Genomic DNA, 57,671 nt, shown 5'->3' on the forward strand with positions numbered 1-57,671 from the left:
CAAGAAAAACGCTAGACTATGAATCACCCGCAGAGCGTTTTAACCAATGTGTTGCATCCATCGGTTGAACTCACAGCACAAAGGCGACTATCAGATTAGATTTCGCTTGGTTTAACAAGAGGGGCTGGAGCTTATTCCTGTGGCTTACAATTTATAATACTGAGGGTTACAGCATATCAATGGTGTTACTAGATCAGTTTTATTGCTGGGTTGAGATTCGGTTTATTCATGGTCTTATTTCACTACTGGAGAAGGCGGGTGAACACGCTGACTGAACTGGAACAGCCTTCGCTAAGCGCTCGTGACGGCCAATAAACAGGATGAGTTGTAATAACAGCTGTACTTGTCTGCAATATTGGCTTTGTCTGTCCAATTGGCTCTCATATCTTCAGTGGTACGGTGATCTACCATGCCACTCAAATTTTGCTCTGGTGGCACTCTATTCAACCATGTTGGTAGGGTAGCTTGTAGCATCGTGGAGTTATCTCTTTACAAAGGACATTTTGAGGTGTCCTTTGTGCAGAAATAATTTGGCGCGAGTGTTTACTGTAAAGTGACTAATTCACATCATAATATTGTGTATATATTTGTTTTTTTCAACGATATCAGAGCGCATGCGTATATCGATTTTAGGATCTGCCTTTGTGGGGCGTCCCATTTTTTTCTTTTTCTTCAGCTCACTAAAAGAAACAAGCTTGATGTTTGGATCTTCAAGCAGCTTCGCGTCAGGATCGGTAGCAACGGCTTTTCTGATCTCTTTGTCTTCCTCTGGGGTTGGAAGAATAGTACCAGGCTTAAAAGTTGGCATATCTTTGCACCTCATCATACTGAGTTGTAGAATTATTTTACCCTACTGCTAAAAAATATAAATAGCGGTTTAGCTAATTGTTTCTAAGGTATATTATCTTGCAATATATTTATTTAAGTGATGATTTCACTGTTAGGACTGTTATATTAAAAAACTTGCATGCATTTAACTTCTGGTTAAATTATTAGTTTATTAAACTATATAATATTTTAATTTGTATTGTGGGATGTATTTAGTATCGGAAGTTTACCGAGTTATTATCATCTTTTGGGATCCTTATAGAAGGTTAGTAACTAATTTATATTGTTATTAACCATTAGTTGGTTAGTCAAGGTAAGGCCAATAGCCAAAACGTCGTTATGTACCTGTGATAAAACCAGCACCAAGCCTAAATCCTTCCCCCACATTTCCCCCACTTAACTGACTCCCACTTGTTCCCCCACCTGGGTTTTGGCTCGGTGCTCTCAGCCCAGTCATGGCGCGGGTTTGCTCTCTTTCCCCCATTTAGTGTGTATAGGTAAGTGGGAAGTGGGGGATTCGAGGCTAAATTGGTTAAAAATTCGATGTTCCCCCACTTGGTTCCCACTTTATCCCCCGGTTAGTTTCTTGCTGTATTGCTTAATGAATTGGGGCAGATATTCTCCCCGTCAATATGAATCAACCCATCAATTTCCAGCTTGTCGAGCCAGCGGGTAAATTTCTTCGCAACATCAAAACCCATACCGCGCATATCATCCCTCACCAGTGATTTTGTACAGGCCTCGCCACTGGTGGTACGGGAGCGGATAGACTGCCACAGCGCGATATGATTGGCCGTCAGGCGCTGAATACCTGCCAGTTCGGCCTCATAGGGTGAGTTTTCATCGCTGACTTCACGCCCCTGATCACACAGCACCAATGAGTTAACTTCTTCGCCATCGTTATCGATATACAGATTGAGCGGCGAGAGGTCATAGGCCCGTGTGGTGGGTTCTTCTGAATCCTTCATTTTGGTGCAACTCAGCACCAGTGCGCCGCCTTCGCCCTCACGACGGACATTGAATTCGACATCTAACGCCGCACGAAAGGCGCTGGAGCCGCGTGCACCTTTATCCAAATCTTTGCCGGAATGATGGATAACCAGCACCGTCGCGCCGGTTTCTGCCTTGATAAAATCGCAACCCTGAATAAACGCACCCATATCTTTGGCGGCGTTCTCGTCGGAGCCACCAAAGCAGCGAGCCAGCGTATCCAGCACAATCAGGCGCACCGGTGAGCCGGTTTGTGCGGTGACGTCCTGAGCGGCTTTAATTACCTGCTCGACGCTCTCCGGGCTGGCGGGAAAGACCGGGCAGTCAATGCGGTATAGCGATTCAATCGGTGTGCCACCGTTAAACTCCATTTCCCATGCACGGATACGGCGTGGTACGCCAATGCCGCCTTCGCCAACGATATAGACCACCGAGCCTTGCGTCACACGCCGCGAGGCCCACGGCTTACCGGTGGCGATATGGCAGGCCCATGAGACAGCCAGAAAGGATTTATATGAGCCGCTGGGGCCATAAATACTGGCCAGCGTATTGCTCGGCAAATGGCCCTTGATATTGTAATCCTGCGGGGTGTTATAACCGTCGGAACCTTTGCGCAATGGCAGGTTGGTAGCAAATTGCACCGGTTCATTGTCAATCAAAGTGAGCGGCATTTTCATATCCATTCCTTGGGATTGTAGAGTTGGCGGAAAAACTCGATACGGGCGGTGTCCGTTCCGACCTGTTGGCGATAATCATCCCAGTCAGCCTTATCGCCGCTGGGGGGCAGGGTCACCAGCCCATTGACTGCGAGTGCGGCGAGTTCCGCCAGTTGCTTGCCGGGATTGTGGTCAGAGTCTGTTACGTCGTTATCCGCCGCGAGAATAATCTGCGCATCGGGATAACGTTCACGCAATGCCACGGCAACATGGGTCAGATTAATGGCCGAGATAGCGGCCACCACCGTGGCGGCAACAAATCGTGATATGACCAGACCGGTGGCAAAACCTTCAGTAATGATGATTGTTTGTGACAGGGCATGATGGGTGATGGGGATAAATGATGATTTAATCCGCGAGCCGGGCAGTAAGCGTTTTTCTCCCCTAGGGTTGATTAACAGCGCACCGGTAGTTTTGTCGCTCAAATCCACCAATGGCAGCACCATGCTGCCCACATTAAAATGCACTCCGCCAATATTTTTAGCGCTATTGGTGGGCATTAAAAATCCCTGATGTGCCAAGCCCTTATGCAACAGGTAATCACTGGTTCCCTGTGTACAGGTTGCCAGCAGGGCGGTGACTCTTTGTATGATATCGGTGTGAGGGAGTGGTTCAGTTCTTTCTTTGGCGGGCGGTGTTGGGGTTAAGTCTGTTAAGCGGGAGATTTCTCTGGCGGCCTGAATCAAATCACATTGTCGTACCAGAGTGACCAGATCCAGACCATCGCCATGGCCGCAATAGTTGCAGAACCACGTTCCTCGCCCTTTTTTATCATCAAAACGGAAACGGTCTTTACCTCCGCAGACCGGGCAAGGGCCATGTTTGTTGATGCCGGGTATCGGGATGGCTAACGACGACAGTATGCTGCCCCAGTGGTGTTGTGATGCACGCACGATGTTGGAAACAAACCTACTCATGGTTAGCCTCCTCTGCATGCGGTGCTTCATCCAGCATCAGTTGTAGCAAATCCAGCCGTTCAGCCAGAATAAACAGCAGCAGTTCTTTGGTTGTCAGGTCGGTAATTTCGAGCATTGCCCGTACCAGTGCACGACAGTGGTCGACAATTTCTTCAAGCGTGAGTGGGGGAGAGTCAAGCATAGCGCACCCCCGGATGGGTACGAACGTATTGCGGGTACAGACAGTGAAGGGTAGTAGCCATTGGGCCGCCTCCGTTAGGGTATTTATTAAGCTACCCCCAGAGACGCCAAGCCCATTGGGTGGTAGCCCGAACAAGGTTGGCGTACCGGCCCTAACGGATCCCGGCCTTCCTTTCGAAAGCCTTGCCCGGACTACCATAGACAACAGGTGTGCACGAACATTATCCAAGTACATTCTGTGTATGTATTTGGATACCGTCAAAGGGTTCGGAACGCCAATTCCGGCTACGGATTTTGCCGCAGCACCGAGATTATACTGCAAAGCGCCCGCCAGAAAAAAATAAAAAATCATTAGTCGCGACCCTCCTCGCGTTGGTTGAGTCTGATAATGACCCATTCGTCGACTTCACTTTCAACCCAGGCAACTGAACGTGGCCCTAACTTTATTGGGCGGGGGAATTGGTTGAGGCTAATCAAATGATAAATTGATGATTTCTTCAGTCGTATTTTCTCAATCACTTCAGGTAAGCGGATCAAATTAATATCAGACATAGTTACGCCTCCTTGCGGGTATAAACGCGTTCAACATAGCGGCCACGGCCATCACCATGACCCAGATCCATTGAGGTTAATGCTCTGGCTTCAATGCGGGTAAACCCAGCGGCGAGGTAATAACTGATGGCCTCTTGCGCCCAGGCATAGCGCAGACTGTGGGGGGAGTAGTGTCCGGTTAGCCCCAGGCGGGTGGTATGGGAGCGCCAGAAATTCATGGCGGTTTTCAGGTCAGGTTTATCAATGAGTTTGCCGCCGCGTGTTTCTGCAACCTGTTGTGCTTCTTTGACGGCCAGTTTCACCGCTTCACGATCCAAAATACGGGTTTCGCGTGAGCGGCCTCCCTTGGTGCCAAACACCACGGTTAATGTAGTGTGGTTCTGCTCAAGCTCCTTTTGCCATGTTTTCAGTGAGTTGGCACATTGCACCGCCTCTTGTGAACGCAACCCCAGCAAGCGGGCCAGTTGCAGGGCGCAGGCGAATCCTTTGTCCTGCTGTTGGGCGGTGCGCAGGGCGGTTTGATAGACCTTCTCAGGGATGGCGAATTTGCTGCCGGCGCGGCTGGCTCCCCCTAATCCCAACGCTTTGTTGGTCAAGCGTTCTGATAATACGATTTTATCCCGGCCAGCGGATCGGAAAACGGTACGCAATGCTGCCATTTCGTTATGAAGAGAACGACTGGCGATCCCCTGTGAAACACGGTCAGCAATATAACTTTCAACATGCTTTGCTTTTAGGTGTTTAACATCACGCACCTGAATATTAAGGGCCAGTAAATGTCGGCTAAATCTGTCCATAATTCGAATACGGTCATGAACGGTTTTATGGCTCCCCCCAGCTTGCTTAGCCAGTATTTTCATCTCACGGCTTAACTTACTCATAGCGAACTTCTCCCAAACAATGTCAACGAGCTGCATTTCTCTGGCGCATGGGGAATGGCAGGTTATCTGCCTTGAACGATACCTGTGCGCCAGAGCGGGCAGCCGTTGAGGTATTGCGGGGTATAGGTGATGCACTCGGTGCAGCCTCCTGCTATTGCAGGTCATCCCCTCAGGCTGTGGGCCTGCCTCGGTATCGGTTCAAACTCCGGTAGAAGTGGTCAATCTGACGTGTTGAAGCGGTGTCAGATGCATGACGCGTTGGTGAAGTCGCTTATCTCAACGGCTGAGGCGGGGGTGTGCTATGGCGTCACTTTCACACGTAAAAGTGACGCCACGAGCCACACGCAGCAAAGCCAGCGCTAGCAGATGCCTTGCGGCATAGCAGAGCGCAGCCAGCGGCGTGTAATACGCGCCAGAAATTGAGGTATAAGGAGTCTTTAGATGCCGTGATGCATCTTGCGTTAAGTGTGCAAATAACAGCGTTGCCACTGATAGAGCTACGGCTTAGAAGGCCGTTGCTCTACTGAGGCGAGTTATTCGCTTGGTTGATAACACATGACAGTATCCTCGACAGGCAATACCGCTTGGTCAGGAAATGCTCTTTGTTAGCCATTTCGTTAGTAGAAGTAAGCCCTAATCACCAACATGGGTGACACCCATTCTCAAGGGTTGACGGATGTGACGGTATAACGTTTTTCTAAAGCTTAGGCAGCATGTTGTGGTCGCTCGAAAGCGTCAGTCTCAGACCACACTCCATTCCATATGACTTTGGCTTTATGACCACCCGAAGGCGTTTCTCTCAGGTCATTGGTATCATCCTGATACTGGAAACATTGGCGACTGTCATCGACAGCGAGTTTACATGGGGGAAATTACGGCAAGAATGAGATAGCTGCAAGTTATTGGAAGCTGTAATAAGGAAAGGTAATGAAGAGGGGCGGGGCGCTATATTGCTTTGGTTGCAAAATGTATCTTGAGAGCCCCAAAGTAGAACTATTTTGGCCAGACAATGCAGCATGCACTGTCGCAGAATCAATTTTTAGAATGTGTATTGCAAAATAATACCTGTAAGTGATGCGATCACAAACGATATGGCGCAAAGAAATGACAAGATATTCGAGAAAGGGACTTTATATTTCGATGACATCTACAACATTAGCCAAGAATCCTGATAAATAGGGAATTTCCAGGGGAGAGCCGCAGAACGCCAAGAGAGTTGTGGGGAATAGGAATAGTGTTTCTTGTGTGAAATAAGCTACCTATCTATAACCAAGAACCTACATTCCAATCAAGTCTGGTGACAAATCACTCACGCAGTATATAATGGATATAACCGATATCTCCATTTGCACGACGAGGTGAGTGATGCCGAGTAGAGTGAACACCGTGCGGCGTAAAGAATTTCCTTATGAAATTAAGACCCTGAGTGGGAACGAGCTGCATAACTTCAATACGCATGCTGATTCTGAGTATTTGGTCATTGATTTGGGGAATGTGAAAGGCCGTCATTCAGACTTTAATAAAACAATAGAGGTGGCGATGAGTGCGGCAATGAACGCAGTGCTGGCCTCTATGCCTGAACTTGCTCCGGTAGCGAAAAAGAGTAAAGCGGCAAGCCTCCCATCGGCTGTTAAGTCGGTTAACGAGGCTGTTGATGGGGCAGATAAGCAGGCTCGTGCAGCGCGTAACGCTCAGCGCCGTGAACAGCTTAATGCCAGGATACTTGCAGATTCCGTATGGCTGACAGCGCGTGAATTGTCAGAAAAAGCGAGTTTCAAAAATACCAATCCCAGCGCAGGGCCGAACCGCTGGAAGTCTGCTGGCCGGATTTTTGCACTTCAGCTTAATGGAAAAGACAAATACCCCGAATACGCATTAGATGAAGGGTTCCGCCCGATCCCAGTGGTTAAGCAAGTGATATCTCTATTAGGTGAAAAGAAAACACCTTGGGGGTTGGCTATCTGGTTTGGTTCTGAAAACAGTTGGTTAGGTGGGAAAAAGCCAAAAGATGTGCTGGCAACTATGCCAAAGCAAGTTTTGCTAGCAGCACAGGCTGAAGCAGAGGGAGGGGCTCATGGCTGATTCAGACGACAAGGATAATGTTGTCAGAAAAGTACCTGTACCCAAGGCCGATTTACAAGTGAACTTCACCACCTGGATTGCTGGGAAGCTTATCTACCGGATACATTCGGCGGAGTTTACCGCTACTCAGTTCAATCCAGGCAAAGGAAATGCACGATTTAGTCCGATGGATAATGGTGTATCCACTCTATACGGTGGAGTGAGTACCAATGTTGCGGTAATGGAAACTATTTTTCATGACCTGCCCCCCGATTCTGCCGGTGCGCCATATGATTTAGGCAAGTTAAAGGGATTGGTGCATTCCGCAGTGAAACCCAGTGAAGATTTGCATCTTGTTGATCTCAATCCAAAGACATTACGAAAAATGGGCGTGAAAAGGGCCGATATTTTGGATTCATCGGCGGATCAATATGTGTTCACCCGTGAATACTCTGTAGCAATACATCAGGCTTATCCTGCTGCACAGGGCTTACAATGGTCTTCTAAACAGCATGGTGACACTGCTGTAATGCTTTTTGGCGACAGGGTAAGGTCAGAGCAACTTGGGGTTGATATTGAATCTGAAAGGGTGCTTGAGTCAGAAACGGTGATGGACGTGATAGAACAAGAGGCTGATCAACTTGGTGTGGTACTTATTGAGCCGCAGGGTGGTAACGAGCCAGGTAAAATATAACACGTCAGATCCTTTCGTTGGCCTCAAAAATCCCAATGCTGAAAAGACACAAAACTCTCAAGGGGTCAAAAACGTGATCTACCACATTTTAAAGTTTAAAAATAAACTTATCTTACAAAGAGTTGTGTTTATTTTTCGAGTCCGGCCTTCACACCATTAGTATGAAAATCAAGTCACCGTAGGGGGCCACTTTTCCATTCTGGTATTTTTACGTCCATTACCAGCTATCACCACTGGGGGGCAAAATAGGGGTCAGCTCGGTTCGGAAAATTTGTGACCCCCAAATATGCGCCAGATATAGGTGGTAGGGTCAATCTGGTGATGAGTTTTCAATTGATTTTTCCACACCATCTTGTGTCCAAAGATTTACAGCAAAATCGAACACATCTATAAAATCCATATTCAAGCTCCCCAAAAAATATAAGTAAAAATTAGCCTATTTAGCTGCAATCTTTTTTCCCCACCAAATCATCAATTCTTTTCGGTGTTCAATATATGTTGAACGATTATACGCGCGTCTAACTTCATTTTTATCACTATGCGCTAGCGCAGCCTCAATCACATCAGCATTAAACCCAGCCTCATTCATGGCTGTACTGGCGATAGAACGTAAACCGTGAGCAACGAGCTTCCCTCCATAACCAATACGCTTCAATGCGGCATTGGCTGTCTGGCTATTCATTGGCTTACGCGGGTCATTACGGCTAGGGAATACATACTGACGATTGCCACTGATTGGACGCATGATTTCGAGTATTTCTAGTGCTTGATCTGACAGCGGAACGATATGATCGCGCTTTGCCTTCATACGTTCTGCCGGTATACACCACTGCTTATTCTCAATATCGATCTCTGACCAGGCTGTTGCTGACGCCTCCGCAGGACGTATCAGTGTCAATAATTGCCATTCAAGCAAGCAGCGGGTTGGTATCGAGAGATTACTCATGGCTATGGTGCGCATAAGTTTAGGCAATTCTTCGGGGCGTATGGTGGGCATATGCTGCTTTTTAGGCCTTTCAAAAGCATTGCCAATACCCGATGCAGGATTGGCATCAATCAAACCTACATTGACTGCATAGATCATTATCTCGTTAATACGTTGTACCAACCGCCGGACTGTTTCTAATGCTCCGCGTGCTTTGATGGGTTCTAATACCTGAATCAGGGCGCGAGCTTTGAGTTCTTGAACGGGGACATTCTCTATGCTGGGTAAGATGTCTTTTTCGATAGAACGCCAAATATCTTTCGCATGGGCGGCACTAACGTGGCTTTCTTTCAACTCGAACCATTTGCGGGCGACGTTTACGAAAATACTCTCTTCAGCTATCTGGAGTTTTTCGGCTTCCTCATCAGCTCTTGCTTGCGGATCAACCCCTCGCACTAACATTGCCAGTTTCTCTGTTCGTACCTCTCTGGCATCAGCCAAAGAGAGTGCAGGGTACGCACCGAGGCTTACCATTGTGCGTTTACTACTGTTGGGAAGTTGATAGCGGAAACGCCAGATTTTCTTGCCGGTAGTTTTGACTAACAAAAATAAGCCATCTCCATCATGGAGAGTTAGATCTTTGTCGGTGGCTTTTGCTTTTTGTACTTCGGTGTGGGTGAGGGGGCGTGTTGTCCTTGCCATGTATGGTTCTTCCCTTAATTGGTATACGTCCATTGGTATCTATCTTAGCGTATACCAATTTGTATACCAATTGTCTCTGGCTTCAGGCGGATATCCTTGGACTACTACAGACACAAAAAAGCCCGCAAACCTAGGTGGGATGCGGGCTCTTCGTACTTCACCGGACTTATCTGGTAATAACCGGTTTAACATTTGGTGGAGCTGGGGGGATTTGAACCCCCGTCCGAAATTACTACGCCGTCGGCACTACATGCTTAGTCCAGTCATTACATTCGCCGGTTAGCTGCGGACGGACACGCCACTAACAAACTATCCTGATTGGGTTTAACGCTTTCACCCCAGGCAAGGTGTCCACGCGATCTCTTTTAGGTTTGACCTCTCTTGATCCCCGTCCTAAGAGCGGAGGCTAGGGAGAGAGGGAATCTTCAGTTTCTTAGGCTGATTAAGCTGCTAAAGCAGCAGATTCGTATTGCGAGTCGTTTGCAATTATTTTTTTTGCGGTTTTTTACGAGGCCTCCGCACCTCGGCATGCACCTTGGGTTTCGCGAATCCCGTCGAATCCAGAATCAGCCCCAAAGAACTTCGCTAGTATAACAGAACTATGTCCTGCTAAGCCAGTCACTTAACGATTTGCGTGCTTCATGATGCGCGCTTTGTCTAACTTCCACTCACGATCTTTGATGTCATCGCGCTTATCGTGGTCTTTTTTACCTTTGGCGACACCGATTTTAACTTTAACCCAAGCATTTTTCCAATATACGGAAAGGGCAACTACAGTAAATCCGTCGCGATTAACTTTACCAATCAACGAATCCAGTTCGCGTTTGTTTAGTAGCAGTTTACGGGTACGCATTGGCTCGCAGACAACATGTGTCGATGCCACGTTTAACGGTGTAATGGTGGCACCGAACAAGAATGCCTCACCGTTTCTAAAGGTTACGTAGCTATCACTAATGTTGGCTTTGCCAGCACGCAGAGATTTTACTTCCCAACCTTGCAATGAAAGGCCTGCCTCGAACTCTTCTTCAATGAAGTACTCATGGCGGGCACGTTTGTTTTGCGCAATGGTTGCGGAACCGGGTTTGTATGCTTTTTTCTTTGTCATAGTATTGATCATTATACTGTATGCGGAGGCGAATGAAATCCTTTCCCGCAGGATGCCTGTGCATTTTGTCTCATTTGTTGCAAGGAATGACTAGCAGATTTTTTGTCTGGCGGTGGATAAATGGTATTATCAGTGCGTTTTATGTCTCACAGGAAATGTTATGCCACAAATTAGCCGCTCTGCGTTGGTGCCATTTAGCGTAGAACAGATGTATCAACTGGTTAATGATGTTCGCTCTTATCCAGAGTTTTTACCGGGTTGTACTGGAAGTCGGGTACTTGACGCTACTGAAAATGAAATGACGGCTGCCGTCGATGTTGCTAAGGCCGGAATAAGCAAAACTTTCACGACACGCAATACACTCACTGATAACCAGAGTATTGATATGCAACTGGTTGATGGGCCGTTTCGTAAATTAATGGGGGGATGGCATTTTACCCCACTAAGTGCGGATGCTTGCAAGGTTGAATTGCACCTTGATTTTGAATTTACTAATAAGTTGATTGAGTTAGCTTTTGGTAAGATATTCAAAGAATTAGCCGGTAATATGGTGCAAGCGTTCACCCAGCGAGCGAAAGAGGTTTACAGTGTCTGATATTCGCGTTGAGGTAGTTTATGCTTTACCTGAACGCCAATATTTGCGTACCGTTTCTCTTGAGGCTGGAAGCACAGTTGAAGAGGCAATTAAAGCTTCAGGTTTGCTTGAGTTGCGCCCTGATATTGATCTCACAAAGAATAAAGTGGGGGTTTATAGTCGCCCGGTGAAGCTTGGCGATAAGCTTAATGATGGGGATCGAGTTGAGATATATCGTCCATTAATTGCAGATCCTAAAGAGCTACGTCGGCAGCGCGCTGAACAAGCAAAAAAATAAGGCACAATTTGCGCCTTATTTTTGTAGTAGCCCTGGACTGCGTTGAAGAAGAATGAGTACTGTCATGTTGCTGCATAAGCATTAATAGACTCTGAGCCTAAAAACCTAATCAGCATTCGCTCCCTCAATGTGTTCTGCAATCTTCGGTTAAATTAATTTCCTGATAACGTTGGATCATTTTTGATATCAGTCAGTACACCACTGCTATCGAAGGTCAACGTTAATGTTTGTTGTGTGACTTTCTCGTGACCAGGTTGCTGGCGGAATACGTAGAACCAGGTTTTAGTGCCGAACGGGTCCTGTAGCATTGGGGTGCCTAAGGTATATGCCACTTGTTGCTGGGTCATACCCTTATGAATTTTGGACGCGTCATTAGGTGATAAATAGTTACCCTGATTAATATCAGGCCGGTAGACCACCTTCTCCAGCGTTGAACAACCCGCAGTAAGCATTGCAAGCATCACAGCGGCGGCAGTCAGCATTTTACAGCGCATAGTAATCACATTCCTTTAGGGCGTAGGATGACGATGATAATAGACCTTGCAGCAGTTGGAAACCTTTACAGGGCACCTGTATGACCTCTGGAAAGGAAAAAAGTTAATCTTTTCTATGCTGCGAGCAATTCTTTTGCATTTGCCAAGGTGTTTTTCGTCACTTCACTACCGCCCAGAAGGCGCGCCAATTCTTGTAAACGGGCTTTTTTATCTAACCGATGCATATGAGTTTCAGTTTCATTGCCATCAGTTTGTTTACTCACAAAGAAATGTTGATGACCACAGCCTGCTACTTGCGGCAGGTGAGTGACACACATAACTTGAGTGGATTCACCCAATTGGCGTAACAGGCGACCCACTATGGCTGCTGTTGGCCCACTGATACCTACATCGACTTCATCAAAGATAAGTGCAGGCGTGTCCATTTTGCGCGCTGTAATAACTTGAATAGCCAATGCGATGCGAGAAAGCTCACCACCTGAGGCAACTTTAGCCAGCGGCTGTAGTGGTTGGCCGGGGTTTGTGGTAACACAAAATTCGACTCGGGTAGCCCCTTCAGCACTCAGGTGCTCAGGTTCAAACAGCGTTTCAATAGTGAATTTGCCATGTGGCATGGACAGTTCGCGCATGCTTTCGGTGATCAGCGCTGCCAATTCGTCAGAATAATGTTGGCGTTCTTCATGTAACCGCTTGGCGATAGCTAATGCATGCTGATAGTGAGTATTTACAGCATGGCTGAGCTGCTCGTGATCATTTTCTTGTTGTGAGAGCTGTTCTTGCTCATCCAATAGTTGTTGATGAAATTGTGGTAACTCTTCCGGTGTAACATGGTGTTTGCGAGCCAGATTTAATTGACGAGATAACCGCTGTTCCAGTTCATACAGACGATTCGGATCCATATCAAATTGTTCGGCATAGTGACGCAATTCATCACTAGCTTCACTGATTTGGATCGAGGCCTCTTCCAGCATATTCAGCAAATTATTAAATTGCTCATCCATTCCTGCCAGCTCTGTGAGTTGGTGCTTGGCTGAGTAGAGTTGGCTGAGAATATTATTCTGCTCATCATCAGACAGTAACTGTAGGGTTTGTTGGCTGAGTGATAACAACTGGCCACTGTTTGCCAGACGCTTATATTCGACATCAATTTGTTCATATTCCCCAGCTTGTGGGGCAAATGAGTTCAGTTCTTTTAACTGATATTGCAATAGCTCATGACGAGCATTACGTTCCAGTGATTGTTGCTGATGCAGCACCAGAGCACGGCAGCTTTGGTGCCAGATTTGATAGGCTGCTTTCATTTCAGTGAGCAGGACAGATTGGTTTGCGTAAGCATCTAGCAATTGCTTTTGATGATCAGGTCTTAGCAATAGTTGATGGGCATGCTGGCCGTGGATTTGAATTAAATGCTGCCCCAGTTCCCGTAATTGGGACAATGGCACGGCTGTCCCATTAATAAACCCTCTTGAGCGGCCATCGGAGCCAATAGCACGCCGCAGCAAACACTCGTTGCTGTCATCCAGATGATTGTCTTCCAACCATTGTCGGGCTGATGGGGTGTCTGCTAATGAGAAACGAGCACAAATATCAGCGCGGGTTGCCCCCAAACGCACCATACTACCGTCTGAACGGCTGCCAAGGCATAACCCCAATGCATCTATGGCGATGGATTTACCCGCCCCCGTCTCACCAGTAATTGCTGTCATTCCAGGTTGAAAATCAATTTCTAGCTCACGCACAATAGCAAAGTTACTGATGGTTAATTGGGCCAGCATGGTAAATCTCCTGTACATAAACACATATCTGTATTTGAATACAGTATAGGCTGGTTTTATATACAGTAAAGTCCCTAATGCACTTTTTAGAATAATTTTTTTGACCAACCCAACTTTGTACTTAACGTATTGAAATAGCTGTAGTCCTTGGGGTGAATAAGATTGAGGTGGAAATCACTGCGCCGAATTAACACCTCTTCCCCTTCCTGAATCGGCAGTGCTATCTGACTGTCACAACTAATTTCCAGGTCACTGGTGATTTGGGAAAACTTAAGGCGGATGGTACTGCTACTATTAATAACCAGCGGGCGAGCAGTCAGAGTGTGCGGGAACATGGGAACCAAAACGATGGCATCCAGTGTTGGTGTTAATATAGGGCCACCCGCAGAGAGTGAATAAGCGGTAGAACCGGTAGGTGTGGCGATAATTAACCCATCAGAGCGCTGGGAGAAGGCGAAGCGATCATCAATATACACTTCGAATTCTATCATGTGGGCAACTTTACCCGGATGCAAAACCACTTCATTGATTGCTGTACTGATGCGGCTTTGCTGATTTGTTCGTGTGACTTGCGCTTCCAGCAAGAAACGTTGTTCGCTGAGATATTCGCCTTCCAGCACATCGGAAAGCTGTTGTTGAGCATTATCGGGGTCTAAATCGGTCAAAAAGCCCAGATTGCCTCGGTTGACACCGATCACTTTGATATCATAGCGGGCCAATACCCGAGCAGCACCCAGCATATTGCCATCACCGCCAACCACGACGGCTAAATCGGCTTGTTGGCCGATATCAGCCAAACTACCGGTAACGGCATCGGTTAAATTGAGATCCTTAGCAATCTGTTGTTCCACCATAACGTCATAACCTCTGGCGTTTAACCAATGGTAGAGCATTTCATGGGTGGCAAGTGCGGCCGGGTGCCGTGGGTGACCGACAATACCAATACAATTGAATCTTTTATTATTCATTGCCGTGATTTTCCTCAATGGGGTGTCTTTTACCCCACATTATGACCGGTTCCCTTGAATCCCCGGTTTTGATCCCCATAATAAGCCAAGTAGCGAGATTAATGCTAAAACGCGGAGATATCCATGAGTAGTAAAGAACAGAAAACACCAAACGAGCAAGTCTCGGAAGAAATGGAAAATGCAGCAGAGCAGCAAGTGGAAGCGACACAAGAGACGGGTGAAGGTGTAGATCCGCGTGTTGCCGAGCTTGAAGCGCAGTTGGCTGCAGCTGTACAGCGTGAGCGCGAAAGCTTGCTACGCGCCAAGGCTGAAGTTGAGAATATCCGTCGTCGTACCGAACAGGATGTTGAAAAAGCGCATAAATTTGCGTTAGAAAAATTTTCAGCTGAATTATTACCTGTGATTGACAATCTGGAGCGTGCGCTGGATACAGCTGATAAAACCAATGCTGAATTGACAGCAATGATCGAAGGCGTCGAACTGACCCTAAAATCATTGCTTGATGCTGTCGGTAAATACGGTATCCAAGTTGTCAGTGAAACTAACGTGCCGTTTAACCCTGAAGTTCATCAGGCGATGACGATGCTTGAATCAGCGGATCACGAGCCAAATCACGTCATGATGGTGATGCAAAAAGGCTATACGCTGAATGGCCGTTTGTTACGTCCGGCGATGGTCGCGGTATCTAAAGCGAAAGCTTAAGGTGTCCTGATGTGGAAAGGCACCTTTGCGGGTGCCTTTTTTGTTTGTTTTCTTCAGTAAATGACGTTTTATTCAGCTGTTGGCAATTTAGGTTGCCAGTCAATCGGTTGCTGACCCTGCTGCTGCAAGAGTTGGTTCGCTTGTGAGAAGTGCTTACAACCAAGAAAACCGCGATGTGCGGAGAGCGGTGATGGATGTGGGGCTTTTAAAATAAAGTGGCGCTGGGTATCAATGATACGGCCCTTTTTCTGAGCATGTGCTCCCCACAACATAAAAATCACACCATCACGATGTTCATTCAGTGCTGCAATGACTTTATCGGTAAAGGTTTCCCAGCCAAGGTTGGCATGTGAGTGCGCGTTACCTGCTTCGACAGTCAGTACGGTATTGAGCAGCAATACACCTTGCTCGGCCCAGCTTTGTAAGAAGCCATGATTGGGGCGTTGGAAGCCGGGAATATCGGTAGCCAGCTCTTTGTAGATATTGACCAAAGAGGGCGGTGCTGGGACACCTGGCAAGACAGAAAATGATAACCCATGAGCCTGATTAGGGCCGTGGTAAGGGTCTTGGCCCAAAATAACCACTTTGACCTGATCCAATTCGGTCAGGCGAAAAGCATTAAATACATCGTGTTGTGCCGGATAAATGGTTTTGCCAGCATTGCGCTCTGCTGCCACATAGGCCAGCGTATCTTTAAAGTAAGGTTGTTCTTTTTCCTGGCCGATCACATCGTGCCAGGTAAGGGAGGCGGACATAAACACTCTCCTTGGTTTCTGTAAGATATTGATGTGCTCTAGCTTACCGGTTCAAACCTGTGAGTGAAACCGCTAAACCTAAGTCTGTGACGTAGTGATGTTTTTTTGACCATTCCATGTAAAAAATGTTGAAAATTTACAAAAATAATTGCTCTGGACCAGATTGATAAAATTGATATAAAACATAAATTTGCCAGTGACATGATTGCCGTGGTGGCCGAAAGATTGATTTAAGTCAAAGAATTGCAGCGGTCTGACTGGTATATAGAACAATAAGACAACAATGGTTTTACCAAATAACCAAGATAGTTTCTCCCCCTTGGAATTTATAGCCGTATTACGGAGGCACCAAATGATTACTGGTATTCAAATTACTAAAGCTAACAATGAAGCCTTGCTGAACTCTTTCTGGCTGCTGGATGATGAAAAAGCTGAGCTACGCTGTGTTTGCGCGAAAGCTGGTTATGCAGAAGATCAAATTGTTCCGGCAAGTGAGTTAGGCCAGATCGAATATCGTGAAATTCCGTTGGAAGTACAACCAACGGTACGTGTTGAAGGTGGTCAGCATTTGAACGTAAACGTTCTGCGCCGCGAAACACTGGAAGATGCAGTCAAGCATCCAGAAAAATATCCTCAGTTGACGATTCGTGTATCTGGCTACGCCGTACGTTTCAACTCACTGACACCAGAACAACAACGTGATGTGATTACTCGTACTTTCACTGAAAGCCTGTAATTTTTGTCATAATAATTAAGTCTCAAATTCTGAAGGGAGCCTCTGTGGCTCCCTTTTTTGTTCCTGTGATTTGTTTATCGAGAAGTTAGACTGAGATCACAATATTCAATTTATATAAATAAATCTTACCATTTTCATTTAAGAACTCATCCGATGTGTCGATAGATAAAGTTATTGAGGTTGACTCAATATTGGGATTACCTATCGACAAGGAGTTGGCATGAGTATATCTGTTAGTTTAGCCCGACCTGTTCCATTAGCAGGGTTGATGAACCAGGCGCAACCAATAGAGCAGGTCAAGAAAGAGAACGCTACTCCTGTTGGGTCTCCGGACCAGCATCAAAAAGAACCCCCCCTCCTAACTCCCACTCAGGCAGGTAATGATGTTTATTACAGCATGCTGGCCAGCCTTGGAATATCACGTAGTGAACGTGTTTTAGCTGCCAGCGACAATGTACCTATATCAAGTGGACAAGGATCACAGCAAGCGGACTATTCATTAGCATTACTCGCGAAAGATGTTTACGCTCCAGCTGCGGGAAGCGTCGGCGGATTTACACGGTTGGGTGATGCCGCGTTGCTTTCGGCTGGGATAGACCCGGCGAGCCTATCTGATACAGCTTCAGGGTTTCAGGCTGGGATTTACAGTGATAACCAACAGTATGTCCTCTCTTTCGCGGGTACCAATGATATTCAGGATTGGTTAAGTAATATCCGGCAAGCAACAGGTTATGAGGATGTTCAATATAATCAGGCTGTTGCTCTGGGAAAAACAGCTAAAATGGCATTTGGTGATGCACTGGTCATTACCGGCCATTCATTAGGCGGTGGGCTGGCAGCCACGGCTGCATTAGCTAGCGGGACTTTTGCTGTAACATTTAATGCCGCCGGTGTTTCTGACCACACATTAAATCGTTTGGGCATGAACCCTGCTCAGGCGCGGCAGTCGGCGGAGGGTGGTGGCATACGACGTTATAGTGAGCAACATGACTTATTGACGGATACTCAGGAGTCAACCTCACTCATTCCTGATGCAATTGGCCATAAGATCACATTGGCTAATAGCGATAAACTGGCGGGGCTAAATGACTGGCTGCCACACAAACACCTCGAACGTAGCCTTGCGGCGCATGGTATTGATAAAGTGCTCAGTTCCATGAATGAACAACAACCTTGGGAGCGGCAGTATGCCTGAATCAACACTGGCAATGAGAGTGAAACGCCATTTGCGTTACGCTATCTACGGTGTTTTGATGCCATTAATCAGTTTTGAGGGGCAGGCAATGACAGAGATTAATATCGCGTTTACCGATCCGCTGGTCATGCCAATTGCAGATGCGATTGTTCATGGCAATGTGAAGCAGATCCATCAGTTAGCCACTAAATCATTGCTACAACAGCAAGGTGAGCAGGCCGTGACACTTATGCAGTGGGCTATCCTCAATCAACAACCTGAAAGTTTGGCGGCATTGTTGCAAGAACATGCAGATCCTTTTCAGCCCGGAATGCAGGGTGATACCGCCTGGCACACAGCTGCCACTGTGCAAGATGCGCATTACATGCAAATTTTGCTTAAAAACAATATTCGGCCTGATGCCAGAAATAGTGTGACACTCGCAACGCCTTTAGCGGCTGCTATCATGGCAGGGCGCGAGATCCAGGTGATCCTGTTGTTGGTCGCTGGTGTTGATCCGAATATTGCCGATCGTGTGGGTGATACGCCGTTACATTTAGCAGGTAAAAGTAATGCGCCGGATTTAGCTTTGCGTTTGCTCAAAGCTGGTGCTGACCCTGAAGCCCGTAATAAGCAGGGCGCGACATTCCAACAGTATTTAGCGATGACGCCGCTGAACATCCAAAGTGCTGAAATGCAGCAAAAATATCAGCAATTGAATATTTGGCTTCGTGGTAAAAAACTTGCAGAGGTTTACCAGCAATAGTGTTTGAACGGCTTGTTTTAGGCTGAAATACCCAAAAGTAGTACTTCACTGTAAAATCAGGTTCTGTAGTTTGAATCCGTTTGATAACAAATAAAAAAGCCGCTGTTTATAAGCGGCTTTTTTGTCAGGGTGCAGAATTAACTCGCACTCTTGGTATCGGGCTTGTCCTTTGGCTTACGGCGCTTACCCACATTCTTAGCATCACGATGGCGAACCTTAACCTTCGTTTTCTCTTTACCGGCTTCTTTTAGCTCTTTACGCTTCGCTAAAACTTTTTTAGACGGTTTACCTGTGCTTTTCTCGCTCGGCGCTTTACTGGTTGGTCGCAGCTCATCAATCACTCGTGGCTTTAATGGCTCTTTCAGATAACGACCTATTCTGCCCAGCAATAAATGGTCATGCGCTTCAACCAGAGAAATAGCAACCCCTTTACGCCCTGCGCGGCCAGTACGACCGATACGGTGAAGATAGACGTCAGCAGTCAGCGGTAAATCAAAGTTGAACACGTGGCTGATATCGTCGATATCCAGACCGCGCGAAGCCACATCCGTTGCAACCAGAACGTTAACCCGACCATCGCTTAAACGAATCACGGCTTCGGTACGTTTGGCCTGAACCATTTCACCCTCAAGGAACCAGGCATTAATTCCAGCTTCGCGTAACCAACTGACCAGTTGATGTACCTTTTCACGGGTACGCACAAAAATAATGGATTTCTGTACTTCTGGTTGCTTCAGTAAATGCACCAGCAAGGCAGTTTTGTGCTCAATATTGTCTGCGCGGTAATACCATTGCTGAATTTTTTTACGTTCACGGCGTGATGGGTCAGCTTCCAACTCTACCGGCTCAGTCAGGATGCGCTCCGCAAACTCACGGATAGCTTCACCTTCTAGCGTGGCCGAGAAAAGTAAGGTCTGTTTGCGCCAGCGGGTTTCTGCCGAGATAGTTTCAATATCCTGTGCGAAGCCCATATCAAGCATACGGTCAGCTTCGTCCAGAATCAGGGTTTCTACCGCCCGACAGTCAAAGTTTTCTTCTTTGATGTATTGCAGTAAGCGGCCGGTTGTCGCCACTACAATATCCTGATTCTCACTAAAGACTTCCGCGTGGTTCATATAAGCGACACCACCAGTGATGGTCGCGATATCCAGTTGGGTATGCTTGGCAAGCTCACGGGCTTGATCTGCCACTTGCATGGCTAACTCACGAGTTGGCGTCAGGATCAAAATCCGTGGTGGGCCAGATTTTTTGCGTGGGAAATCCAGCAAATGCTGCAAGGCGGGCAGCAAAAAGGCGGCAGTTTTGCCGGTACCTGTTGGTGCCGAACCCAATACATCGCGCCCATCCATAGCTGGCGGAATAGCCGCAGCTTGAATGGCAGTCGGGCGCTCATAGCCTTTGTCGCGCAATGCGTCAATCAGGCGTTCATCGAGATCGAGTTCGGAAAAATTGGTTACAGTCATGGTCTTCCTCTACTTGGGGCGCCGATTATAGACGGGTTAGCCGAATTCTTCACCTGTTTAAGCGGTAATGATGTCTTTTCCCTTCAATCATATTGTCCTATGCTACGCCGGTTATAGATTCTGGTGACTAATGTGGGCGAGCAATTGAAAAAAAAACCGATGTTACGCGGTGGTGGTTTTACTTTTAAACAATTCTTTGTGGCACATGATCGCTGCGCGATGAAAGTGGGCACAGATGGTGTCCTACTTGGTGCTTGGGCACCGGTAGAAAAAGCGCGCAAAGTGCTGGATATTGGCTGCGGCAGCGGGCTTATTGCTTTGATGATTGCCCAGCGTTCGACACCCGAGGTCATGATTGATGGTGTAGAGCTAGAGCCAGGGGCGGCGGCGCAAGCAAGCAGCAATGTAGCACAATCGCCGTGGGCGGATCGTACTCATATTTATCAGCAAGATGTGCACCAGTTCGCTGAAAACCATCTTCATCAGTATGACCTGATTGTCAGTAACCCACCTTATTTTGCTCCGGCGGTCGCCTGTCGCGATGAAGCTCGGGATACTGCACGTTACACCGGCTCCTTAACTCACGATGCTTTACTGAATTGCGCGGAGAAGCTTATCACAGAGAACGGTGTTTTTTGTGTGGTTTTACCCCACGATTTGGGGGAAGAACTTTCCCGTCTTGCCGTACAACAAAATTGGTTTATTCGTTGTCAGGTTGATATCAGAGATCGCCCCGGCAAGCCATTACATCGCATGCTGCTAACGCTATCACGCCAGGCTGGTGAGACTGAATTCCAGCAACTGGATTTACGTCAATCGGAAGGGGTGTATTCACCGGAATTCTGCGCATTAATCAGCGATTTTTATTTAAACTACTAGCGGGTTATTAAAACGAGAGAAAAGAGGAAGTAGGGCGCGATACTTTGTGTTTACAAAATACGGTGTTCACAAAATATGGTACTCACAAAAATATGTGCGCCCTGAATGGTATTATGGATGGAGAATGGTCGGTTTTGGATTCTCAAGTTGCTCTGGATAGTCAAGGGTGTAATGCAACCCGCGACTCTCTTTGCGATCCATGGCGCAACGCACGATTAGCTCAGCAACTTGTACCAGATTGCGCAATTCCAGCAGATTATTCGAGATACGGAAATTGGCATAATATTCATCAATTTCCTGCTGTAATGTTGTTATGCGGCGTAAGGCCCGCTCTAAGCGTTTGGTCGTACGGACAATGCCGACGTAATCCCACATAAATAAGCGTAATTCGTGCCAGTTATGTTGGATGACAACACGTTCATCGGAGTTATCAACACGGCTTTCGTCCCAGTCTGGCAAATGCGGAGCCAGCTTGGCCGTCGGTAAACGCAAAAGAATATCTTCGGCCGCAGACCAGCCATAGACCAGGCATTCAAGCAACGAGTTAGACGCCATGCGGTTAGCGCCATGTAAGCCGGTATAGCTGACTTCGCCAATTGCATATAACCCGTCCAGATCCGTGCGACCGTGTTGATCGACCATCACGCCGCCGCAGGTATAATGTGCGGCTGGAACGATTGGAATGGCTTCTTTAGTTAGGTCTATACCCAATGACAGCAGTTTTTCGTAGATCATCGGGAAGTGCTGCATCACGAAATCGGTGGGTTTATGGCTGATATCGAGGTACATACAATCCGCGCCAAGGCGTTTCATTTCGTGGTCGATGGCGCGCGCGACGATATCTCGTGGTGCGAGTTCGCCTCGGGCATCAAAATCGAGCATGAAACGGCTGCCATCTGGGCGTTTTAGGTAGGCACCTTCGCCACGTAAGGCTTCGGTCAGTAAAAAGTTGCGAGCTTGCGGATGGAACAGGCAAGTAGGATGGAACTGGTTAAATTCCAGATTAGCAACCCGGCAACCAGCACGCCATGCCATGGCAATGCCATCACCGGAGGATATGTCCGGGTTAGTGGTGTATTGATAAACTTTTGCGGCACCGCCTGTCGCTAACACGACAGATTTGGCACGAAAAGTCTCAACTTTCTCTAATTCACGGTTCCAGATATAAGCGCCAACGACACGTTTTGTCCCCGGCAGACCAATTTTATTAGACGTGATAAGATCGACTGCATTGCAGCGCTCTTTAACTAAAATGTTCGGATGAGCCCTTGCTTTGCCCACCAGGGTGGTCTCTACTTCTTTACCTGTAGCATCCGCGGTATGTAGTATACGGCGATGGCTATGGCCACCTTCTCGGGTAAGGTGATAACGTTCTTCGCCGCTGGCATTGGTTTCGGTATCAAAAAGAACACCTTGATCAATAAGCCATTGCACACAAGAGCGGGCGTTGCTGGCGATAAACTCGACGGCTTCTTTGTCGCAAAGCCCGGCCCCGGCAATCAGAGTGTCATCGACATGTGAACTGATGCTGTCAGTTTCATCAAAAACGGCAGCAATACCTCCTTGAGCATAAAAAGTGGCACCTTCATTAAGTGGTCCTTTGCTCAGAACGGTGACTTTACAATGTGGCGCGAGACGCAATGCCAGTGACAAACCGGCAGCGCCACTCCCGATGATCAATACATCGCTTACGTGTTCAGATGATGATTGCATATCGTATGATGTGTGCAGAAGAAGAGTGAAATTCATGTTAGCCTATCTGCCAGAGCAAAAGCTATGGCTATAAGATGTCTAAAGAATATTCAGACAAATAATCTGGCAACATGGAACTTTGCAACTTTTATAAACTCCAAGCGTGTGCTTGCTCAGGAAAATAAAGATATGGCTGGCAGTACTACTTTTAGCGTGGGGATAGATTTCGGGAGAGTTCACCTCGGATGAGCGAGCAGTTAACGGATCAGATGCTGGTTGAACGGGTCCAGAAAGGTGATCAGCAATCGTTCAATTTACTGGTAATTCGATACCAGCATAAGGTTGCGAGCCTCGTATCCCGATACGTGCCTCAGGGCGATGTCCCTGATGTAGTTCAAGAATCTTTTATTAAGGCCTATCGCGCCCTGGAATCGTTTCGTGGTGACAGTGCCTTTTATACCTGGCTGTACCGTATTGCTGTTAATACGGCGAAAAATTATTTAGTCGCTCAGGGGCGGCGTCCACCATCCAGTGATGTGGATGCAAATGATGCTGAAAATTACGAAAATGCAGGTGCATTGAAAGAAATATCGAACCCTGAGAACTTAATGTTGTCAGAAGAATTGAGGCAGATAGTTTTTAAAACCATAGAGTCACTTCCTGAAGATCTCCGGATGGCGATTACACTCAGGGAGTTAGATGGTCTAAGCTATGAAGAGATAGCTGTTATTATGGACTGTCCGGTAGGTACTGTTCGTTCCCGTATCTTCCGTGCCAGAGAGGCTATCGATAATAAAGTTCAGCCGCTGATTCAGCGATAAGCGGACAAACAAAGGGTATTTGGCATGCAGAAAGAAAAGCTTTCCGCTCTGATGGACGGAGAAACTCTTGATAGTGAGCTGATAGGTTCTTTATCTAAAGATAAAGCGCTACAGCAAAGCTGGCAGAGCTATCATTTAATCCGTGATACCCTGCGGGGGGACGTTGGTGAAGTCTTGCATCTGGATATCGCCAGCCGTGTCGCAGAGGCGCTCAAAAATGAGCCTGCTCGTTTTGTTCCTATTGCTGTGCCTGAATCTCAGCCGCAACCTCATGTCTGGCAGAAAATGCCTTTCTGGCAAAAAGTTCGCCCATGGGCTAGCCAGATTACTCAAGTTGGGGTTGCTGCGTGTGTTTCGCTTGCCGTTATTGTGGGCGTTCAGCAGTATAACCAACCGGCATCTGGTAACTTACAGCCAGAAGCACCGGCTTTTAATACATTGCCGATGATGGGTAAAGCATCACCTGTCAGCTTTGGTGTGCCTGCTGATGGTTCTTTCGGAACGTCTCAGCAGCATCAAGTTCAAGAGCAACGTCGCCGCGTTAATATGATGACGCAATTGCAAGATTTTGAATTGCAACGTCGTTTGCCACAAACTGATGTATCGCAGGTGCCTTCAGCATCTACACAAGCCGCTATTCAGGTCCCTGGAACTCAGTCCTTAGGAATGCAGCAGCAGTAATGAAGCAACTTTGGTTCTCCGTCTGTTTAATGGCGGGCAGCCTGTTCATGCCAACAATTGCTGCGGCGGAAACAGCGCCGATAGCAATGTTGCAGGACATGAGCGCTGCCAGCCAATCGCTCAATTATGAGTTATCGTACATAAACGTTAACAAGCAAGGGATCGATTCTCTTCGCTATCGCCATGCCATCCTGGATAAAAAAACGCTAGCGCAATTACTGCGTATGGATGGCCCGCGTACCGAGATCATACAGCGTGGTGACGAGATTAGTTATTTCGAGCCAGGGTTTGACTCTTTCACGTTGAGCGGTGAGCATATTGTTGATGCTTTACCTTCTGTTGTATTTCCCGATTTTGAAAAACTATCAAAATATTATAACTATATTGCACTAGGCCGCGCCCGCATTGCCGATAGGCCATGCCAGGTAATTCGTGTAGTTGCCCGTGATAGTACGCGATATAGCTATATTATTTGGATGGATGAGACAACAAAACTACCGATGCGGGTAGATCTGTTGGATCGTGATGGTGAAACACTTGAGCAATTTCGTGTGGTTTCTTTTGCTGTCGGTGAGCCGATTCAGGAGATTTTGCGAGGAGTATTAAAGCTGTCTCTGCCGCCGTTGCTTGCTTTGCCAGCAAAAAACAAGGTGGATTTCGCTTGGGCTCCGCGTTGGTTACCTGAGGGGGTTACTGAGGTTTCGCGTAGTCGCCGCACATTGCCTAATATGGATACACCAACTGAATCACGGCTCTACTCTGATGGTTTGTTTAGCTTTTCAGTTAATGTGAATCCTGCTGGCAAAGATGCGCCTTCCGAACAATCACTGCGCCAAGGACGCCGCACGGTTCATACAGAAGCACGTAATAATGTAGAAATCACCGTAGTCGGTGAGTTGCCCCCTTCAACAGCTAAGCGTATTGCCGATAGTATCGTTTTGGAGTCTGCAAAATGATGAAGGAATGGGCAACAGTTATCTCATGGCAAAATGGGGTAGCACTTTTACGTTGTGAACCCCATTCTGGTTGTGGAAGCTGTAATGCTCGTACTGGATGTGGTAGCCATCTCTTAAATGAATTGGGGCCAGAGTCGGAACACCAATTAAGAATAACAATTTCGCAACCACTTGAACCTGGACAAAAGGTTGAGGTTGGGATCAGTGAGGGTAGCTTATTGCGTTCTGCTGCTTTGGTTTATTTGACCCCATTAGTCGGATTAATTGCGGGTGGTACTTTGTTTCAAGCCTTATTTATTACTGATGCCTTTACCGCTCTGGGTGCTATTTTGGGGGCAGGTTTTGGATTTTTATTAGCCAAGGTGATAGCGAGTAAGATTGAGGGGAAAAGCGATTATCAACCCACGGTTTTGCAGGTTGGTTTACCGCCGGCAGCTATACGTATCCAGCAAGAGTAATTATTCATTTTTTATTAACCATAATAGGCTGGTATTCGGTTTTGTATCATGTGTTCCAGCAGGGCAATAAAAAGATCAGCACTTATAAGAGATGAGTAGTCTATTGAAAACAGTACGTTACCTTTCGCATCAAATAATCGTATTTTGTCATGGTGTGCTTCACGCAAGGTTTCTATACGCTGTATATCTTCAATATTAATAGTACCTTTTGTTGTCACTAATGAGTGCGCACTAAGTGAAAGTGGGATGGTATCTATTTGTGTTTTCTTTATCTTAATGAAATTAAATATTAGTGACTTTAACCAAATGTCATTTCCCCGTACGATATCAAATACGATTGTTTTACCTCGTGATAATCCATTTAAACTTGTTAATCCAACATTCATAACCTGCTGATGGATTATAGTATTTATGAGAGGGTATGCGTTGGTGATATTATTAATGATAATATTCCAAGGCTGATTTTTTGATGTGCGGAATGCCATGGCATTAATTTTTCCATTGGGGTTTATTCCTGCATGATATTTATAAATATATTCTATCTTATTAAATGATATGAAATAAACGTTTCCAGTATGATGATTAAAAACACGCACGCCTTTTTCATAAAGGAAATAGGTAAATATCGGATTATCATATTGGCGCGAGTATAGCAGTAAACTCAGTGATATACCGGCAATAGCAACGCATAAAATTGAAAGAATAGAGGGTGTTGAAAAAACAGCGGTTGTTAGTGATAAACTAATTATTACGAAGCTTAATCCTAATAAAAATATTATTATACCAATGGTTAGTCTTGAGTTTTTAGTTCTTAACTCATGGCGGCTAAGTATTTTTCCTTCGTCAATCATAATATTCTCCTTTCTGCCGCCAAGAGGATATTTCACTTGGTTATTACACAGTCACACTAATACTCTAGGTTATTTATCTATAGGGTAAATGAGCATTTTCCTAAAGTGTTTTAATAAGTATTTATACTGAAGAAATAGAAATGCAGTGAGTCGTTAAATCAGGATTGCATCTTGACTATAGCGGTCAACAGAAAGGTGCTGGCACCTTTTAACAGCATAAATCAGGTAACAAGCTAAGTGTGATGCCTTTCACGAGGCTGACTTACAGTGTAAGATGCGTGCATATTTATGTGGGTAGTTTTGGGTTTGAGTCCATCGCTGTGTCCACCAATAATTAATTAAAGACAACGACTAGAGAAAAATTCATATAAATGAAGCACATAAGAAACTTTTCTATTATTGCCCATATTGACCACGGTAAGTCGACACTGTCGGATCGCATTATCCAGATTTGTGGTGGTTTATCTGAGCGTGAAATGGCGGCTCAAGTACTGGATTCCATGGATCTGGAGCGTGAGCGTGGTATTACCATCAAGGCACAAAGCGTGACACTTGATTATCACGCGAAAGATGGTCAAACCTATCAACTCAACTTTATCGATACCCCTGGTCACGTTGACTTCTCTTATGAAGTTTCCCGCTCTTTGGCGGCTTGTGAAGGGGCTTTATTGGTCGTTGATGCAGGGCAGGGCGTTGAGGCTCAGACGCTGGCAAACTGCTATACCGCCATGGAAATGAATCTGGAAGTAGTTCCAGTTCTGAATAAAATCGACTTACCTGCTGCTGATCCTGAGCGTGTTGCTGAAGAAATTGAAGACATTGTCGGTATTGATGCAACTGATGCTGTTCGTTGCTCGGCAAAAACCGGCGTAGGTGTACCTGATATCCTTGAGCGGCTGGTGCGCGATATTCCGCCGCCTCAGGGCGATCCAGACGGCCCATTGCAGGCGCTGATTATTGACTCCTGGTTTGATAACTATCTGGGTGTAGTGTCATTAATCCGTATCAAGAATGGTTCGTTGCGAAAAGGCGATAAAGTTAAGGTCATGAGTACAGGCCAGAGCTACAACGCCGACCGTTTGGGTATCTTTACGCCAAAACGTGTTGATCGTGACGTGCTGAGTTGCGGTGAAGTAGGCTGGTTGGTTTGTGCGATAAAAGACATTCTTGGCGCGCCAGTCGGCGATACGTTGACATTGGCTCGTAACCCGGCTGAAAAATCATTACCTGGTTTTAAGAAAGTCAAACCACAGGTTTATGCTGGTCTGTTCCCGATTAGCTCCGATGACTATGAAGCTTTCCGCGACGCATTGGGCAAGTTGAGTCTGAATGACGCCTCCTTGTTCTATGAGCCAGAAAGTTCAACTGCATTGGGCTTTGGTTTCCGCTGTGGCTTCCTTGGTTTGCTGCATATGGAAATCATCCAGGAGCGTTTGGAGCGCGAGTACGATCTGGAACTTATCACGACGGCACCAACGGTGGTGTACGAAGTGATTACTACTGCTCAGGAAACGGTCTATGTTGATAGCCCTTCCAAGCTGCCTGCTCTGAATAATATTGAAGAACTGCGCGAACCTATTGCTGAATGTCATATGCTGTTGCCACAGGAATACTTGGGTAACGTCATTACATTGTGTATTGAAAAACGCGGTATGCAGACCAACATGGTTTACCACGGTAACCAAGTGGCACTGACCTATGAAATTCCAATGGCTGAAGTGGTACTCGACTTCTTCGATCGCTTGAAATCGACCTCTCGTGGTTATGCATCATTGGATTACAATTTTAAACGTTTCCAGACTTCCGACATGGTGCGTGTTGATGTATTAATCAACAATGAGCGTGTTGATGCTTTAGCGCTCATCACTCACCGTGATAACGCACAGTATCGTGGCCGTGATCTGGTTGAGAAAATGAAAGAACTGATCCCGCGTCAGCAATTTGATATTGCGATTCAGGCCGCGATCGGTAACCACATCATTGCTCGTTCGACTGTGAAACAGCTGCGTAAAAACGTACTGGCGAAGTGTTATGGCGGGGACGTTAGCCGTAAGAAGAAACTTCTGCAGAAACAGAAAGATGGTAAAAAACGTATGAAGCAGGTCGGTAACGTTGAATTACCGCAAGAGGCTTTCCTGGCTATTCTGCACGTCGGAAAAGACAGTAAATAAGGAGTTTTGATGGCTAACATGTTTGCCTTGATTTTAGCAATAGCAACGCTAGTGACAGGGATTATCTGGTGCTTCGAGCGATTCAAATGGGGGCCGGCCCGTCAGGCAAAAATTGCGGCTGTTAATGCGCAAACTGCGGCTATCAAGGCGCAAACCGGGAGTGCTGTTGATAACAAGACTCTTGCTCCGGCGGCAAAACAGCCGGGCTGGATAGAAACTTGTGCTTCAGTCTTCCCGGTGTTAGCTCTGGTATTTATCGTGCGTTCGTTTATTTACGAACCCTTCCAGATTCCTTCTGGTTCGATGATGCCCACGTTGTTGATCGGTGATTTTATTCTGGTAGAGAAATTTGCTTACGGTATTAAAGACCCAATTACTCAAACTACGCTGATTCCTACCGGGCATCCAAAACGCGGTGATATTGCCGTGTTTAAATACCCGTTAGACCCTCGTTTGGACTATATCAAGCGCGTGGTGGGTTTACCGGGTGACCGCGTAAGTTATAATCCAATCAGTAAAGAAGTAACGGTTCAGCCAGCATGTAATACCGGCGCTTCTTGTGATAGCGCATTGCCGATTACTTACAGTGCATCTGAGCCTAGCGATTTTGTGCAAACATTCCGTTATAGCGGTAATGGTGAGGCTTCTGCCGGTTTCTTCCAAATTCCGCTAAATCAGGCTGTACCTGATGGTGGTGTGCGTTTGAGAGAGCGTACCGAAACCCTCGGCCCGGTTGCACACCAGATTTTGACCGTTCCTGGGCGCCAGGAGCAGTTAGGTGCTTATTATCAACAACCTAATCAGCCATTAGGTGTATGGGTTGTTCCAGAAGGTCATTACTTTATGATGGGTGATAACCGGGATAATAGCGCAGATAGCCGTTACTGGGGTTTTGTGCCAGAACGTAATCTGGTCGGCAAAGCTACTGCTATTTGGATGAGTTTTGAAAAGCAAGAAGGTGAGTGGCCGACGGGTGTGCGTTTAAGTCGTATTGGTGGAATACATTAATACTGGCTCTACCTTGAGTCATCGGGGTGACAGCGGCACTGAATACCGCTGTCACTTCAAGCCCGCAGGGTATTTAAACGCAGCATTATATTTCCACTCGTTGTAGAATAACCTTTCGAGCGATAAAAGTTGGCTCTTTTATGGGGGCCACTGCAAACGAAACAGTTTTGTCTTGGTATTATTGGCCGATCAGACCTGTTCCGTCTGCTGTAGTTTTTGACGCATTCTTGATCTATTGGTAACTCATGAACCCCATCGTAATAAATAGGCTACAGCGGAAGCTGGGCTACACTTTTCAACAGCAGGAGCTCTTGCTGCAAGCACTGACTCATCGTAGCGCCAGTAGCAAACATAACGAGCGTTTGGAGTTCCTGGGTGACTCTATATTAAGTTTCGTTATTGCCAATGAGTTGTACCGCCGTTTCCCTCGTGTTGATGAAGGGGATATGAGTCGGATGCGAGCAACCTTGGTTAGAGGTAATACGCTAGCCGAAATGGCCCGTGAGTTTGACCTCGGTGAATGTTTACGCCTTGGGCCGGGTGAATTGAAAAGTGGTGGTTTCCGCCGTGAATCAATTTTGGCAGATACAGTCGAAGCGTTAATCGGCGGTATATTCTTAGACAGCGATATTCATACGATTGAACGGCTGATTCTCGCCTGGTATCACAGTCGATTAGAAGAAATCAGCCCTGGTGATAAGCAGAAAGATCCAAAAACGCGCCTGCAAGAATATTTACAGGGCCGTCATCTGCCATTACCTTCTTATCTGGTTGTGCAGGTTCGTGGTGAAGCACATGATCAGGAATTTACTATCCACTGCCAGGTGAGTGGCTTGAATGAACCGGTAATAGGTACCGGCTCAAGTCGCCGTAAAGCTGAGCAGGCGGCAGCGGAACAAGCGCTGAAACAGTTGGAGCTTGAATGAGCGAAGTAGAAAAAACGTATTGTGGTTTTATTGCGATTGTAGGTCGCCCGAATGTGGGTAAATCTACCTTACTGAATGAATTGCTGGGGCAGAAAATCTCCATCACTTCACGTAAACCGCAAACCACACGTCACCGTATTATGGGGATCCACACTGAAGGGCCTTATCAGGCCATTTATGTTGATACCCCAGGGCTGCATATTGAAGAAAAACGTGCGATTAACCGCTTAATGAATCGCGCGGCAAGTAGCTCTATCGGTGATGTAGAATTAGTTATTTTTGTGGTTGAAGGGACGAACTGGACTGCTGACGATGAAATGGTCGTTAATAAACTGCGCAGTTTGCAATGCCCGGTATTATTAGCCATCAACAAAGTCGATAACGTAACAGATAAAACTAAGCTGTTGCCTCATATCCAGTTCTTAAGCCAGCAGATGAATTTCTTGGATGTTGTTCCTATTTCTGCTGAAAAAGGGATGAATGTGGACACTATCGCCAGCATCGTGCGCAAGCATATGCCGGAAGCTGACCATCATTTCCCGGAAGATTACATCACTGACCGTTCTCAGCGCTTTATGGCGTCAGAGATCATTCGTGAGAAGTTGATGCGCTTCCTGGGTGAGGAATTGCCTTACTCTGTGACAGTGGAAATTGAACAGTTCGTACCAAATGAGCGCGGTGGTTATAACATCCATGGTCTGATTTTGGTGGAACGCGAAGGCCAGAAGAAAATGGTCATCGGCAATAAAGGTTCAAAAATCAAAACCATCGGTATCGAAGCCCGTCAGGACATGGAACAAATGTTCGAAGCTAAAGTGCATCTAGAGCTGTGGGTGAAAGTGAAATCTGGCTGGGCAGATGATGAACGAGCATTGCGCAGCTTAGGCTATACCGACGATCTGAAATAAGACCCGCCGATGGAAGGTTGGCAACGCGCATTTGTCCTGCATGGGCGACCTTACAGTGAAACCAGCTTAATGCTGGATTTGTTCACTGAAGGGGAAGGCCGCATGCGGGTGTTGGCAAAAGGTGCGCGTGGTCGCCGTTCCAACCTAAAAGGCTGCTTGCAGCCTTTTACACCCTTACTGGTTCGTTGGACTGGGCGTGGCGAAGTCAAAACATTACGTAGTGCCGAGCCGGTTTCATTGGCTCTCCCATTGACCGGCTCAATGTTGTACAGCGGCCTATATGTTAACGAGCTGCTCTCGCGCGTACTCGAACATCAAACCAATTACTCTGCGTTATTCTTCGACTATCTGCATTGCTTACAATCACTCGCGGGCAGCGATGGCTCACCTGAATATGCTTTACGCCAATTTGAATTGGCGATTCTGGCTCACCTTGGCTATGGCGTTGACTTCCTCCATTGCGCGGGTAGTGGTCAACCGGTGTCAGACACCATGACCTACCGCTATCGTGAAGAGAAAGGGTTTATTGCCAGTTTGGTTGTTGATCACTACAGTTTTACCGGCCGCCAATTATTGGCTCTGGCTAATCGTGAGTTTCCCGATGCAGACACGTTGCGTGCCGCCAAGCGTTTTACCCGCATTGCTCTAAAGCCCTATCTGGGGGGAAAACCACTCAAAAGTCGTGAACTATTCCGCCAATTTGTGATTAAACCGCCATCTGAACCCTTACCCTAGTACCGACAGCTCGATTGTTTACACTGCTCATCATCAATTTTCCCTTGCTGTAGCCTATCCGCTGGCCGCCTACTCGGTGTAAACTGCCAGGCACTTACACGTTTATTGGCAAGCATTTTTGCATGCTCATTAACCTATTAAAGATGCATCCATATCTGGAGGGCTGTCATGGCTGATTTGTTGCTGGGCGTTAATATTGATCACATTGCGACATTACGAAATGCACGTGGGACCATTTATCCCGATCCTGTGCAGGCAGCTTTTATTGCTGAGCAAGCGGGTGCTGACGGCATCACTGTCCATTTACGTGAAGATCGCCGCCATATTACTGATCGGGATGTGCGTATCCTGCGTGAAACCATCCAAACCCGCATGAATCTGGAAATGGCCGTCACCGATGAAATGGTGGGTATTGCTTGTGAGATAAACCCTCACTTTTGCTGTTTAGTGCCAGAAAAACGCCAGGAAGTGACTACCGAAGGCGGGCTGGATGTTGCAGATCAAATTGATAAAATGACTGTTGCGGTCAGTCGCCTATCTGAGGCCGGTATTCTGGTTTCACTGTTTATCGATGCCGATATGCGCCAAATTGATGCTGCTGTTGCGGTCGGGGCTCCTTACATTGAAATCCACACTGGCGCTTATGCTGATGCTACTTCAGATTTGGCTCGGCAGGCTGAGCTGGCACGGATCGCTAAAGCGGCGACCTATGCTGCCAGCAAAGGGTTAAAAGTTAACGCAGGTCACGGCCTGACTTATCACAATGTCCAACCCATAGCCGCCTTGCCGGAAATGCATGAGCTAAATATTGGCCATGCAATCATTGGTCAGGCAGTTATGTCGGGCCTTGCTGCTGCGGTAACCGATATGAAAGTCTTGATGCGGGAAGCGCGTCGTTAATGGCTATTATTGGGCTAGGCACTGATATTGTTGAGATTTCACGGATAGAGGCGGTGGTTGAACGCAGTGGTGAAAAGCTGGCCCGGCGCATCCTTAGCCCTGCAGAATGGCAACATTATCAGCAGCACCAACAGCCAATTCGTTTTTTAGCCAAGCGTTTTGCCGTTAAAGAGGCGGCCGCTAAAGCATTTGGTACCGGTATCCGTAATGGTTTGGCATTTAACCAGTTTGAAGTGGTCAACGATGCATTAGGCAAACCAACGCTACGTTTACATCAACGAGCGGCAGAGTTGGCGACCGAGCTCGGTGTCAAATCTTTGCATGTGACTCTGGCTGATGAGCGGCGTTATGCCTGTGCGACTGTGATTATTGAAAACTAAAAGCTTTCTGTGGTTGCCAGAGCATGGCTAATCGATCTTAAGGGGTGGCATGAAAATGCCGCTCCTTTTTGTTGCCCATTCTATTTGCTTGTAGGTTATGACTCTCATATTCCCTCCATTTTCCATCCGAAAGCTGCGCGCTTTATACCCCATCTGCGTGTGAAAATTCTCCAGAATAAATCTTAATTTTGCGATCTGCCCGACAAGTTGGTTAACCAATGCTTCATTTGGTCAGCCAATTGGTGGTACTTGTAATACCAAATTGCTGGGTATGATGAACAATTAGTCCGCATAAGTACGGCTTTTGACAGAAAAGTTCAGTGTTAAGGCAATTTTATAGTCACAAAAAATCACTAAATTTGGCCTGACCAATATAACAACAGTGATATTAGAAAAATTTAATGTTTAACAACTGGGGAAAGTAAAAGATGGAATGGATTAATATCCTATGGGTGGTATTGGGTATTGGCTTAATGCTAGTGCTGAATATACGCTATCAGATTAACTCAATGATTGCATTGCTGTTGGCGGCTCTGCTAGTGGGTACTCTCGCCGGGATGGACTTGCTCAAACTTCTGCATACTATTAAAGCGGGGTTTGGCGGGACACTCGGTGAACTGGCGATAATCGTCGTATTTGGTGCGGTGATCGGCAAACTCATGGTCGACTCTGGTGCTGCCCATCAGATAGCTCAGACGCTATTGCGTCGGTTCGGGCTTAAGTATGTTGAATTTGCTGTCATTATCATCGGCCTTATCTTTGGTCTGGCGATGTTCTATGAAGTTGCCTTTATCATTTTGGCGCCATTGATCATTGCTATTGCGGTTGAAGCTAAGATCCCATTCCTTAAGCTGGCGATCCCGGCAGTGGCTGCGGCGACCACCGCGCACTCCCTTTTCCCACCACAGCCAGGACCAGTTGCATTGGTTAGTGCGTATGGTGCTGATATGGGCATGGTTTATATCTATGGCGTTCTGGTTGCCATCCCTTCAGTGATTTGCGCCGGGCTGATTTTACCCAAATTCCTTGGTAATCTGGAACGACCAGTGCCAACCTTCCTGAAAGCTGAGAACCCGCTGGATGAGAACAACTTGCCGTCGTTCAGCACCTCGATACTGGTGCCATTAATCCCTGCTTTTATTATGATTTTTACCACCATTGCCAATATTTGGCTGGTGAAAGGGACGACGTCATACACCATTCTGAACTTCCTCGGTTCATCGCCTATTGCCATGTTTATCGCCATGCTGGTTGCCTTTGTCCTGTTTGGCACCGGGCGTGGTCATAAGATGGAATGGGTCATGCATTCATTTGAGGGGGCGGTAAAAGGCATTGCGATGGTCATCTTGATCATTGGTGCAGGTGGTGCGCTCAAGCAGGTCATCATTGATACCGGCATTGGCGATACCATTGGCATGTTGATGTCGGCTGGCGGTGTGTCACCTTATATCATGGCCTGGCTGATTACTGTGCTTATTCGCCTGTCAACCGGGCAAGGCGTGGTATCAGCAATGACAGCTGCGGGTATTATTGGTGCAGCAGTTATGGACCCTGTGACACATACCATTACCTCGGTTGATCCGGCGCTGTTGGTGCTGGCAACGGCGGCAGGCTCCAATACCTTTACCCATATTAATGATGCTTCATTCTGGTTGTTTAAAGGGTATTTCGACTTGTCTATTAAAGACACGCTGAAGACCTGGGGCTTGCTTGAGTTGACTAACTCAGTGGTGGGCCTGGCAATGGTATTGCTGATTAGCCTGTTTGTTTAATGTGGATTTGAGTTGATTATATTATCAGTGCCTCAGTGGAGGCGCTGATAATTCAGCCATAAAAATCAGAGACGATCGGCGTGATGTAATTGGACAAATTTGTCCCACAGCTGTTCGTTAGTTTCCACCCAAGCGGGATCGATAGAAATCGTATTATCAATAGGGCAGACCAACTGGCAGGTTGGGGTTTCGTAATGACCGACGCATTCTGTACAGCGCATAGGGTCAATTTGATAGATTTCTGCACCCATAGAAATTGCCTCGTTAGGGCATTCCGGCTCGCACATGTCGCAATTAATACATTTACGAGTGATTAACAGGGCCATGGTTCCTCTTACCTTAGGTCGGGTATTCTTAACAGCGGGGGATTATACCCCTCTGGCATCCTTAGACCAGTTTTTTCACCAGCGCGGCACTGTGCTTAATATGATCCTGCGCACTTTCAAGGTCTTGCTGGATCATTGCCATAAATAGCAGATCAGTCAGCGCGTATTGTGCAGTGCTCGATGAAATGGCTGCGCTGCGTATGGCTGGTTCTTCTGAGATAGTGTACAAACAATGATCAGCCCGTTGCTGCAAACTATTCGGGGTAAAACTGGTCAACGCCAACACTTTGGCACCACATCGTTGTGCTTCTTCAGCCGCCAAATTAATCTCACGGCGCTCACCGCTGAAGGAAATAGCCAAAAGTAGATCTCGCGAATCCAAAGCCTGCACCGCCGCTAATTGTGCATGCATATCTGTTTCGGATACCGCCATAACGCCTATCTTTAATAGCTTATAAGCAAGGTCTTTCGCCACTAAACCAGAGGCACCCAAGCCCGTCAAAATAACGCGGCGCGCTGAGCGCAACATGTCTAATGCATCAGTTAGACGTTGCTCGCTATTGATATCCAACGTCGCTCGCAGTGCGGCAGCTTTTTCCGCCAATAACTTTTCGCCCACTGTTTTTAAACTGTCGGTACTTAAAATTTGATTATGAAGAGTGACGGCTTGCTCGGGAGCAGCCACAATCTCACTCAAGGCTTGTTTAAGTGCCGGGAAGCCTTTATAGCCTAATTTTTGTGCGAACTTTACTACCGCAGATTGGCTAACGCCGGTTTGCTGTGCCAGTTTTTGAGAACTGAGATGGCGTGCCTGCTCAGGATTGGTCAGCAAGAAATCAGCTAACTTACGATCATTTTGTGCCAGCGTTGGATAGAGCTGACGAATGCGAAGAAGACTACTCATAAATCAGTTCCTGAATATGGGAGGTTATTCTGCCAGGTTGGTTAATAATACCCATAAATAATAAAATCAAAGGGCCAAGTGAGGGAGCATAGCACCCTTTTTTTGTGAGAGTCCGGTGAATGGGACAAGAAAACAGTCACTTTTATACATTTTTAGTTACAACGAAATCATCATGAATAGAAAATCTAATGAGGAAAAATCATGAACTTGGGTGCTTTGATTTCTGAAAGTCGCAATCCAGCCACGATGGATCTGGATACGCTCTCCACATTGGAGATGTTGACCCGTATTAATGATGAAGACAGGAAAGTACCCGAGGCGATTCGTTTGGTGATTCCACAAATTGCGCAGGCGGTAGATTTAGCAGCTAAAGCCTTACGGGACGGGGGCCGGTTGATCTATCTTGGCGCGGGTACTAGTGGGCGGCTTGGTGTTCTGGATGCCTCGGAATGCCCGCCGACCTTCGGTGTTCCTCATGGTAGGATTATCGGCTTAATTGCCGGTGGTCCAGGTGCATTACTCAAAGCGGTGGAAGGTGCTGAAGATGATGCATCACTCGGCGAGCGGGATTTGCGAGATTTGCAGTTGACCGCAACCGATATGGTGGTTGGGCTAGCCGCTTCTGGCCGTACCCCCTATGTTATTGGTGCACTGCGTTTTGCCCGCCAACTCGGATGCCCCACTGCGGCTATTTCCTGTAATCCTGATTCTCCTATCGCGCAAGAAGCACTGGTCGCGATTTCGCCTGTTGTTGGGCCAGAAGCGCTTACTGGTTCTACTCGGATGAAGTCGGGTACGGCGCAAAAATTAGTCTTGAATATGTTATCTACTGGCGCGATGGTGAAGTTAGGCAAGGTTTATCAAAACCTGATGGTGGATGTAAAAGCCACTAACGTGAAATTAGTCGATCGCGCCTGCCGCATAGTGGTTGAAGCCACCGGAGCCAGCCGTGCCGAGGCTGAAAATGCCTTGTCGCAAACTGAATTTGAGGTCAAGCCGGCGATATTGATGATCCTAAAAGGGGTCAGCGCCGAGCAAGCGCGTTTGGACCTACAACAACATAATGGATATTTGCGGGCAGCATTGTAAGGTGAGTTATCACTGGCCTTCAGCTGCCAATACAATGATATTGTATTGCGTCGATATTATATTGAATCGTAATGGCAGATTTTAATTGATTAAATTTATGGGATTTCAATGACCAAGGTTTCAAATGCAGAACCGGCAAGCACAGCCGCCGAGCCACAATCGGCAAGTGCCAAACGTGTTGTCTTCTTTGATTTAGATGGCACTTTGCATCAGCAAGATATGTTTGGCAGTTTTTTGCGTTTTCTGCTGCGCCATCTGCCACTGAATCTATTGTTGGTTATCCCATTATTACCCGTTATTGGCTTGGGTTTGTTGGTCGGTGGGCGCTGTGCGCGCTGGCCAATGAGTTTGCTGTTGTGGGCGATCACTTTTGGTCGAAGCGAAGCGCATCTGAGGGATTTGGAATTGCGCTTTGTAAATGAATTTCGTCAAAAAGTTACTGAATTCCCGGTGGTGATGATGCGCTTGCGTCAATATCTGGAGAGTACTGATGCCCAGGTGTGGCTTATCACTGGCTCACCACAACGGCTGGTTGAGCAGGTTTATTACGATTCAGACTTTATTCATCATTTACGGCTGGTGGGAAGCCGTATGGCGCGGCGTAATGGCGGCTGGGTGTTACCACTGCGCTGCTTAGGGCCAGAAAAAGTGGTGCAATTAGAGCAGCGCTTAGGGGTTCCGCTGAAACTCCACAGCGGTTACAGCGACAGTAAGCAAGATAATCCGCTGCTACATTTTTGTGAACACCGCTGGCGAGTCAGTAAAACCGGCGAATTACAGCAGTTGGATTAAACCACCGTGGGTGTCAAAGCCCACTGACGTTATTCGCCGCATCTTACTAGTGAGTCACATCATTTTCGTGGTGACCAAGCCGCCAGACCCGCTCAGCGTGCCGGCCCAGTAGCCACAAGCTGATGCCGAGTAACAGGAAGAAAATTGTTTTCGGCATGGTATCCCAGAAGAATTCAAAGAAACGGGTATACAAGTTGATGGCCAAAAATGTCAGGCCAAAACCGCGTAGCATTGCATCATCGCGTTTTAGCCCTAGCCAGATGGCTGCCGCCGCCGCGAGTGCAAACAAAAGGCTCCAGTGCATTAGCTCAATTTGGCGTACTTGATACCAATGGTCGATATCACCGTAATTACCAAAAATAGACAGTAGCCACAGGGCAATAAACAGATAAAGCAGCCCCATTGCCTGCGAAACCCGATCCAGCCGACGTGCAGCCAGTTGCGGTTGTAGTGTCAATGCACTGGCGCAAAGCAGCAAGCCAAAGGCGATAAAGCGAACGGGGTAGCTCATTCCCAACCAGTATGCGCCCCAACCGGACAGATAACCGGTTTCTGCGCCAAATGCATTCCCCAGTGACAGTAGAGCAAACAGCCACACCAGTGCTGAGCGGCCAAACCAGCCAACCACCCCGTAAATCACCGTGCCAAGCAACAATAATACCGAGATGCGGCCACTGCCGTTATCCAGCCATTCGCCAAGCTGACCGATAGCCGCAGCGGTAAAAATGACACCGAGGAACAGCACGGCCTCGTTGCTATAGATTTTACTGGGATCTTGTCGGCGTCGGTAAAAACCCCAGCCGTAAAAGGTCGCTGCTAATATGCCCGTAACGACGACTCGAACCGGGGGATCAAAACGGAAAAATTGGCTAATCCAGGCGAGCAGGAAAGTGTCAGCCATCAGGCTACCAATGGCGATGACCAGTGATGCCAGTGCCGCAAGGAAGGCGTAACCTGCCAACCTGCGCCAGTCAAAAGGTTGAACATCAATATTTTCCAACAAACGCTGATGTTCTTCTTCAGGAATAACTCCTTCTTTGGCCCATCCATCAAGGGTTTTGCGCACAATTACTGCGCTCTTCTTGTTGAGCTTCATATTTTTGGCTTCCATATCGAGTTACTAGTTATTTACATCAGGAATGATTCCTGCCTTGTCGAAACATTAACCGAACATTATTCATTGAGCTACTTTATAGTGAATTTAGTGGGTATAGCAGCTGCCGATTGCTGTGTATAATGCACGCCGCAAAAGTGCCAGAGAGGTTAATGTGTCTACTGATAATGATTTGTCTTCTGAATGTGATTCGCCAGCGGAATACAGTGATGAATACTGGATGCAGCGAGCATTGGCATTAGCGCTACGTGCGCAAGCAGAAGGTGAAGTTCCGGTGGGCGCAATATTGGTGCTGGATAATCAGGTGATTGGTGAAGGCTGGAACCGGCCGATTCGTGATAACGACCCTACTGCTCATGCTGAAATCATGGCGCTGCGTCAGGGGGGGCAAATCGTGCAGAATTATCGCCTGATAGATGCCACTTTATATGTCACTCTGGAGCCGTGTGTGATGTGCGCCGGAGCGATGGTACACAGCAGGATCCGCCGGTTAGTGTATGGCGCGAATGATTTGAAAACCGGCGCAGCAGGATCACTGGTCGATATTTTGCGCCACCCAGGAATGAATCATCAGATAGAGATAACTGCGGGTGTGTTGGCCGACGCCTGTGCTCACCAATTGAGCGCGTTTTTTCGCCTGCGGCGCGAACAGCAAAAAGCACTGAAACTCACCATGCGCGAATCAAATGATAAATGAGTTTTGAAACTCAGAGGTTAATGACAAACAGCCCGCAGTGGTGAAAACAGGCAGATCGTAAAGACGCCGTAAAATCATCCCTGATGGCTCGACCCGCGCCGTCCCTGGCGCGGACGCTTTACTCTTCTACCTGTCCTCACCAGCCAAGATCGAGTGCTCGAGGTTTTTCAGCAGCGGGTAATTTCTTAAACTCTCTAATTATTGATTGACCAGCCGGGACCAACCACTGGGTAAGCCTTACCCAACTCGGCTTCAATCGCGGCGTGCTGCGCAGCTTTTTTCTCTTTTTCCTGCAAATAACCCACCAGACTGACCTGATAGCGACGGATGTTTTCGACGTAGTTATAAGCTTCGTGACCGCGAGCATAGCCATAAGTAGTGCTTGGGTAGTAGCGCTTTTGGCTCAACATCGGTAGCCGCATTTTTACGTCAACCCAACTGTCCGGATTGCCATTCTGGTTTTTGGTCAACTTGCGGGCATCGAGCATATGGCCGTAACCCAGATTATATGCCGCCAGTGCGAACCAGATTCGTTCATCTTCGGGAATGGTATCTGGTACCTTTTGCATCAACCGCTGTAAGTAAACCGAGCCGCCTCTAATACTTTCCTCTGGATCAACCCGGTCTTTGACACCCAAACCACTTGCGGTTGCTCGCGTAAGCATCATCAAGCCGCGTACGCCAGTTGGGGAAGTCGCTTGTGGATTCCAATGGGATTCCTGATAAGCGATGGCTGCCAGCAATTTCCAATCAATTTCGCCAGCATGTTTTTCAAATAATGGCCGGAAAGAGGGCAGAACATTGTCGATAGCGGACAGGAATGTTTTCGTGTCGACATAATCAAAACTGCCGACATGACCCAGATATTTTTCCTCCAGGCGCGCCAAACTGCCGTCTTCTACCATCTCACTGTAGAAATCAAGCATCGCCGCATACAGGCTGTCATCATGGCTCTGTTGGAAATACCAAGTCACCGGCTCTTCATCCGTGACATCAAAAGCGACTGCCAATTGTGGATGGATACGTTGCAGCAGAGCAATGGTGACCGAATCGCCAAGGGTATAATCGAGCTTGCCATCAGCGACCTGCTCCAATAACTCTTTTCCTGAGCGATCGACAGACGATCCCCAGTTCAGGTCCGGATATTTGGTCTGTTTAAGCTGTTTTAATGTGGTCATATGGGCTGAGCCGGAGGCCACAATCAGCTGCCCTTTCAGATCGCTGAATGACTTTGGTCGTGGAGAACCCAGCCGGTAGACCAATTGTTGCGACACGGAATAATAGGCAGGGCCGGTGCGCGCCCGGCTAAGACGTTCACTGTTATAAATCAGCCCGGCAGCAATCATATCTGCATCATCACTATCTAAAGTATCAAACAGATCGTTGATATTATGACGAGGGGTCATCACCAGCTTAACCCCCAGATAATCAGCAAAACGTTTTGCCAGTTCATAGTCGAGACCGGAAGGGCCATCCTTTCCGGTGGTGTAGATAAGCGGTGAACTAATGGTGCTAACTCGCAGTTCACCACGGGCTTTTATACGGTCAAGTTGCCCTTCCTGGCCATTACGCCAAGGAATATTGGGCCACAGTGCGAGGGCCAGAAGTAAGGCAACTACACCGATGACAAAGTAATTTAATTTTATGCGCGTCAAATAGTTATCTCTCGGCAGCGCTCTTTATAGATGTGTCGTGAAGCTGAAATCGACATGGTTAAATCCCCAGTGGAGTGGCATTTTGCGCAACAATTCGTCAGTGTGCAACTTTATTGCGAGCTTATTTATTCGGTGTTCATCTTTTAAAGATAACGACACTTTCTGACGCAATTATTAATAATTGCTACGCAAACGGTTTCGTCGGCGACTTAGATTCACTATAATAGCGCGCGTTTTCCCCTGTTTTGCGCCAATGAGTGCTGCGCCCAATGAAGTGCTGTTCCAGTCGCTTCGAAGAGAGAGAAACTTAGATTATGGAAATACTGCGTGGTTCGCCCGCTTTGTCGGCTTTTCGAATTACCAAACTGCTGTCCCGTTGCCAGGATGCTCATCTGCCAGTAGATGATATCTATGCAGAATATGTTCACTTTGCCGATGTTAGCGCCCCATTGAGTGCTGACGAACACGCCAGACTCCAGCGGCTGCTTCAGTATGGGCCATCTCTCCCCGAACATGTGCCAGAAGGGCGTTTACTTCTGGTTACCCCAAGGCCGGGCACTATTTCTCCGTGGTCTTCCAAAGCAACAGATATCGCCCACAATTGTGCATTGCCACAGGTGCTGCGCCTCGAGCGCGGTCTGGCTTTCTATATACAAGGCCCGAATCTGACTGAAACCCAATGGCAACAATTGTCGGCACTGCTGCATGACCGCATGATGGAAACGGTCTTTACAGATTTGCAGCAAGCCGGGCAACTGTTCTCTCACCACCAGCCAGCCCCAGTGCAACGGGTGGATATTCTGGCGCAGGGCCGCAGTGCACTGGAGCAGGCCAATATTAAATTAGGTTTGGCACTGGCTCCGGATGAAATTGATTATCTGCTGGCCGCCTTTACTGGCCTTGGGCGCAACCCGACAGATATCGAGCTGTATATGTTTGCTCAGGCCAACTCTGAGCATTGCCGCCATAAGATTTTTAATGCGGATTGGAAAATTGATGGTGTTGACCAGCCTAAGTCGCTGTTTAAGATGATCAAAAACACCTTTGAACATACACCAGATTACGTGCTGTCTGCTTATAAAGACAATGCCGCAGTGATGGAAGGTTCTCAGGTTGGGCGCTTCTTTGCTGCGCCAGAAAATGGTGTTTATGGCTACCATCAGGAAGAGGCGCACATCCTGATGAAAGTTGAAACCCACAACCACCCGACGGCTATATCGCCATGGCCAGGCGCGGCTACCGGTTCAGGCGGGGAAATCCGTGATGAAGGTGCCACTGGGCGTGGCGCCAAGCCGAAAGCCGGTTTGGTGGGGTTCTCTGTATCTAACTTGCGTATCCCTGGTTTTGAACAGCCGTGGGAAGAGAATTTCGGTAAGCCAGATCGCATAGTGACGGCACTGGACATCATGACCGAAGGCCCATTGGGTGGCGCGGCATTTAATAATGAATTTGGCCGTCCGGCACTGCTGGGTTATTTCCGTACCTATGAAGAGCGCGTGAACAGCCATAACGGCACTGAGTTACGCGGCTACCATAAGCCGATTATGTTAGCGGGCGGGATGGGTAATATCCGCGCGGATCATGTGCAAAAAGGCGAAATTACCGTCGGTGCCAAGTTAGTGGTGCTCGGTGGGCCATCGATGAACATCGGTTTGGGGGGCGGTGCTGCTTCTTCCATGACATCCGGCCAATCTGATGCAGATCTGGATTTTGCTTCGGTACAGCGCGATAACCCGGAAATGGAGCGCCGCTGTCAAGAAGTGATTGATCGCTGCTGGCAGTTGGGTGACCACAACCCAATTCTGTTTATTCATGATGTCGGTGCTGGCGGTTTGTCCAACGCCATGCCGGAGTTGGTGAGCGATGGTGGCCGTGGTGGTCGCTTTGAACTGCGCGATATCCTCAATGACGAGCCGGGTATGAGCCCGTTGGAAGTGTGGTGTAACGAATCCCAGGAGCGCTATGTTCTGGCCGTTGCTCCTGCGCAAATGGCACAATTTGCAGAAATTTGCCGCCGTGAACGTGCGCCATATGCTGTTATCGGTGAAGCCACCGAAGAAAAACATCTGACCCTGAATGACCGCCATTTCGACAATCAGCCGATTGATATGCCGCTGGATGTGCTGTTGGGTAAAACACCGAAAATGCTACGTGATGTCACCCGCCTACAGGCGAAAGGTGAGGCATTGCAACGGGCTGAAATCAGCATCGCTGATGCAGTGAAACGTGTCATGCATTTGCCAACAGTTGCCGAGAAAACCTTCTTGATAACCATTGGTGATCGTACCGTAACCGGCATGGTAACCCGTGATCAGATGGTTGGCCCATGGCAGATTCCGGTAGCTGACTGTGCGGTAACCAGCGCCAGTCTCGACAGTTATTATGGCGAAGCTATGTCACTGGGCGAACGTGCGCCAGTGGCCTTGCTGGATTTCGCCGCCTCTGCCCGTTTGGCCGTCGGCGAAGCCTTGACCAATATTGCGGCGACTCAAATTGGCGAACTTAAGCGCATTAAGTTGTCGGCTAACTGGATGTCCGCAGCTGGCCATCCGGGTGAAGATGCCGGTTTGTATGACGCGGTACGTGCAGTAGGTGAAGAGTTATGTCCTGCACTGGAAATTACCATTCCAGTGGGTAAAGACTCCATGTCGATGAAAACCCGCTGGCAGGAAGGTGGCGAGCAGCGTGAAATGACCTCGCCGCTCTCCTTGGTGATTACGGCTTTCGCGCGTATCGAAGATGTTCGCCACACCGTGACCCCACAGCTGCGCACCGATAAAGGTGACAATGCGCTGCTGCTGATTGATTTGGGCGCGGGCCACAATGCGCTGGGTGCTACGGCGTTGACTCAGGTTTATCGCCAGTTAGGGGACAAACCCGCAGATGTGCGCGATGTGCAACAGCTGGCTGGTTTCTTCAACGCGATGCAGCGTTTAGTCGCTGATCAGGCCTTATTGGCCTATCACGACCGCTCTGACGGTGGCCTGTTAGTGACACTGGCTGAAATGGCTTTTGCTGGCCATTGTGGCGTGCAAGTGGATATTCAATCCTTGGGTGATGATGCGCTGGCTGCCTTGTTTAACGAGGAGTTGGGGGCCGTTATTCAGGTGCGGGCCGAGCAGCGCGCCATGGTGGAAAAAGTGCTGGCAGATCATGGTCTGGCGAATTGTACCCACTATCTGGGCCGCGCCGTTGAGGGTGATGTTTTTGACCTCCGCAGTGGCACTGATGTGGTATACAGCGAAAAACGCAGTACCTTGCGCTTATGGTGGGCGGAAACCACTTGGCAGATGCAGCGGTTACGCGATAACCCAGATTGCGCCGATCAAGAGCACCAAGCTAAACAGGATGAACGCGATCCTGGCTTAAATGTGAAACTGACCTTTGATCCGGCAGAAGATATCGCCGCACCTTACATCATCAAGCAAGTGCGACCAAAAGTGGCGGTGCTACGTGAGCAAGGGGTTAACTCCCACGTGGAGATGGCCGCCGCTTTCCACCGTGCCGGTTTTGATGCGGTTGATGTGCATATGAGCGACTTGCTGGCAGGGCGTACTGATTTGCAATCCTTCCAGACTTTAGTGGCCTGCGGTGGCTTCTCTTACGGTGACGTACTGGGGGCGGGCGAAGGTTGGGCGAAGTCTATTTTGTTCAATGACCGGGTGCGTGATGAGTTTGAAGCATTCTTCCATCGCCCTGAAACACTGGCGTTGGGCGTTTGTAATGGCTGCCAGATGATGTCTAATCTGCGCGAGCTGATTCCGGGCGCTGAGCACTGGCCGCGCTTTGTCCGCAATCTGTCTGATCGTTTTGAAGCACGTTTCAGTCTGGTTGAAGTGACAAACAGCCCATCACTGTTTATGCAGGATATGGCGGGTTCACGGATGCCAATTGCTGTGTCACATGGTGAAGGGCGAGTTGAAGTACGTGATGCCGCGCATCTGGCGACACTGGAGCAAAGCAATTTGGTGGCGTTGCGCTTTGTGAATAACTACGGTGTCGTGACCGAGCAGTATCCGGCTAACCCGAATGGTTCTGCTAACGGCATCACGGCGGTAACCAGTGCTAGCGGGCGGGCTACGGTAATGATGCCGCATCCTGAGCGCGTTTTCCGCACTGTCAGTAACTCATGGCATCCAGAAGAGTGGGGCGAAGATAGCCCGTGGATGCGCATGTTCCGTAATGCGCGTAAGCAATTGGGATAAGCCAATTTGCTTTGAATATAACAGCAGGGGCATTGGATGATGCCCCTGAAGTTAATGACAAAGTACCCGTAACGGTGAGAACAGGCAGGTCGTAAAGACGCCGTAAAATCGTCCCTGATGGCTCGACCCGCGCCATCCCTGGCGTAGACGCTTTACTTTTCTACCTGTCCTCACCTTGCACGATCGAGTTGTTGGGGTTTGTCAGCAGTCTGAGGGGCATCGAATGGTGCCCTTTCTTTTATTAGGCTGTTTTCACTATTATTTAACGATGAGTGGAAAAGTCTTTTTAGCTGATAATTTTTCATTGTTATAAACTTCTACAACCAGATCATAGTAACCGGAGATAATATCCTCCAGGCTCAGATCTATTCTTTTTGAATTATGGTTAATAAATCCAGATGTTTCATAAGAAATTGTGTTTTCATTGTTTATCAAATAAATGTAATAACTGACAAATTCAGGTGAACTAAGAATAAAAGAAATATAACTTTCCTTATTGGTTAAATGATAGTTGTATTGAAAGTCTTCAACCTCAAACTGAGGCGCCGCCGGGCTTTCTTCTTCATTAGTAGAATTTATTTTTTGTATGTTTTTCAGCATATAGTTTGGTGATACTAATAATGTGTTTTTTGCAGCATATATACTTGGGGTATTCATTAGGAGTGCCATCGTTACGGTGATCAATATTTTATTAATTATTTTCATATAAACCTCGATGTCATTTTTTAAGTATCATGGGTTATTGTTTTTTTTTGCATTAAAAATGCAATTTTTTATTTTCTTGTTATAGGGTTTTCCTGCCATCCAGAATGGGGCATTTGTCGTAGTGATAAAATCTCATAATTTATAACGTGATGATAATTTCAACAGTATTACTGCTTAGTGTTGTTGGTAGTGATAAAGACAATGGATAGAAGAATAAAACATCACGATCAACTAATTGATTTTAAATACTTTTATTATTTTGTCGGTAAATTGCGACAATGGCACTTGAGTCTGTCTCAAAAAGGAGACATTTATCTTTTTGATTTATAAGTGTTTTATTTTAACCTGAGACAGGTGTCGGGAAACAGCGACAAAACGTGGTGGAATCACACCATATGATGAGCGTTTATGTAAGAATAAACTGAAGTTAAAATTTATTTTCATTAAATATCAATGTATTAAATTTATTTTTTAAAACTTGGCACGCAAGCTGCACTATCATTTACAGTTGCTCATTCACCTCTTTATGATAGTCCCGCTGTAAAGCGGAATATGCACTTCATAAGCCATCGAATGATGCCTAAGACTGGTACCTATCGTCCACCCAAACCGATATCGTGCGAATGCACATATCAAACATCGGACGACACGTTGAGTGAGGTGCCGCCTATGTCCTGCTGTGATGAGTAGTTCATCAATATTGGACATGTCTGGATGCTATTCGTCTCATCCTCCCGATGATTGCCTCGGCTTCATCAAACTGGAGACGATTTTTAAGGGCATCCACATATTCTGCGACGGGGCATTTATTGCCCCGTTGTCACATTTAAAGTTCTCCATTTTCACTGCAACTGATTATAAAAGCAGGTCTGATGATGATTCTGACGATAATGGAGCAGCAGCCTTAATGAAAAGCACTTAGCTTAAAGCTAGGTGCTTTTTTTTTACTTCAACCAAACGGGCAAGTTGCGGACATGCCCGCATAAATTGGGTTACAGGCATTGTAATCCTGACAAAGTCAGTTAGCATCACAACAGAATGATAGGTAATGAGATGATTTCGTTGAAAAGATGGCGTTTGTTCCCCCGTTCTTTACGTCAATTGGTGCTCATGGCATTTCTGTTGGTGCTGCTCCCTTTATTGGTGCTGGCATATCAGGCTTATCAAAGCCTTGACCATTTGAGCACCCAGGCGGCCGATATTAACCGCACTACGTTGGCTGATGCCCGACGTAGCGAGGCAATGACCAGCGTGGCGCTCGAAATGGAGCGCAGTTATCGCCAGTATTGTGTATTAGATGATGCAACACTGGCAAAGCTCTATCAGCATCAGCGTAAACAGTATGCTCAAATGCTCGATACCCACGCGGCGATCCTACCTGATGCTCGCTATTATCAGACCTTGCGTGAATTGTTGACGCAACTTTCTGATATTAAATGTAAAAATAGTGGTCCAGAACAAAATGCTTCGGCGTTATTAGAGCAATTTTCGCGTTCGAATGCCGAAATGGTACAGGCCACCCGTGATGTGATTTTCTCCCGAGGACAGCAACTGCAAAAAGATATTGCTGAACGTGGGCAATTTTTTGGCTGGCAGTCCCTGTTACTGTTTTTAGTCAGCGTATTGCTGGTGGTGTTATTCACACGCATGATTATCGGGCCGGTTAAAGGCATCGAGCGAATGATTAATCGGCTAGGAGAGGGGCGTCCACTGGGTAACACGGCGTTGTTTAAAGGTCCGCGAGAGTTACGCTCGCTGGCACAGCGCATTATCTGGCTCAGTGAACGTTTAGCCTGGCTTGAATCACAGCGCCATGAGTTTTTACGTCATATTTCCCATGAGTTAAAAACGCCGCTGGCCAGTATGCGCGAAGGTACTGAATTGTTAGCGGATGAGGTTGCTGGCCCGTTGACTCAAGATCAAAAAGAAGTCGTGGCTATCCTGGATAACAGTAGCCGCCATTTACAATTATTAATTGAACAATTATTGGACTATAACCGTAAACTGGCCGATGGCCCCGGTGAGCTGGAAAATGTCGAATTGGTAGAAATGGTCGAAGATGTGATTTCAGCTCATAGCTTACCGGCACGAGCAAAGATGATTCGTACCGAGACGGATCTGAAAGCGGATATTTGTTGGGCAGATCCGACACTATTGATGCGGGTATTAGATAATCTCTACTCCAATGCGGTGCACTATGGCGAGGAATCCGGTACCATTTGGGTGAGAAGCCGTCAGGTGAATAACCGCGTGCAAATTGATATTGCCAATACCGGTGCTTCGATCCCGGAATCTGAAGAAACAATGATATTTGAGCCTTTTTTCCAGGGAAGTCATCAGCGAAAAGGGGCCGTCAAAGGCAGCGGGCTGGGGCTGAGTATTGCTCAGGACTGCATCAAACGTATGCAGGGCGACTTGCAATTGGTGTCCGTGGATTACGCCGCAGTCTGTTTCCGTGTTGAATTGCCATTAACCGCTGAGAATGAATAAATAATGTACAAATGGTCTATGAGCAGCGTTATTAAAAAGACCGTCTTTTTGTCATGTCAGACATCAACTACTACCAATAAGCTGGTGGGAAGGTCAGGCTCGGGTGTGTTTTGGCCTGCTTTGTTGCTGGCCCCGCTATTACTCACGGGATGTACTGATAACCCGACTGCGGGTCGTTTCTCCCAAGCTGTTCAGATGGTGATACCAGAAACGAAAATCGTTGATTATCGGACCTTATCCTGTGATGTATTGTGGGATCTTGATGATAAAGAGACGCTGGAAAACTCCCTTTATTGGTTACGGGCGATGGATTGTGCAGAGCGCTTGGGTTCAACTCAAGCACGGGTATTAGCCAAAACATTACCGGTAGTGACGTGGTCAGCCGCCTTTAAGCAGGGTATTTTGGTGAGCAGTGCTGAACCGTCGATTGCTGAGCGTCGTCAAGTCGTTGAGCGTTTGAACAGCTATAGCCAAAGTTTCCCCGGCGCTGTGCGCCCACTGATTCAACTATGGCGTGAGCAGCAAGTTCTGCGCATCTCTCTGGCAGAAGAGCGCACGCGTTATCAGCGCTTGCAAGAAGAGTCCGACGCGCAAATTGACCGCCTGAGAGAGAGTCAGGTTCGGTTGCAATATAATTTACTGGATACTACCCGTAAGCTGGAAAATCTGACAGATATCGAACGGCAGCTTTCATCACGTAAGCAAATGCAAAACGAGATCCCGGAAACCGATGCTGACAGCAAAGCCGCGGCGGCCCTCAAACCAGCAGAAACCAAGCCAGTTGAGGCTAAACCTCAGCCTAAAGTCGAGCCGGTTAAACCGGTTGAAACCAAGCCTGCGGATGTTAAACCCATAGAGACCAAACCTGCTGAAGCTAAACCGGCGGAAACCAAACCGACAGAAGCTAAACCGACAGAAGCTAAACCTGCTGCATCCACCAGTCCGGTTGAAAGTAAACCAACTGAGCCGCCAGCAGATAGCAAACCTGCGCCGCAACCGGTAGAAAAACCGGCTGATACTTATGCCGCACCAGTCGTACCACCAACTGACGTTCCACCAGCGACAAATAAGGAATCACATGACGCCACGCAAACCGGCCAATCTACTGCTGGTTGACGACGACCCCAGCTTACTGAAATTGCTGGGGATGCGTTTAACCAGTGAAGGTTTTAATGTCACCACAGCGGAAAGCGGGCAGGAAGCATTGCGTCTGTTGATGCGCGAGAAGATTGATCTGGTTATCAGTGACTTGCGTATGGATGAAATGGATGGCATGGCGTTGTTTGCTGAAATACAAAAGCATCAACCGGGCATGCCAGTCATTATCCTGACCGCACATGGCTCTATCCCTGATGCCGTGGCCGCGACCCAACAAGGGGTGTTTAGTTTCCTGACTAAACCGGTTGATCGCGATGCCTTATATAAAGCAATCGATGCAGCTTTAGAACTTTCTATTCCTGCCGGTGATGATACCTGGCGAGAAGAGATAGTGACCCGCAGCCCTGTGATGTTGCGCTTGTTAGAGCAGGCCAAAATGGTGGCGCAATCGGATGTCAGCGTGTTGATTAACGGCCAAAGTGGTACCGGTAAAGAAGTTTTGGCGCAAGCCATCCATGCCGCCAGCCCTCGGGCGAAAAAAGCTTTCATTGCGATCAACTGCGGTGCCTTGCCTGAACAGTTACTGGAATCGGAGCTATTTGGCCATGCCAAAGGGGCATTTACCGGCGCAGTCAGTAGCCGTGAAGGGCTATTTCAGGCGGCCGAAGGCGGGACACTGTTCTTAGACGAAATCGGTGATATGCCGCTGTCTTTGCAGGTGAAACTACTGCGAGTATTGCAGGAGCGCAAAGTACGCCCTTTGGGCAGTAACCGTGATTTGAGTATCGATGTGCGGATCATTTCAGCGACTCACCGTGATTTACCCAAGGCGATGGCAAAAAATGAATTTCGCGAAGATCTCTACTATCGTTTGAATGTGGTGAATCTCAAGATCCCTGCATTGCATGAGCGCTCAGAAGATATTCCGCTGCTGGCTAACCATCTGTTACGTGAATCAGCCAAACGCCATAAGCCATTTGTCCGCAGCTTCTCAACCGATGCCATGAAACGGCTGATGACGGCCAGTTGGCCAGGTAACGTGCGCCAATTGGTGAACGTGATTGAGCAATGTGTGGCATTAACCTCTGCACCTGTTATCAGTGAAGCACTGGTTGAACAGGCGTTGGAAGGGGAAAATACCGCGTTACCGACCTTTGTAGAGGCGCGTAATCAATTCGAATTGAATTATTTGCGTAAACTGCTACAAATCACCAAAGGCAATGTGACTCAGGCAGCAAGGATGGCGGGGCGTAATCGTACTGAATTTTACAAGTTACTGTCACGCCATGAACTAGATGCCAATGATTTTAAAGAATAAATTATACCCGTCATACTTCAAGCTGCATGTGCGTTGGCTGCTTTCGTTCACCCGAATCATTGACTGGCGTCAACTCATCGGGACTCTCTCGTTTGCCGCCTTCCCGCAACTCGAATTATTTAGGGTATATATTATTTATCAATAAAATGTTAGCTACAGGCACACTGATAACCGAGTTTAAATCCCATGAGCAGAAAACTTTCCATTGCATTAGCCCAGTTAAATTGGCTGGTCGGCGATATCGAAGGCAACACTGAACGTATGTTGCAGACCTTACATGAGCAGCAGAAGGCCGGAGCTGACCTGGTGATGTTCTCCGAGCTGGCTTTGTCCGGTTATCCGCCAGAAGATCTGCTGTACCGTGATGATTTCTACCAACGCTGTGAAGCACAATTAGCTCGTTTGCAGGCGGCAACGCAGCAAACGGCGGTGTTGGTGGGGCATCCATGGCGTGAAGCGGACAAGCTGTATAATGCACTGTCTTTGTTTGCTGACGGTAAATTGCTGGGGCGTTATTTCAAGCAGCAATTACCCAACTACGGCGTATTTGATGAAAAACGCTATTTCTCTGCCGGTCATGATACCTGTGTGGTGGAGTTAAAAGGTTACCGCTTGGGCCTGCTTATCTGTGAAGATTTATGGTTCGATGGCCCGGTTGATGCGGTTAAAGCTGCGGGGGCTGAAATTGTATTGTCGATCAATGCCTCACCGTATAACCGGGAAAAACCCTATATTCGCAAAACGCTGATGGCGGCGCATTGCCAGCGTACCGGCTTGCCATTGGTGTATCTCAACCAAATTGGTGGGCAGGATGAGCTGATTTTTGATGGCTGTTCCAAAGTATTCGATGCTGCCGGTAATATGACCCACCGTCTGGCGGCATTTGCTGAGCAAACCACCTTATTGCAGTTCAATGAGTGTGAAGTGGTACCGATGATGGCGCCTGCCGCTGAGTTGCCGCCATTGGCGCAGGTCTATGAGGCCTTGGTTTTGGCGGTGCGTGATTATGTCACTAAAAATGGTTTCAATGGCGCGGTTCTCGGCCTGTCGGGCGGGATTGACTCAGCACTGACACTGGCAATCGCCGTGGATGCATTGGGTAAAGATAAGGTTCAGGCATTGATGATGCCGTTCCGTTATACCGCAGATATCAGTATTGCTGATGCCAAAGAAGAAGCTGAAATTTTAGGTATCGAATTTGATGTGCTCTCCATTGAACCGATGTTTGATGCCTTTATGGGCCAATTGTCACCGATGTTTGCTGGTACCGCACGCGATACCACTGAAGAAAACCTTCAGGCGCGCTGCCGTGGTGTGGTGCTGATGGCGTTGTCGAACAAGCGCCGCAGCATCGTATTAACTACCGGTAACAAAAGCGAAATGGCTGTAGGCTACGCCACATTGTACGGTGATATGGCGGGCGGTTTTGATGTTTTGAAAGATGTGCCTAAGACGTTGGTATTTAAACTATCCGAATATCGTAACACCGTTTCATATGTTATCCCGCAGCGGGTGATTACTCGTCCGCCGTCGGCAGAGCTGGCACCTGATCAGAAAGATGAAGATAGCCTGCCACCTTATGATATTTTGGACGCCATTCTCGAAGGGTATGTCGAGCAAGATAAGTCAGTCGCCGATTTGGTTGCTGACGGTTTTGATGAAGCTATCGTGCGTAAGGTCATTCGCCTGGTAGATATCAACGAATATAAACGGCGTCAGTCTGCTGTCGGGCCGCGAATCACCGCCCGCAATTTTGGTAAAGATAGACGCTATCCGATTACATCAGGCTTTGGCCGCAAGAATTGGTAAAACAGGGATTCACCATGAAAAAAATTGACGCGATTATTAAGCCATTCAAACTCGATGATGTCCGTGAGGCACTGGCTGAAGTTGGTATCACCGGGATGACGGTAACCGAAGTAAAAGGTTTTGGCCGCCAGAAAGGGCATACCGAACTGTACCGTGGTGCTGAGTATATGGTGGATTTCCTGCCAAAAGTAAAAATCGAAATTGTTGTTGCTGACGATATTGTGGATACCTGCGTTGAAGCGATTATGCAAACTGCTCAGACCGGTAAGATCGGCGATGGTAAAATCTTTGTCTTTGATGTCTCCCGCGTAGTTCGTATCCGTACCGGTGAGCAGGACGAAGAAGCGATTTAAACTCTGCATATTTAAGTCATCAATAAAAAGCCCGTTTCGTTTCCACGAACGGGCTTTTTTACACCTAAATACCCTTAAACCCGAAGTAATTGGAGTTGCAGGTAGGCAGCAAGTGAACAAATCCCGATGAGCTTACTCAAGTAAGTGATTCGGGTGAGTGAGCGTAGCTAACAACCCTGCAACTTCAAGTCCCAAAGGTTTATGCCGGGACAAATAACCCCAGCCAATAGAACAGATTCAGCACAATGCCGGCGATAATCACTGCAACCACAGGTGCGGCAATCTTCATTACCGGGCGGCCAATAGCCTCGTTGAGGAAATAGAGTGCGGTAGTAATAGTAAAACCGGTGTAACCGGCCATTTTGATTGACGCGAAAATAGCCCCGATTAACAGCGCATATTCCATCAGTAAATTCATGGCATTACGAATATTGTCGGAAGCATTTCGCACCGATGGGAAGCGGCCCAGCCACTTACCGATTGAGCGCAGCATCAATACTTCCAGCGATATCACTACCGCACCAATTATCCCTGCCAGCAATGGATTCGGTACCAGATAACCCACCACAAACACGAATGTGAAACCAGCTACGGCATAAACACCGGTTGCCAGCGCGGTAGTGGCAATTAACGGCACAAAACCGAGGCCACGCATAAACTCGGCCAATGATGCCTGATGGATTAATGCCAGCGATTCTTCCGGTGTGATGCCCGGAGCGTAAGCTTTTGCCAGGGTATAAATCGACACCTCGCTACCGCCGAAGATCTTCATACTTGCTACGGCAGAAATTAACCCGCCGACAATCGCCAGCATCGGGAGGTTTTTAATAATTCGCTGGGTTCGTTCTTCGAAAACAGAGTGTCCACCACCACCTCCCAGGTGGGTTTTTGCTCGTAAATCTTGTGCAATGGCAATACCGATAAGCAGAATCATACCGACGAAAATCTCAATAGATTCAGGGAATAGGCCGGTAAAGCGAGTAATAATCAGGCGAGTTAGTAGCACGATAAAAGCAGAGACGACGGCAGTTTTCCAGCCAAATTGGTAGAAAATGGCGACCAATGGGAACAAGGCGAAGGCGGAAATCACCGGGCTGCTCAGCTCTCCTAGCGAGCCAATAAAGTTCACGGGTAATGAGGTCAACGCGGTATTAACGGCCGGTAAGCTGGTCAGTGCTAAAATACCCCAAGCTGCACCTAGCGCGAAGGCCAGATAGCTATTAATTGCCAGAACACCAATGATGTCGGTCGGCAGAAATAGCAGCCAGGAGTTAAGTAAACCGGTTGAGAGTGTGAAAGAGATACCGACAGAGGCAATAAAGCCGACACTCAGGCCAAAAGCGATACTGCCTGCCTCACGGCGACTCATATTCCCTTCAACCAATTGCGGCAGAATAGGGCGAATGCCGTCATGGAACACGGCGACACTGCGGTGAGAAAGCAGCGCGGTCATCCCGGTCAACAGGGCAACCACAACAATATGAATATAATCCACGGTGGTCCCCTTAGCGCAGCTGTGTAATCAGCAGCGGGATAGCATGCTCAATATGTTCAACCGATAGGCCAAACGCCACTTTACCCTCAGTGACAAATTTTTCTATTTGTTCTGGTTTGGCTTTGATTCCCGGCTTGGCGATTGTGGCACTTTTGTTATAACCAATAATCGCGATAGCCATTGATAATGCGGCTCCGGCCCCAGTGTTACAGGCACCAATATAATAATCCAACTGGCCTTCTTTCACTTTTACTGCGGCATCCATATCCGAAAGAATAAATGTTTCAAAAGTATGAGGAGCCGTCTGCTCAATCATTTCGCGAATTAACTCTCGTTGCAGCCCGGCAATGCCAATCTTCTTCATAATCACTTTCCTTGCGTGGCGAAAAATTTATTAGGATTGTGGCGCAACATCATTTCCACCTGAGCGGAGGAAATCCCTGCGGCCAGTAACATGGGAACAAATGAATCAACTAAATAGCTAAATCCACTACCGCCATTGGCTTTTAAATGTGAGCGGCGGGTTATATCCATGGAGAGCATGACTTTATCCAATAATCCACGCTCAGCGAGTGTGACTAACATCGCGATTCGGCGTTCATCAGGGAAATAGCTATTTTTACCAATGGTATCGAATTGGACATATACACCCATATCGATCATTTTCATAATAAGGTCGGGTTGTTCTTTCAAGTCACAATGGCCGATGACTACGCGATCCAGCGCTACACCATGTTGCTTGAGCAGAGCGATTTGCTCCAACCCCATAGTGCTGAAACTGGTGTGGGTCGAAATGGGCAGGCCGGTGGCATGGTGAGCTAATGCCGCGGCATGAAAGACTTTGGCTTCGTCAGGGGTAATTATGCCCTCACTGGTGCCAATTTCGGCAATAACACCGGCTTTCAGTTCTGTGCCGTCAATACCTATCTCGATTTCATCAATCATGGTTTGCGCCAATTGCTGAGCGCTACTCTCGCGTACCATTGGCGGGTAAAAACTGTCGGTATAATAGCCGGTTGAAGCGATAACATTGATGCCACTGTCACGCATCACATTCAATAAAAACTGCGGATTTCGGCCCATATATCGATTGGTCACTTCGACAATATTGGCCACACCTTTACCCACTAACTCACGCATTTCGTCGCAGATGAGTTGATATTGATCCAACCGGCAATCCAAATTATTTTTAAATCCAGATAAATCAATATGGAGATGTTCGTGCGCGTAGGTGTATCCATCGGGATTAATCATCGGGCAGGCTCCGAAGAAAGTCAGTGTGTAAGACTATCATGGGTATTCATTAAATAAACTAACGTATTGGGCTGATGGCTTTTTTTATTGATTAACCCAGCCTATTGCCTTGGCTGTCATAGCAGCCAAGTATGCGGGGAGTGCCACTTTGAATGCCATCTATCAAGACGACATCACTGCGAGTTACAAATATCTGGGTGCGGAAACACATAATAACCGGACTACCAACTGGGAACTGGCCAGCCAGACGCAGACAATAATCGATACTGTCATTATCAATCGGTAATACTGAGGATTGGCTAAATTGGTTATCGTGCCAAATTAACGCATTTTGCAAATGGCCACGGCGATAATAACCGCCGCCAAATACATAGCTATTATCAGCAAAATGATGGGAAATCTCGGATAGATATAGCATAGATATCTGTTCTGGCTGGTCGCCATGCTGATTGGCGGGCATGGTTCCGGTGAGCGCATGACCGGGTTCGCTGTGTGTTATCCCTAATTGGGCCAACTGAGAGAGGGTGGTACAACTGGTTGCTGAGGGGGCATTTACCTGTTCAATGGTGACATCTTCTGCTTGCAGGATATCCCGCGCGGTCAATAAAGTTTGCATGTTGGCTGTTGGCAAGGTTTGCCGCGACTGGGGGTCATACACCATACAAGGGAAATGCGTTATTCCAACCAATCGTACGCCCGGCATCTCCCGTAGAGCCGCAATGACAGCCGGTAAATGATTTAACTCGAACCCCGCTTCTTGCCCTGAATAGAGCAAATCTCCTGATTGGCAAACCTTCAACATTAAGGGTTGGATAATATGTTGGCGATGCGCCGCCTGTGATATTTCCAGTGCTTTTTCTAATGAGAAAACTGTTATGACTTCTGGTCGCTGACGAATTATTTCCGCCAGCATGCCAGAGGGGGGTTGTACCAGATGGCCAATATGAGCAACAGGAATGGCGTGGCGATAGAG

Annotated in this window: 54 protein-coding genes, 1 other RNA gene and 2 pseudogenes (1 of these 57 running past the window's edge); 30 read left to right on the top strand and 27 right to left on the bottom strand. The window is 47.5% G+C overall.

Features of this window, described 5'->3' with window-relative positions; translation table 11 throughout:
• Window positions 1-562 precede the first annotated feature (562 nt).
• The 8 genes and pseudogenes from QSV56_RS11155 to QSV56_RS21965 all read right to left on the bottom strand — a co-directional run bounded on the left by QSV56_RS11155 (window position 563) and on the right by QSV56_RS21965 (window position 5,339).
• Window positions 563-808, bottom strand: a complete 246-nt coding sequence (locus tag QSV56_RS11155) for a hypothetical protein (RefSeq protein ID WP_301212361.1) — start codon at window positions 806-808, stop codon at window positions 563-565.
• Window positions 809-1,406: 598 nt separating this feature from the next.
• The gene (locus tag QSV56_RS11160) at window positions 1,407-2,495 is read right to left on the bottom strand and encodes a helicase RepA family protein (protein ID WP_301212363.1); all 1,089 of its coding nucleotides are present in this window, start codon (window positions 2,493-2,495) and stop codon (window positions 1,407-1,409) included.
• Entirely contained in the window at window positions 2,492-3,451 is a 960-nt protein-coding gene (locus tag QSV56_RS11165; RefSeq protein ID WP_301212365.1) for a primase-helicase zinc-binding domain-containing protein, read from the bottom strand. Before QSV56_RS11165 ends, QSV56_RS11160 begins: the two co-directional genes overlap by 4 nt.
• A complete protein-coding gene (locus tag QSV56_RS11170; RefSeq protein WP_046050400.1) occupies window positions 3,444-3,632 on the bottom strand; it encodes a hypothetical protein in 189 nt (62 codons plus the stop codon). The genes QSV56_RS11165 and QSV56_RS11170 overlap by 8 nt, the downstream gene beginning before the upstream one ends.
• 81 nt (window positions 3,633-3,713) lie before the next feature.
• A pseudogene (locus QSV56_RS11175) lies at window positions 3,714-4,028 on the bottom strand (ash family protein); the annotation flags it as partial.
• Window positions 3,983-4,183: an AlpA family transcriptional regulator gene (locus tag QSV56_RS11180; protein WP_019082167.1), complete on the bottom strand. Its 201-nt coding sequence runs from the start codon at window positions 4,181-4,183 to the stop codon at window positions 3,983-3,985. The pseudogene QSV56_RS11175 and the gene QSV56_RS11180, both read right to left, overlap by 46 nt.
• Window positions 4,184-4,185: 2 nt before the next feature.
• Window positions 4,186-5,064 carry an integrase domain-containing protein gene (locus tag QSV56_RS11185; protein ID WP_050916771.1) on the bottom strand — a complete coding sequence of 293 codons (879 nt, stop codon included), beginning with the start codon at window positions 5,062-5,064 and terminating at the stop codon, window positions 4,186-4,188.
• Between the two features lie 22 nt (window positions 5,065-5,086).
• Window positions 5,087-5,339: pseudogene (locus QSV56_RS21965) on the bottom strand (hypothetical protein).
• Window positions 5,340-6,429: 1,090 nt separating this feature from the next.
• Here QSV56_RS21965 and QSV56_RS11190 point away from each other — a divergent pair.
• Together QSV56_RS11190 and QSV56_RS11195 are read left to right on the top strand one after the other, a co-directional pair.
• Window positions 6,430-7,146, top strand: a complete 717-nt coding sequence (locus tag QSV56_RS11190) for a hypothetical protein (RefSeq protein ID WP_046694671.1) — start codon at window positions 6,430-6,432, stop codon at window positions 7,144-7,146.
• Complete coding sequence (locus QSV56_RS11195; RefSeq protein WP_019082163.1) at window positions 7,139-7,819, top strand: RES family NAD+ phosphorylase; 681 nt, start codon at window positions 7,139-7,141, stop codon at window positions 7,817-7,819. The genes QSV56_RS11190 and QSV56_RS11195 overlap by 8 nt, the downstream gene beginning before the upstream one ends.
• 436 nt (window positions 7,820-8,255) lie before the next feature.
• Here the strand turns inward: QSV56_RS11195 and QSV56_RS11200 are convergent, their stop codons facing one another.
• The 3 genes from QSV56_RS11200 to smpB all read right to left on the bottom strand — a co-directional run bounded on the left by QSV56_RS11200 (window position 8,256) and on the right by smpB (window position 10,551).
• Window positions 8,256-9,446, bottom strand: a complete 1,191-nt coding sequence (locus tag QSV56_RS11200; protein ID WP_046050407.1) for an integrase domain-containing protein — start codon at window positions 9,444-9,446, stop codon at window positions 8,256-8,258.
• A gap of 193 nt (window positions 9,447-9,639) precedes the next feature.
• Window positions 9,640-10,020: a transfer-messenger RNA gene (gene ssrA, locus QSV56_RS11205) on the bottom strand.
• Between the two features lie 48 nt (window positions 10,021-10,068).
• A complete protein-coding gene (smpB, locus tag QSV56_RS11210; RefSeq protein ID WP_005166313.1) occupies window positions 10,069-10,551 on the bottom strand; it encodes an SsrA-binding protein SmpB in 483 nt (160 codons plus the stop codon).
• 160 nt (window positions 10,552-10,711) lie between these two features.
• Between smpB and QSV56_RS11215 the strand changes: the two genes are divergently transcribed.
• A complete protein-coding gene (locus QSV56_RS11215; RefSeq protein ID WP_011815744.1) occupies window positions 10,712-11,146 on the top strand; it encodes a type II toxin-antitoxin system RatA family toxin in 435 nt (144 codons plus the stop codon).
• Window positions 11,139-11,423, top strand: a complete 285-nt coding sequence (locus QSV56_RS11220) for an RnfH family protein (RefSeq protein ID WP_019081870.1) — start codon at window positions 11,139-11,141, stop codon at window positions 11,421-11,423. Before QSV56_RS11215 ends, QSV56_RS11220 begins: the two co-directional genes overlap by 8 nt.
• 152 nt (window positions 11,424-11,575) lie before the next feature.
• On the opposite strand, the gene bamE is transcribed toward QSV56_RS11220, so the two are convergent.
• The 3 genes from bamE to nadK all read right to left on the bottom strand — a co-directional run bounded on the left by bamE (window position 11,576) and on the right by nadK (window position 14,660).
• Window positions 11,576-11,917: an outer membrane protein assembly factor BamE gene (gene bamE, locus QSV56_RS11225; RefSeq protein WP_005172787.1), complete on the bottom strand. Its 342-nt coding sequence runs from the start codon at window positions 11,915-11,917 to the stop codon at window positions 11,576-11,578.
• Window positions 11,918-12,030: 113 nt separating this feature from the next.
• Window positions 12,031-13,692, bottom strand: coding sequence for a DNA repair protein RecN (gene recN, locus QSV56_RS11230; protein WP_301212374.1), 1,662 nt, complete (start codon window positions 13,690-13,692; stop codon window positions 12,031-12,033).
• Between the two features lie 86 nt (window positions 13,693-13,778).
• The gene (gene nadK / locus QSV56_RS11235; protein ID WP_019081868.1) at window positions 13,779-14,660 is read right to left on the bottom strand and encodes an NAD(+) kinase; all 882 of its coding nucleotides are present in this window, start codon (window positions 14,658-14,660) and stop codon (window positions 13,779-13,781) included.
• 123 nt (window positions 14,661-14,783) lie between these two features.
• Between nadK and grpE the strand changes: the two genes are divergently transcribed.
• Window positions 14,784-15,362, top strand: a complete 579-nt coding sequence (gene grpE, locus QSV56_RS11240) for a nucleotide exchange factor GrpE (protein WP_019081867.1) — start codon at window positions 14,784-14,786, stop codon at window positions 15,360-15,362.
• Between the two features lie 68 nt (window positions 15,363-15,430).
• On the opposite strand, the gene ung is transcribed toward grpE, so the two are convergent.
• Complete coding sequence (gene ung / locus QSV56_RS11245) at window positions 15,431-16,117, bottom strand: uracil-DNA glycosylase (protein ID WP_019081866.1); 687 nt, start codon at window positions 16,115-16,117, stop codon at window positions 15,431-15,433.
• A gap of 352 nt (window positions 16,118-16,469) precedes the next feature.
• Between ung and grcA the strand changes: the two genes are divergently transcribed.
• From grcA to QSV56_RS11260, 3 genes are all read left to right on the top strand, one after another.
• Window positions 16,470-16,853 carry an autonomous glycyl radical cofactor GrcA gene (gene grcA / locus QSV56_RS11250; protein WP_005166327.1) on the top strand — a complete coding sequence of 128 codons (384 nt, stop codon included), beginning with the start codon at window positions 16,470-16,472 and terminating at the stop codon, window positions 16,851-16,853.
• Window positions 16,854-17,073: 220 nt separating this feature from the next.
• Window positions 17,074-18,048 carry a DUF2974 domain-containing protein gene (locus tag QSV56_RS11255; protein WP_019083737.1) on the top strand — a complete coding sequence of 325 codons (975 nt, stop codon included), beginning with the start codon at window positions 17,074-17,076 and terminating at the stop codon, window positions 18,046-18,048.
• 88 nt (window positions 18,049-18,136) lie between these two features.
• Window positions 18,137-18,793 (top strand): ankyrin repeat domain-containing protein, encoded by a 657-nt coding sequence (locus tag QSV56_RS11260; RefSeq protein ID WP_026018103.1) that lies wholly within the window; start codon window positions 18,137-18,139, stop codon window positions 18,791-18,793.
• Window positions 18,794-18,930: 137 nt separating this feature from the next.
• Here the strand turns inward: QSV56_RS11260 and srmB are convergent, their stop codons facing one another.
• Window positions 18,931-20,256, bottom strand: a complete 1,326-nt coding sequence (gene srmB / locus QSV56_RS11265) for an ATP-dependent RNA helicase SrmB (RefSeq protein ID WP_019081863.1) — start codon at window positions 20,254-20,256, stop codon at window positions 18,931-18,933.
• Window positions 20,257-20,388: 132 nt separating this feature from the next.
• On the opposite strand from srmB, the gene QSV56_RS11270 reads away from it, so the two are divergent.
• The gene (locus QSV56_RS11270; protein WP_046694673.1) at window positions 20,389-21,135 is read left to right on the top strand and encodes a tRNA1(Val) (adenine(37)-N6)-methyltransferase; all 747 of its coding nucleotides are present in this window, start codon (window positions 20,389-20,391) and stop codon (window positions 21,133-21,135) included.
• 111 nt (window positions 21,136-21,246) lie between these two features.
• Here the strand turns inward: QSV56_RS11270 and nadB are convergent, their stop codons facing one another.
• Window positions 21,247-22,848, bottom strand: coding sequence for an L-aspartate oxidase (gene nadB / locus QSV56_RS11275; protein WP_005159392.1), 1,602 nt, complete (start codon window positions 22,846-22,848; stop codon window positions 21,247-21,249).
• A gap of 224 nt (window positions 22,849-23,072) precedes the next feature.
• Between nadB and rpoE the strand changes: the two genes are divergently transcribed.
• Genes rpoE through rseC form a run of 4 tightly spaced genes read left to right on the top strand, consistent with a single transcriptional unit; the run spans window position 23,073 to window position 25,743 of the window.
• Window positions 23,073-23,648 carry an RNA polymerase sigma factor RpoE gene (rpoE, locus tag QSV56_RS11280; RefSeq protein WP_005159396.1) on the top strand — a complete coding sequence of 192 codons (576 nt, stop codon included), beginning with the start codon at window positions 23,073-23,075 and terminating at the stop codon, window positions 23,646-23,648.
• 24 nt (window positions 23,649-23,672) lie between these two features.
• Window positions 23,673-24,329, top strand: coding sequence for an anti-sigma-E factor RseA (gene rseA / locus QSV56_RS11285; protein ID WP_005172760.1), 657 nt, complete (start codon window positions 23,673-23,675; stop codon window positions 24,327-24,329).
• Window positions 24,329-25,285: a sigma-E factor regulatory protein RseB gene (rseB, locus tag QSV56_RS11290; protein WP_050129764.1), complete on the top strand. Its 957-nt coding sequence runs from the start codon at window positions 24,329-24,331 to the stop codon at window positions 25,283-25,285. Before rseA ends, rseB begins: the two co-directional genes overlap by 1 nt.
• Window positions 25,282-25,743: a SoxR-reducing system protein RseC gene (gene rseC / locus QSV56_RS11295; protein ID WP_019081859.1), complete on the top strand. Its 462-nt coding sequence runs from the start codon at window positions 25,282-25,284 to the stop codon at window positions 25,741-25,743. Before rseB ends, rseC begins: the two co-directional genes overlap by 4 nt.
• Before the next feature lie 14 nt (window positions 25,744-25,757).
• On the opposite strand, the gene QSV56_RS11300 is transcribed toward rseC, so the two are convergent.
• Entirely contained in the window at window positions 25,758-26,594 is an 837-nt protein-coding gene (locus tag QSV56_RS11300) for a hypothetical protein (RefSeq protein WP_046694674.1), read from the bottom strand.
• 371 nt (window positions 26,595-26,965) lie between these two features.
• Between QSV56_RS11300 and lepA the strand changes: the two genes are divergently transcribed.
• The 8 genes from lepA (at window position 26,966) to gntP (ending at window position 35,394) form a co-directional block, all read left to right on the top strand.
• Window positions 26,966-28,765 carry a translation elongation factor 4 gene (gene lepA, locus QSV56_RS11305; protein ID WP_005172749.1) on the top strand — a complete coding sequence of 600 codons (1,800 nt, stop codon included), beginning with the start codon at window positions 26,966-26,968 and terminating at the stop codon, window positions 28,763-28,765.
• Window positions 28,766-28,774: 9 nt separating this feature from the next.
• Window positions 28,775-29,773, top strand: a complete 999-nt coding sequence (lepB, locus tag QSV56_RS11310) for a signal peptidase I (RefSeq protein ID WP_005159411.1) — start codon at window positions 28,775-28,777, stop codon at window positions 29,771-29,773.
• 245 nt (window positions 29,774-30,018) lie between these two features.
• Window positions 30,019-30,699 carry a ribonuclease III gene (gene rnc, locus QSV56_RS11315; protein ID WP_005172746.1) on the top strand — a complete coding sequence of 227 codons (681 nt, stop codon included), beginning with the start codon at window positions 30,019-30,021 and terminating at the stop codon, window positions 30,697-30,699.
• The gene (gene era, locus QSV56_RS11320; RefSeq protein WP_005159414.1) at window positions 30,696-31,607 is read left to right on the top strand and encodes a GTPase Era; all 912 of its coding nucleotides are present in this window, start codon (window positions 30,696-30,698) and stop codon (window positions 31,605-31,607) included. Before rnc ends, era begins: the two co-directional genes overlap by 4 nt.
• 9 nt (window positions 31,608-31,616) lie before the next feature.
• Window positions 31,617-32,342 carry a DNA repair protein RecO gene (gene recO / locus QSV56_RS11325; protein ID WP_005172741.1) on the top strand — a complete coding sequence of 242 codons (726 nt, stop codon included), beginning with the start codon at window positions 31,617-31,619 and terminating at the stop codon, window positions 32,340-32,342.
• 168 nt (window positions 32,343-32,510) lie between these two features.
• Window positions 32,511-33,242, top strand: a complete 732-nt coding sequence (gene pdxJ, locus QSV56_RS11330; protein ID WP_046050411.1) for a pyridoxine 5'-phosphate synthase — start codon at window positions 32,511-32,513, stop codon at window positions 33,240-33,242.
• Window positions 33,242-33,622, top strand: coding sequence for a holo-ACP synthase (gene acpS / locus QSV56_RS11335; RefSeq protein WP_019081855.1), 381 nt, complete (start codon window positions 33,242-33,244; stop codon window positions 33,620-33,622). The genes pdxJ and acpS overlap by 1 nt, the downstream gene beginning before the upstream one ends.
• A gap of 428 nt (window positions 33,623-34,050) precedes the next feature.
• Window positions 34,051-35,394 carry a gluconate permease GntP gene (gene gntP, locus QSV56_RS11340; RefSeq protein WP_005159420.1) on the top strand — a complete coding sequence of 448 codons (1,344 nt, stop codon included), beginning with the start codon at window positions 34,051-34,053 and terminating at the stop codon, window positions 35,392-35,394.
• 65 nt (window positions 35,395-35,459) lie between these two features.
• Here the strand turns inward: gntP and QSV56_RS11345 are convergent, their stop codons facing one another.
• Both QSV56_RS11345 and QSV56_RS11350 read right to left on the bottom strand, forming a co-directional pair.
• Window positions 35,460-35,720, bottom strand: coding sequence for a YfhL family 4Fe-4S dicluster ferredoxin (locus tag QSV56_RS11345; RefSeq protein ID WP_025379234.1), 261 nt, complete (start codon window positions 35,718-35,720; stop codon window positions 35,460-35,462).
• Window positions 35,721-35,781: 61 nt separating this feature from the next.
• Window positions 35,782-36,624, bottom strand: coding sequence for a MurR/RpiR family transcriptional regulator (locus QSV56_RS11350; protein WP_019081852.1), 843 nt, complete (start codon window positions 36,622-36,624; stop codon window positions 35,782-35,784).
• Window positions 36,625-36,825: 201 nt separating this feature from the next.
• Here QSV56_RS11350 and murQ point away from each other — a divergent pair, with 201 nt between their 5' ends.
• Window positions 36,826-37,713, top strand: a complete 888-nt coding sequence (murQ, locus tag QSV56_RS11355; RefSeq protein ID WP_046050413.1) for an N-acetylmuramic acid 6-phosphate etherase — start codon at window positions 36,826-36,828, stop codon at window positions 37,711-37,713.
• A 108-nt stretch (window positions 37,714-37,821) separates the two neighbouring features.
• The gene (gene yfhb / locus QSV56_RS11360) at window positions 37,822-38,505 is read left to right on the top strand and encodes a phosphatidylglycerophosphatase C (protein WP_046050414.1); all 684 of its coding nucleotides are present in this window, start codon (window positions 37,822-37,824) and stop codon (window positions 38,503-38,505) included.
• A 46-nt stretch (window positions 38,506-38,551) separates the two neighbouring features.
• On the opposite strand, the gene QSV56_RS11365 is transcribed toward yfhb, so the two are convergent.
• Window positions 38,552-39,601: a DUF2157 domain-containing protein gene (locus QSV56_RS11365; RefSeq protein WP_026018292.1), complete on the bottom strand. Its 1,050-nt coding sequence runs from the start codon at window positions 39,599-39,601 to the stop codon at window positions 38,552-38,554.
• A gap of 133 nt (window positions 39,602-39,734) precedes the next feature.
• Here QSV56_RS11365 and tadA point away from each other — a divergent pair, with 133 nt between their 5' ends.
• Window positions 39,735-40,316, top strand: coding sequence for a tRNA adenosine(34) deaminase TadA (gene tadA / locus QSV56_RS11370; RefSeq protein ID WP_019083728.1), 582 nt, complete (start codon window positions 39,735-39,737; stop codon window positions 40,314-40,316).
• A gap of 194 nt (window positions 40,317-40,510) precedes the next feature.
• Here the strand turns inward: tadA and mltF are convergent, their stop codons facing one another.
• On the bottom strand, window positions 40,511-41,971 hold the full coding sequence (gene mltF / locus QSV56_RS11375) for a membrane-bound lytic murein transglycosylase MltF (protein ID WP_019081847.1): 1,461 nt from the start codon (window positions 41,969-41,971) through the stop codon (window positions 40,511-40,513).
• Window positions 41,972-42,285: 314 nt separating this feature from the next.
• Here mltF and purL point away from each other — a divergent pair, with 314 nt between their 5' ends.
• Complete coding sequence (gene purL / locus QSV56_RS11380) at window positions 42,286-46,176, top strand: phosphoribosylformylglycinamidine synthase (RefSeq protein WP_046050416.1); 3,891 nt, start codon at window positions 42,286-42,288, stop codon at window positions 46,174-46,176.
• 258 nt (window positions 46,177-46,434) lie between these two features.
• Here purL and QSV56_RS11385 read toward each other — a convergent pair whose 3' ends face one another.
• On the bottom strand, window positions 46,435-46,833 hold the full coding sequence (locus QSV56_RS11385; RefSeq protein ID WP_227747467.1) for a hypothetical protein: 399 nt from the start codon (window positions 46,831-46,833) through the stop codon (window positions 46,435-46,437).
• A gap of 1,101 nt (window positions 46,834-47,934) precedes the next feature.
• Here QSV56_RS11385 and QSV56_RS11390 point away from each other — a divergent pair.
• The 5 genes from QSV56_RS11390 to glnB all read left to right on the top strand — a co-directional run bounded on the left by QSV56_RS11390 (window position 47,935) and on the right by glnB (window position 53,949).
• Window positions 47,935-49,371: a HAMP domain-containing sensor histidine kinase gene (locus QSV56_RS11390; RefSeq protein WP_019081844.1), complete on the top strand. Its 1,437-nt coding sequence runs from the start codon at window positions 47,935-47,937 to the stop codon at window positions 49,369-49,371.
• An 18-nt stretch (window positions 49,372-49,389) separates the two neighbouring features.
• Window positions 49,390-50,487, top strand: a complete 1,098-nt coding sequence (qseG, locus tag QSV56_RS11395; protein ID WP_229763963.1) for a two-component system QseEF-associated lipoprotein QseG — start codon at window positions 49,390-49,392, stop codon at window positions 50,485-50,487.
• A complete protein-coding gene (gene glrR / locus QSV56_RS11400; RefSeq protein ID WP_005159455.1) occupies window positions 50,450-51,787 on the top strand; it encodes a two-component system response regulator GlrR in 1,338 nt (445 codons plus the stop codon). The genes qseG and glrR overlap by 38 nt, the downstream gene beginning before the upstream one ends.
• 186 nt (window positions 51,788-51,973) lie before the next feature.
• Complete coding sequence (locus tag QSV56_RS11405; RefSeq protein ID WP_050129774.1) at window positions 51,974-53,596, top strand: NAD+ synthase; 1,623 nt, start codon at window positions 51,974-51,976, stop codon at window positions 53,594-53,596.
• A gap of 14 nt (window positions 53,597-53,610) precedes the next feature.
• Window positions 53,611-53,949 carry a nitrogen regulatory protein P-II gene (gene glnB, locus QSV56_RS11410; protein ID WP_002231018.1) on the top strand — a complete coding sequence of 113 codons (339 nt, stop codon included), beginning with the start codon at window positions 53,611-53,613 and terminating at the stop codon, window positions 53,947-53,949.
• A 199-nt stretch (window positions 53,950-54,148) separates the two neighbouring features.
• Here glnB and QSV56_RS11415 read toward each other — a convergent pair whose 3' ends face one another.
• The 4 genes from QSV56_RS11415 to QSV56_RS11430 all read right to left on the bottom strand — a co-directional run.
• The gene (locus tag QSV56_RS11415) at window positions 54,149-55,444 is read right to left on the bottom strand and encodes a YhfT family protein (RefSeq protein ID WP_005159463.1); all 1,296 of its coding nucleotides are present in this window, start codon (window positions 55,442-55,444) and stop codon (window positions 54,149-54,151) included.
• Between the two features lie 10 nt (window positions 55,445-55,454).
• On the bottom strand, window positions 55,455-55,808 hold the full coding sequence (locus tag QSV56_RS11420) for a DUF2620 domain-containing protein (RefSeq protein ID WP_019081841.1): 354 nt from the start codon (window positions 55,806-55,808) through the stop codon (window positions 55,455-55,457).
• 2 nt (window positions 55,809-55,810) lie between these two features.
• Window positions 55,811-56,698 (bottom strand): phosphotriesterase-related protein, encoded by an 888-nt coding sequence (locus QSV56_RS11425; protein ID WP_019081840.1) that lies wholly within the window; start codon window positions 56,696-56,698, stop codon window positions 55,811-55,813.
• A 91-nt stretch (window positions 56,699-56,789) separates the two neighbouring features.
• Window positions 56,790-57,671, bottom strand: the 3' portion of a protein-coding gene (locus tag QSV56_RS11430) for a YhfX family PLP-dependent enzyme (RefSeq protein WP_050298627.1). Its footprint extends 288 nt past the window's final position; only the last 882 of its 1,170 coding nucleotides appear in the window; the start codon falls outside the window, past its right edge — the gene reads right to left on this strand; its stop codon occupies window positions 56,790-56,792.

The sequence above is a fragment of the Yersinia sp. 22-579 genome, assembly GCF_030433455.1.
Classification (GTDB): domain Bacteria; phylum Pseudomonadota; class Gammaproteobacteria; order Enterobacterales; family Enterobacteriaceae; genus Yersinia; species Yersinia enterocolitica.

Excerpts from the sequence above, each read along its gene's own strand:
- QSV56_RS11155 (WP_301212361.1), bottom strand. The coding sequence starts at position 808 with ATGCCAACTTTTAAGCCTGGTACTATTCTTCCAACCCCAGAGGAAGAC.
- QSV56_RS11160 (WP_301212363.1), bottom strand. The coding sequence starts at position 2,495 with ATGAAAATGCCGCTCACTTTGATTGACAATGAACCGGTGCAATTTGCT.
- QSV56_RS11165 (WP_301212365.1), bottom strand. The coding sequence starts at position 3,451 with ATGAGTAGGTTTGTTTCCAACATCGTGCGTGCATCACAACACCACTGG.
- QSV56_RS11170 (WP_046050400.1), bottom strand. The coding sequence starts at position 3,632 with ATGCTTGACTCTCCCCCACTCACGCTTGAAGAAATTGTCGACCACTGT.
- QSV56_RS11180 (WP_019082167.1), bottom strand. The coding sequence starts at position 4,183 with ATGTCTGATATTAATTTGATCCGCTTACCTGAAGTGATTGAGAAAATA.
- QSV56_RS11185 (WP_050916771.1), bottom strand. The coding sequence starts at position 5,064 with ATGAGTAAGTTAAGCCGTGAGATGAAAATACTGGCTAAGCAAGCTGGG.
- QSV56_RS11190 (WP_046694671.1), top strand. The coding sequence starts at position 6,430 with ATGCCGAGTAGAGTGAACACCGTGCGGCGTAAAGAATTTCCTTATGAA.
- QSV56_RS11195 (WP_019082163.1), top strand. The coding sequence starts at position 7,139 with ATGGCTGATTCAGACGACAAGGATAATGTTGTCAGAAAAGTACCTGTA.
- QSV56_RS11200 (WP_046050407.1), bottom strand. The coding sequence starts at position 9,446 with ATGGCAAGGACAACACGCCCCCTCACCCACACCGAAGTACAAAAAGCA.
- smpB (WP_005166313.1), bottom strand. The coding sequence starts at position 10,551 with ATGACAAAGAAAAAAGCATACAAACCCGGTTCCGCAACCATTGCGCAA.
- QSV56_RS11215 (WP_011815744.1), top strand. The coding sequence starts at position 10,712 with ATGCCACAAATTAGCCGCTCTGCGTTGGTGCCATTTAGCGTAGAACAG.
- bamE (WP_005172787.1), bottom strand. The coding sequence starts at position 11,917 with ATGCGCTGTAAAATGCTGACTGCCGCCGCTGTGATGCTTGCAATGCTT.
- recN (WP_301212374.1), bottom strand. The coding sequence starts at position 13,692 with ATGCTGGCCCAATTAACCATCAGTAACTTTGCTATTGTGCGTGAGCTA.
- nadK (WP_019081868.1), bottom strand. The coding sequence starts at position 14,660 with ATGAATAATAAAAGATTCAATTGTATTGGTATTGTCGGTCACCCACGG.
- grpE (WP_019081867.1), top strand. The coding sequence starts at position 14,784 with ATGAGTAGTAAAGAACAGAAAACACCAAACGAGCAAGTCTCGGAAGAA.
- ung (WP_019081866.1), bottom strand. The coding sequence starts at position 16,117 with ATGTCCGCCTCCCTTACCTGGCACGATGTGATCGGCCAGGAAAAAGAA.
- grcA (WP_005166327.1), top strand. The coding sequence starts at position 16,470 with ATGATTACTGGTATTCAAATTACTAAAGCTAACAATGAAGCCTTGCTG.
- QSV56_RS11255 (WP_019083737.1), top strand. The coding sequence starts at position 17,074 with ATGAGTATATCTGTTAGTTTAGCCCGACCTGTTCCATTAGCAGGGTTG.
- QSV56_RS11260 (WP_026018103.1), top strand. The coding sequence starts at position 18,137 with ATGACAGAGATTAATATCGCGTTTACCGATCCGCTGGTCATGCCAATT.
- srmB (WP_019081863.1), bottom strand. The coding sequence starts at position 20,256 with ATGACTGTAACCAATTTTTCCGAACTCGATCTCGATGAACGCCTGATT.
- nadB (WP_005159392.1), bottom strand. The coding sequence starts at position 22,848 with ATGCAATCATCATCTGAACACGTAAGCGATGTATTGATCATCGGGAGT.
- rpoE (WP_005159396.1), top strand. The coding sequence starts at position 23,073 with ATGAGCGAGCAGTTAACGGATCAGATGCTGGTTGAACGGGTCCAGAAA.
- rseA (WP_005172760.1), top strand. The coding sequence starts at position 23,673 with ATGCAGAAAGAAAAGCTTTCCGCTCTGATGGACGGAGAAACTCTTGAT.
- rseB (WP_050129764.1), top strand. The coding sequence starts at position 24,329 with ATGAAGCAACTTTGGTTCTCCGTCTGTTTAATGGCGGGCAGCCTGTTC.
- rseC (WP_019081859.1), top strand. The coding sequence starts at position 25,282 with ATGATGAAGGAATGGGCAACAGTTATCTCATGGCAAAATGGGGTAGCA.
- QSV56_RS11300 (WP_046694674.1), bottom strand. The coding sequence starts at position 26,594 with ATGATTGACGAAGGAAAAATACTTAGCCGCCATGAGTTAAGAACTAAA.
- lepA (WP_005172749.1), top strand. The coding sequence starts at position 26,966 with ATGAAGCACATAAGAAACTTTTCTATTATTGCCCATATTGACCACGGT.
- lepB (WP_005159411.1), top strand. The coding sequence starts at position 28,775 with ATGGCTAACATGTTTGCCTTGATTTTAGCAATAGCAACGCTAGTGACA.
- rnc (WP_005172746.1), top strand. The coding sequence starts at position 30,019 with ATGAACCCCATCGTAATAAATAGGCTACAGCGGAAGCTGGGCTACACT.
- era (WP_005159414.1), top strand. The coding sequence starts at position 30,696 with ATGAGCGAAGTAGAAAAAACGTATTGTGGTTTTATTGCGATTGTAGGT.
- recO (WP_005172741.1), top strand. The coding sequence starts at position 31,617 with ATGGAAGGTTGGCAACGCGCATTTGTCCTGCATGGGCGACCTTACAGT.
- pdxJ (WP_046050411.1), top strand. The coding sequence starts at position 32,511 with ATGGCTGATTTGTTGCTGGGCGTTAATATTGATCACATTGCGACATTA.
- acpS (WP_019081855.1), top strand. The coding sequence starts at position 33,242 with ATGGCTATTATTGGGCTAGGCACTGATATTGTTGAGATTTCACGGATA.
- gntP (WP_005159420.1), top strand. The coding sequence starts at position 34,051 with ATGGAATGGATTAATATCCTATGGGTGGTATTGGGTATTGGCTTAATG.
- QSV56_RS11345 (WP_025379234.1), bottom strand. The coding sequence starts at position 35,720 with ATGGCCCTGTTAATCACTCGTAAATGTATTAATTGCGACATGTGCGAG.
- QSV56_RS11350 (WP_019081852.1), bottom strand. The coding sequence starts at position 36,624 with ATGAGTAGTCTTCTTCGCATTCGTCAGCTCTATCCAACGCTGGCACAA.
- murQ (WP_046050413.1), top strand. The coding sequence starts at position 36,826 with ATGAACTTGGGTGCTTTGATTTCTGAAAGTCGCAATCCAGCCACGATG.
- yfhb (WP_046050414.1), top strand. The coding sequence starts at position 37,822 with ATGACCAAGGTTTCAAATGCAGAACCGGCAAGCACAGCCGCCGAGCCA.
- QSV56_RS11365 (WP_026018292.1), bottom strand. The coding sequence starts at position 39,601 with ATGAAGCTCAACAAGAAGAGCGCAGTAATTGTGCGCAAAACCCTTGAT.
- purL (WP_046050416.1), top strand. The coding sequence starts at position 42,286 with ATGGAAATACTGCGTGGTTCGCCCGCTTTGTCGGCTTTTCGAATTACC.
- QSV56_RS11385 (WP_227747467.1), bottom strand. The coding sequence starts at position 46,833 with ATGAATACCCCAAGTATATATGCTGCAAAAAACACATTATTAGTATCA.
- QSV56_RS11390 (WP_019081844.1), top strand. The coding sequence starts at position 47,935 with ATGATTTCGTTGAAAAGATGGCGTTTGTTCCCCCGTTCTTTACGTCAA.
- qseG (WP_229763963.1), top strand. The coding sequence starts at position 49,390 with ATGAGCAGCGTTATTAAAAAGACCGTCTTTTTGTCATGTCAGACATCA.
- glrR (WP_005159455.1), top strand. The coding sequence starts at position 50,450 with ATGACGCCACGCAAACCGGCCAATCTACTGCTGGTTGACGACGACCCC.
- QSV56_RS11405 (WP_050129774.1), top strand. The coding sequence starts at position 51,974 with ATGAGCAGAAAACTTTCCATTGCATTAGCCCAGTTAAATTGGCTGGTC.
- glnB (WP_002231018.1), top strand. The coding sequence starts at position 53,611 with ATGAAAAAAATTGACGCGATTATTAAGCCATTCAAACTCGATGATGTC.
- QSV56_RS11420 (WP_019081841.1), bottom strand. The coding sequence starts at position 55,808 with ATGAAGAAGATTGGCATTGCCGGGCTGCAACGAGAGTTAATTCGCGAA.
- QSV56_RS11425 (WP_019081840.1), bottom strand. The coding sequence starts at position 56,698 with ATGATTAATCCCGATGGATACACCTACGCGCACGAACATCTCCATATT.